The organism is Pseudoalteromonas sp. SR43-3 (assembly GCF_014163875.1).
In the GTDB taxonomy this organism is placed as follows: Bacteria; Pseudomonadota; Gammaproteobacteria; order Enterobacterales; family Alteromonadaceae; genus Pseudoalteromonas; species Pseudoalteromonas distincta.
In genome coordinates, this window is record NZ_JACJEC010000022.1 from 1 (window position 1) to 57,671 (window position 57,671).

A 57,671-nucleotide genomic window follows, 5' to 3' on the forward strand; every position below is an offset into this window, starting at 1 on the left:
GCTCCAAATATGTCATGGGCGTATCAGGAACTGGCAAAGTTAGGAGGCTGGAAAGATACCAAGCGCACAGGGCGTGCATCTGTGAAAGTGTTATGGCAAGGATGGCTTAAGTTACAAGCCATCCTTGAAGGCTACGATTTAGCAAAATCTCTTGAGTCAGACTTGTGATCAAGAGACAGCTTTACAGTGCCTTATTTTATTTTTTAGTAAAAAAGTATTAGCTTAATTATTCATCATCTTCAACAAGCGTCATTAGCGAGGTATTACCGCCTGATGCTGTTGTATCAATACTAATTGTTTTTTCAGTAATTAAGCGCTTGATTAATGTATCGTAATACTCAGAGCTAATTACCGGTAAAATTGCGCCTTTACGCTGTGCAAGCTGTTGGCTAAAGTAGCCTAAACGAGACGAGCGAGCAGCAACTACCGCACCAGCTAAATGAGGGTGAGCCAAGATAGCTTGTAACTGATTAGGTTTAGCTACTTGGAAAACACCTTCAGCAACACCTGTAGAGATAAATTTATCTTTAAAGGCAACAGCTTCATCGTAAAACAGCTCAGACGCTACAGTAATTACCGTATTACCTGCGGCAATAGCGGTAATGATAGACAATGCCCAGAAGTTAAATGATGTGCTCTTATCTGCATAACACACTACACAACCACGCGCTTCTAGATGAAGTGTATTAGACTCACCCGTTGGCCCTGGCAGGGTAGTAAATTTACGCATGTGCTTTTCAAGGCGGTTAAGCTGTGCACGAGCTTCTGATAATGTTAATGCTAAATCGTCTGCTAAATCGTCGATAATTTCTACCGTCGCGATTTTAGCAAGCAACTGACGCACAGCCGAAACACGGTCGTTTAGTGGTGTTGCACGCCAGATTTTTTCATCGCGCATTGAGTTAGCCATTAGCTTTTTAACTTGCTCATTTGCACCGCTGTAGTGGTGTAAATCAAGCTCATCTGGCGTCAGGTTTGTCATTTGCACGTTATCTGGTGATGCCTTTTCTTTTACTAAACGTTGAAGGTAGTTAGGGCCACCGGCTTTAGGGCCAGTACCTGATAAACCACGGCCACCAAATGGTTGCACACCAACAATAGCACCAATCATGTTTCGGTTAATGTAAACATTACCCGCACGTGACATTTTAGCAAGGTACTCACAGCGCTCTTCAATACGTGAATGTACACCCATCGTTAAGCCATAACCTGTGTTGTTAATTTGATCCATCACATCATCAAGTTCGCTCGATTTAAAGCGAACAATATGAACACATGGGCCAAATACTTCACGCTTAAGTACTGATAAGTCTTTGATTTCGTATAAACGAGGAGCAAAAAAGTATGCGCCATTTTGCGTGTTATCCGGAATTTTACACTCGTAATGAAGTATAGAATTACCTTTTAAGTACTCAACGTGCTCATTTAAGTTTTTAAGTGCTTTTTCATCAATTACAGGACCAACATCAGTTGATAGTAACGATGGATCGCCAATGTGTAACTCAGCTAGCGCACCTTTAAGCATTTCGATAATGCCATCTGCTACGTCATCTTGAATGAATAAAACACGAAGAGCAGAACAACGTTGCCCAGCACTTTGAAAACCAGAACTGATCACATCGTCAACTACTTGCTCAGGAAGCGCCGTTGAGTCAACAATCATACAGTTTTGGCCACCTGTTTCTGCAATTAACGGTACTTGAATATCGTTACGTGCAGCAAGTGTTTGAGAAATTAATGTGCCTGTTTCAGTAGAGCCTGTAAACATAACCGCTTGAATGCGTTCATCAGGAACAATTGTTTTGCCTACTTCAGAACCACGAGCAATAACCGGTTGAACAACATGCTCAGGTAAACCAACAGACAACATTAGTTCAATAGCACGAAGGGCGATTAAACTTGTTTGCTCAGCAGGCTTTGCAATTACAGTGTTACCTGTAACAATCGCAGCGGCAACTTGGCCTAAGAATATTGCAAGCGGGAAGTTCCACGGGCTAATACATAAAATAACGCCACGGGCTTCAAAACGCTCATCTTGCGATAGCTCCTCAGCGCGCGCCGCGTAGTAACGGCAAAAATCAACCGCTTCACGTACTTCATCAATACCATCTTGCGCTACTTTACCTGCTTCTTTAATACAGATAGCAACAAGTTCGTCGTGATGACGCTCTAAGATATCAGCAACTCGACGCAGTAAGTTAGCTCGCTCTCTTACTGGTGTTTGTGACCATGACTCAAGTGCAGCTTCAGCGTTAGCCAGTAATACTTTCATCTCTTCGCCAGTTTGCAATTTAACGTGGCCAATGATTTCTTTGTGATTTGCTGGGTTTTTAACAGCTAATGAGCCTTCAGGTACTTGGCTTTGCTCAATTAAGTGCTCGTTAAACCATGTTTCAAGATTCTCTTTGAAAGGGGTAATAACGTTAATGTCGGTTAAATCCATGCCTTTAGAGTTAGCACGTTCTTCACCGTATAAATCAATTGGCATTTTGATTTGCGTATTGTACTTGTTACGCAAGCCTTGCAATGTTTCTACAGGGTCTGGTAGTAGTGATTCAACAGGTTTTGTTGTATCAACAATTGCGTTTACAAATGATGAGTTAGCACCATTTTCTAACAAACGACGAACGAGGTACGCAAGGAGGTCTTCGTGTTGACCAACTGGGGCATATACGCGGCATTGAATTTTTTCTTCGTTAACGATTTGGTCGAATAATGACTCACCCATACCGTGCAAACGTTGAAATTCAAAACCAGTGTTGTCGCCTTTGGCTACTTCTAAAATAGTCGCGGCAGTGTAAGCGTTATGTGTAGCAAATTGCGGATAAAGCACATCGCGCGCTTCAAGCATTTTAATAGCACACGCTTTGTAAGAAACGTCTGTTGTTGCTTTACGGGTAAATACTGGGTAGTGATCTAAACCATCTTGCTGTGTGGTTTTGATTTCAGTATCCCAGTATGCGCCTTTAACTAGACGTACCATCATCTTGCGACCAACGCGGGTTGCAAGGTCAGTAAGCCATTCAATTACAAAAATAGCACGTTTTTGATACGCTTGAACTGCTAAGCCAAATCCTTGCCAATCACCAAGATCTTCATCACTGAATACCGCTTCAATTACATCTAATGAAATATCTAAACGGTCTGCTTCTTCTGCATCAACGGTAAAGCCGATATCGTATTTTTTAGCGGCAAGAGCAAGTTCTTTTAACTTAGGGACTATTTCTTCCATCACACGGTCTTTATGAGTGAACTCATAGCGCGGATGAATAGCAGAAAGCTTAACTGAAATACCAGGGCTCTTAATTGGACCACGACCATTAGCCGCTTTACCAATTGAGTGTATAGCATTCATGTAGCTGTCAAAGTAACGCTTCGCATCTTTCATTGTGCGCGCGCCTTCGCCTAGCATATCGTAAGAATACACATAACCTTTTTGCTCTGTTTCGGCAGCACGTTCAATTGCTTCGTCAATGGTACGACCCATTACGAATTGCTTGCCCATAATTTTCATAGCAAAGTTTACAGACTTACGAATAACTGGCTCACCTAAACGACCAATGGTCTTTTTAAGCATGCCGAACTGTTGTTCTTTAGTTTTGTCTGTGTAGTTAACCATTTTACCGGTAACTAATAATCCCCAAGAAGATGCGTTTACAAATAAAGAATCGCTGCTTCCTAGATGAGAGCTCCAATCACCTTTGGCTAACTTGTCACGAATAAGTACATCTTGAGTTGCTTTATCTGGTACGCGAAGCAGTGCTTCGGCCAAACACATTAATACAACGCCTTCTTCACTAGAGAGTGAAAATTCATTTAAAAGCGCATCAACACCGCCTTGCCCATCTTGCTCTTTACGAATGTTCAAAACAATCTGGCGGGCTCTTTCCCAGGCACGACTTCGTGCTTTTACGCCTACTTCTGCAAGCGGTAAAATATGATCAATAACTGCATTTTCATCTATGCGGTAGAAGTCACGGATTCTTTGTCTGATAGGACAAGTAGTAGTTAAATCGCCGTTGAATAACATAAGCAACCCTCAGGATGTTAAGAATTAAAGTAAAATTAATTACCAATAAATTACCAGTGATATTGTGAGTGCATTCTAATTAAAATTCAGCAGAATATGCTGGTTAAATTTCGCGATTTACGATAATTTACAGGGTATAAATTTAACTTATCCGCATAAAATTCTGTTATGACAATTCCAAATAGATTACGCATGCTAGATCGCATTGATTTAGCCATACTAGACGTTCTTCAAAAGAACGGCAGAATTTCTAATGTTAACCTCGCAAAACAGGTTAATTTGAGTGCCAGCCCGTGCCTAGATCGGGTTAAACGATTAGAGCAAGAAGGGTATATTGAAGGCTATTATGCCAAGCTTAGCGAAGCTAAACTTAATCAGAGCTTAGTAGCGCATGTTCAAGTATCGCTTGTTGCTTCAAATACAGCTGTATTTAAAGTATTTAGAGAGCACATATTAAGGATAGAACAAGTAGTCGAATGTGACATGGTTGCTGGTGGTTATGATTACTTATTAAAAATTCGCGTTTCTAATATGGAAGAATATAGACAAGTTCTTGGCGACTTAGTAGATATTCCCGGCGTGGGTACTCATCATACTTATATGGTGATCGAAAAGATTAAAAAGGATGAAGGATTGTTAATCGATATTTAAGCTTTTCTCAAGTAATAAAAAAACCGCAATTGCGGTTTTTTTATTTTAGTAGATAAATGCTATACCAAATAGTTAGTACATCACCTTATACATAATTTATTACGACCTTCCGACTTCGCTCTGTATAAGGCAGTATCCGCCGCGCATATTAATGCCTCAGATGTTCTGTATTGATTATTGTATTCACACGCTAAACCCTGACTTACACTTATTTTTACATTCGCTGGTAAACCGAGATCTCTAAAATTAATGTTGAGTATTTTTTCTTGAATACGCTTAGCAATCATTTGTGCATTTGAAATGTGCGAACGAGGCAGCACAACAGCAAACTCCTCACCACCATAGCGTGCTACTAAACTGTCTTTAGATGGTAAGCACTCTTCAATTGTACGAGCGACTTTTTGAAGGCACTTATCACCTTTTACATGGCCAAAGTTATCGTTAAATAATTTAAAGTAATCAATATCAATAAGTATAAAGCTAAGAGGCTGCTTGTTAACTATGCACTCTTGCCAATTTTTAATGATGGTTTTTTCTAAAGTACAGCGATTAGCAATACCAGTGAGATGATCAAGTCTGGCTACGTTTTCCAGTACTTTGTATTTTTTAACGTGCTTTGAAATATCATGCATTATACAAATAAAAAGTGGGGTACTTGCGACTACCGATTCGGGTAAACATGATATAGATAACTCAACATCTAAACAGTTACCATTGTTTTTTCTTATTTTAACTTCTTTCGGACCATGATTGAGTGGTGTTTGATAGTTGTTTTTCCAACTTTCAAACATGTATTTATAGTCATCGCGATACTGTTCTTGTAAACAATCTTGCCATTTTTTACCTATTAATGAATCAGACGTTACATTGAAAAAACGTGCTGCTACGGGATTTACTGATTCAAACACCCCATCTGCATTAACAATAAAAATAGCATCGGCCATGACATTAGTGACATTAATAATTGCGCTTATTTTTTCATTGTTAACGGTATTAGAAATGCTGCTGATTAATGCAGATACAGCGCTGTCGGTGTTGTTTGCTTTGCTATTTTCATTATTGTTAGACATGGTGTTGCTCATTTTTATTGTTAATGAAACTTTATGTCTAGCAGTTTATTCAATTTATCGTTTTTAAACCTTTCGGTAACCTTCTGATTTAAGTTGTTGTTATTTAAGTTTATTTAAGGGGCGTTTTTAAATAAATTACACCGCAATTAATATGCCTGTGCAATTTAAAAATAAGCATTACTAATTAGAGTTCTTTTTCATTCTTAACTTGAGGATCAGCGCTTTCATATTTATTGCCATTACACTCAACGTTAAAGATTAAGCATACAGAGCCATTATTTTCATCTGTGTCGGTAATGATAATTGTGTGGCCGTTGTCACTTACTTTATAGCTGAAGTCTTGGGCGCATGGTTTTTGTGTGTCGATATTGGTGATAGTAGCGCCAGTAAATACGAAACCATTTTGAATTGTGGCATCGTCTAAATTGTAGTTGCCAGCGGTTTCAGTTCTTACAACACCACCGCCAGTAGCGGGTTCGCCATTTTTTGTATAGCTAAAAATAGCTTCACCGTTGTTAAGTTTAATATTTACTTGAAAGTCGACATTTTCTAGGGTGTTATTCATATCATTTCCTTTATGAGTAATTATAGTTGGAAGTTCGTAATGCCTAATTTAACTAGGCTTGTTTTTATTTCTGATATCTCGTCTTCTCTGTTTAAACAGGTATAAGCTTGTACTAGTGGGTATGTTATTTTTACGCTCTGACTTATTTTTGCAGCTTCAGAAATTGCTTTGATAGCACTTAAGCAAAATTGCTCTCGCTGTTTATTAGTTGTAGCTAAGTTTGCTTTGATTAAGTTTATTCTTGTATATACTAAGTAATCACCAGTTTTAGTTAGGCTGGCTAATTGATGTTTGTAGTTTTCATTATTCTCAAGCTCAGTTAATAACTCCTGCGCTTTGAGTGGTGATTGTCTATTTATAAAATATTGAATCAGTGTAATTTGTGTATTAATAGTGCTGGTATTTTTAAAATTTTGAGATTTTAAAAAATTAATTATTTTTTCAATTGTTGAGTCAGTAGCTTCATCAGTAGATAGCATTAGTGAATGTGCTAAAGAGCGATAATACATAAGCTGAAATTTATTGTTTTTTGGATCTTGTACTAAAGCTTCATTTATAACTTGATTAGCCAAGCTGGCTTTTTTATGGGCCATCCGTTTATCACTCAAATAGCTCAGTAAATAACTTTGTTGCATATATAGGTTTGCTGACGTGTAAAAAAGGCTTGCATCACTAGGGTAGTCAGCAATCAATTTTGTGATTACGTCAACTGCACCTTCCAATATATTAACTGCTTCATTAAAGTTACTTAGCTTCTCTTCTGTTTTTGCAAGCCAACTAATCGTATCGGATTTATCTCGAAGTAAATCTTTGTTATTAGGTTTCAGTTTAAGCGCTTTATTTTTAAGTAAAAGTGACTCTGCAAAGTTCTTTTTTGCAGCGCTGTAGTTGGATTTTTCTATGTATAAAGAACCTAAAGAATTAGATGAATACGATAATTCCATAATGGAGTTAAAATCATTGGCTGCCAGCGCATACATTTTTTTACTGTAAGCGTGGTATTTTTTAAACATTTGCTCAGTAGCTTGATGATCATTTTGATCATAAGCTAATTGACCAAGCCAAAAGGCATTGGCACCTGCAAGCGTTAGTAGCTCTAAGTTATTAGGCTGTATTTTTAATAATGCCTCAAGGCGGGTGCGGGCGTTTTCAAAGGCGGTAAAGGCTTCATCGGTTTTACCTCGGGAATAAGCTACTTCACCCATTGCTTCGAGGGTTTGTGCGTACTGAAAACGGTTGTTAAATTGTGCTTTATTATCGCTAAAGCTAAAAAGTGAACTTGAATCGTCAGTTTGATTAGTAAAATACTCAAGTGCTTTATTACTAATACCATCAAGTAAGTCCATACGTTCAACGCTACGTAATTTATCGGCAAAGTCGCCGACCATAAACCCTAGTAAGCTTTCGGCCTCAAGCTGCTTTTTTTGCGCATGCTGTTGGGCTTTAAAACTAGTGAAGCTCATCAATAACGCGGTAAATGTAAGTAAGCACAATAAAGCAACGGTCACTCGTTTTGCTCTTATTTTTGTTTTTATTTTTTTTACAGAGCTTTTGATAAGAGCATGCTCGTTATCATCTAATTTAAACAGTTTGTCGTTAAGTAATAGCTGCGCTTCTTGTAGTGGTTTACCTGGCGCTAGGAGGTAAGCACTACTTTTACCTTCATCTACCCAATTTTGTGTTTGATGTTGTAAACGACTTTTTATTGCTAAGGCATCTTTATGGTCATTAATCCATTGTTTTGCGCGCGGCCATTGACGCAATAATGCCTCGTGAGCAAGGCTAAAACAGGCTTCTTGGTTTTGTAAATGCGATACAAATAAACGGCTATCGACCATGGCTTGCACAAGCTCTTTTTGGCTTGTGTTGGTTAATGTTTGCCAGCGGGCAGCGCGGCTCGTAATGGTTTTACCATCTGGGTTTAAAGTGATCAGTTGTGATAATACGCTTTTTAGTTGCTGCTGTTGCTCATTACTAAGGTCAATAAATATATCTTCTGCTTTTTTGCCTATGGCGCCCTCAATACCCCCGAGTTTTTTGTAAACACTGTGCAGTAGCTCGTTATTATCACTGCGCTGTAAGTACAGCTCTTGCAATGTGTATTGCAGCATGGGCAATGCATCGGGGTTATTGGCGGTATCGGCGCACAATATTTCATCCAGTGGTGTTTGAGTTTGTGGGTCATTGGAGAACGTTAAATTAGCGGTTAACGCTGGCAGGCGAATAATTTGTTGGAGTTCTTGGCGGTTTGGCGGTGTTAAATCGTAGTGCGCGCCATGAGCTTTGCCTGCCATTAAACTTGGTTGTTCAACCACTAAAGGATAAAAGTCGTTACGACACGCACTAAATACAATCACAGCTTTAGAGATTGCTAAGCGTTCAATAACCGATAAAAAATGGCTGCGTGTTTCGCTACTAAATATAGGAGAAGAAAGCAGTACTTCTAAGCGGTCAATAAATAAAAATAACTGGGGTGTTTTAAGTTGTGTAGAGGCTTTACTAAGTGCAGCTTGTATGGCGTTAATTACGCCATCTATTGCCAATTCTAGTTGCTCTGCAAGTGTTTGCGCGCTTAATCCTTCAAACACAGGCTGGGCGTTTATATCCCAATCAAGCAGTACGGAAGCTAAATCTAGAAAAAGTCTATTTTTATGAACATCTGCAAAGTCGAGTTGACTATAAGAAACAACTCCAATGCCATTATAGCCTCGCTCATCAAGTAACTTAGGCAATATACCCGCATTAACAAGTGATGATTTACCCGTGCCACTAGGACCGAGTATTAAGCAAAATGCACGACCAAATTTAACTTGGCTCGATATTCTATTGAGTAACGTTTCTATAGATTGATTGCGGCCAAAGAATAGGTGTGTATCGCTTGGGTTGTAGGCGCTTAATCCTAAAAAAGGAGAGCCACCTTGCCATGTGTTTTCAGTTGTTTTTATGTCTTCAGCTAGAGGAAACTCAAGCTTTGCAATAACGCGGTAACCACGCTTTCGAATAGTTTCTATGTAGGTGGGCTCACTTGCTTTATCACCAAGGGCTTTTCGTAACTGCGTAATTATTTTATGCAGCGGGTTATCGCCTATCTCAACATTTTTCCAGCATTGATCTAATAGCTCGTCACTCGTAACAATTTCGCCTTTTTGTAAGCACAGATGGACTAATACATCCATGGCTTTTGGTTCTAACTGTTTAGTTTTTTCTGCACGCTGAAGAGTATTTGACTGGGGATTGACTTGCCAATCACCTAAATAAAAAGGGCTGCGATTCATAATGGCTCATTATTGTTATTATGTAATTAAAGCGAGTGATTTGCCGACTTTTTTAACCAAGCCTTTATATTACAGATAAAATAACAAACAGATAAAGCGTTTTTACGCAGTAAAAGTGGTTTATTGATGTGGGTAATTCAATATTGAGTTACCCACTGAGTTTTATGACTCTATATCGCTTTTATTTATGGTAACTACGCGTTGAGGGAATGGAATTTCAATATCAGCGTTATTAATTGCTTTATAAACACCACCGTTAATAGCCAGTTTGGTTTCGATAATTTTAGTAGTAGGCACCCAATATCGGTAGCTTATTGTAACACCGCTATCGGCGAAGCGTTCAATACCCACTTGTGATAACGGATTTTGTGCGACTAATTCATGTGCTTTAAGTACGTCTTCAATGAGGCTAATCGCGTTATCAGAGCATGCACTATAAGCTATATCTATTTCACCTTTGACCAATGAGTAACTAAATGAGTTATGAAGTATTTCACCCACTATGTGCTTATTTGGAATGGTGATTTCTACTTTTTCTTCATTGATTAAAATAGTGTAGCCAAGCTCAATTGTTTTAACTTGGCCGCTTACATTTTTAACTTCAATAGTATCACCAACAACAAAAGGTCGAGTGGCTATAATAGCAAGGCCTGCACCATAATTAGAAAGCATTCCTTGCAGCGCTAAACCAGCACCTAAAGATGCAGCACCAATGGCTGCTACAAATGGCGTAACGCTGATGCCTATTTTGCCAAGTGCAATAATTATAACCATTACAATTAGCAGTACTTTTACCACGCTACTGACAAAGTTCGTGAGCGTAATATCAACGTTATGACGGGTCATTAACGCGGCTACAAATTTGGCAAGCTTTTGTGCTATCCACAAACCAATGAGGACGATAAAAATAGCGCCAACAATTTGCATACTGTAGGTAACCATATACTCAGTAAGCATGGTGTAATATTTTTCAAACTGTTCGATTTCAGAACTGATCATAAAGCGCTCTATGTTAGGGCTATGTTGTATTTTTCCAACTATAGCAAAATGTTGACTAAAAATGGATATAACAGCGGCACTATAATCGCTGTTAATAAAGCACTTAGTGCCATTGCAACTGATGAGTAAGCGCCTACTTTGGGATGCTCAGCAATAGCAGCAGCGGTCCCAATTGCATGGCAAGCTGTGCCCATGGCAACGCCTTGAGATTCGTGATTAAAAATATTAACGAGTTTAAAAAGCATAAAACCAAATAAAGCCCCAAGTAAACCAATAAAAATAACTAAAGCTGCAGCAAGTGAACTGATTCCACCCAATGAATCAGTGACGATTAAAGATATAGGTGTAGTGACACTGAGTGCGGCAACCGATGCACTTAGCTGCGCAGGTGCGTTAAATAATATGCTTAGCAAAAATGCCACAACGGTTGCGTTAACTATGCCTAAGCTACATGTTGCGACTATGAGTAATAGATTTTTTCGTACGTGTGTAAACTGCTGATATAAAGGAAGCGCTAGAGCCACAATTGCGGGCTCTAATAACCAGCTTAGTAATTTACTGTGCGTGGCAAATTGCGTATAAGGCAAATTTAGATTAACTAGTAATAAAGCGATAATACTAATACTTAAAAATACGGGGTTGGTGAGCGATTTAAATACGCTGTTTTTTATACTTTGGTTTACGGCCCTTAGTGCTAAAAATAATACAATAATAAAAGGAATACTTAGCCACCATAAATTAGGCTGTAGCTCTGAAATAGCGGAAAAAGTAAAATTAGTCATTATTTTCTCTTCCCTTAAAGTACGCAATTACACTGCTAACAAGCAATAAGGTAGTTATAGGGACAAGCACCACAACTGATGCTAAAAATGCCCAGTGCGATTTTATAAGGCCGAGATGCTCAATAAATCCCACGCCAGCTGGAATGAAAAAGATAGGCATAATATTTAAAATAGGGGAGGCGCATGGTTTTACATGTTGCTCTTTTACAATACCCGATAAGAGTAAAACTAATAAAATAACCATAGCGAGTAGCGGTGCAGGAAAGCTTCCACCAATAAAGTGCATAATGAGTTTAGCGCAGGCTAAACATAGTAATATAATAGCGCTACTGAGCAGATATTTCATCAAAGTGGCTCACAGAAAAGATAAGAGCTTAACTTTAACAAATCAAACTCTTTTATGCATTGTGCAATAGTCTACCAATGCTTTGTATTTGCGTAGGTTATATCCGCTTTTCCTTTTGCTTTAGCAATTGCTTTTTTAGTGTTTGGGTTTAGCAGTAAGCGAATTTGGCTGAAAGTTTCTTTAGCGAGTATTTTTCGTTGGTTTGGTTTATAGCTAAGTTGTGTAACACGTTTAATAGCAGCAAGCGTATCGGGTGAGCGCTCAAGTAATGTATTGAGCATGTTTTGCGTGGCTTGTTGAGTATCATCGGTAAGCTGAGTAACTAAACCTAGCTCATTTGCTTGTTGTGCTGTGATTGGGTTTGCGTGGCTGGCAAGCCAAAGTGCTTGGTCACGCTTAACTAAACCGCTCATCATTACATTGGCGCCCATATCGGGGCACAAGCCCCAACGCGCTTCCATAATGGCAAGCTTGGCATCAATATGAACAATCCTGTAATCGGCACCCAGCGCTATTTGTAAACCACCCCCTAAACAGTTGCCATCAATTTGTGCAATAACAGGCACGCTCAGTGACTGCCAGCCTAATACTACTTTTTGCGCTAAGTTTTGATTGCCAGGTAACCATTTAAGCAATAATTTTATAATATTCAATGGTGCCGCCATTACGGCTGATATATCAAGCCCTGCACAAAAATGCTCGCCATCGCCTTTTATTACTACAGCACGAATACTGCGATCTCTTTTTATGTTTTTAATGGCTTTGTTTAGCTCTACAAACATTTCAAAGCTTAATGCGTTTTGTTTTTTTGCTCTGCTAAGCGTGACGGTTGCAATGCCATTTTGTTTTTCTAGTTTTATCATTACACACTCCTCTGACCTGTTAGTTGAGCTTATGTTGTTATAAGAATTAAGTAAAGTGACGGTATTTTTTAAATAAATGGAATTTATTGCTAAAGCTGTAGTCTTAAAGGGTTAGATTTAGATGAGAAAAAGCCAAACAATTAAAACATGAGATAATAAAATTTTTTACGTTGTTATTTTAAGCTTAAATTAAAAAAGTAATCTTGATATTCAATGGGTTAGTTAAATTGTTATTTATTGTTTGAGCTGTATGCTGAATAAAGCATGACTCAGTTACAAAAAAGTCAGTGTTTTACGCTTTTTTTTATCAAAATGATGATGAGATTTGATAATATAGCGCAACTTAAAAGCTTAAGGTTAAGCACATATGTCGGGTCCACGTTTATATACGGTAGAAGAAGCTACTCACCAAGCTTATGATATTTTTTTAGAGCTAGCGCCAAATAACTTGAGTGATAAAGATGTTGAAGACTTTAATGAGTTTAGAGAAGACCTAGGCTTTATCGAAGAAGACGAGCCAGACGATCAGTGGCAAGATTTTGTTGCCCTTGAGATTGAGCCAGAGCACTTTATTCAGGTGCTAGTTGGTTTAGAATTTGAAAATGATGATGTTTTGTTTGCTAAAATTTTGATTAGTCGTGATAAAGATGCTCCGTTTTGTCATATTTTATGGAAAGAGAGTGAATAAGCAATACCGCTTATTTTTATAATTGTGTGCAGAGAGAGTGTTGTGCGTAAGTATTTATTTTTAATTTTTTTAATAATTAGCTGCCCAAGTTGGGCTGTTGATCCATTTGAAGATTTTCATGAATATGGCAAGCTCTCTGATGAAGAAATTCATGAGTTACACAAAGGTGATATGCTTTACGGTGATACTGAATTTGGTTTTATTCTAAGTAAAGGTAACACCAATTCGACCAGTTTTAAGCTCAAAGGTAATTTATACCAAGATTTTGAAAAGTGGCGTAACCAATTTAAAATAGACTCTCTTTATAAGCGTGATGAGAACGATGAAAGCGGTGGCACTGATGTTACTGCTAATCGTATTTTTGTATCAGCGCAAGGTAACTATAAAGTAGGTGTTAAAAACTCCTCATTTTTTATTTACGGTGATTACGAAGAAGATGAGTTTAGTGGACTTGATTTTAAAAGCACGGTGGCGACAGGCTATGGTGCGCGTGTATATCAAGGCTCTAAAAACAAAGTAGATATTGATATAGGACCTGGTTTATACCGTTCAGTCGCCGATGAAGATTCGGATGTGAGCGAAGATGAAATTGATAAAACCGGTTATTTAGTACGTGTTGCAATGCAGTGGGAACGTTTGGTCTCTAAGCGTACTCGTTTTAATCAAGATGTGAGTATAGAGCAGTCGCTTTCAGGTCTTAATTCTCGCTTAAAATCGGAAACCGCACTGATAAGCCAAGTGATTGGCGCGGTATCACTCAAATTTACCTACATGTATCGTTATAATTCAAAACCCGAAGATGATAAACTCAAGTTTGACTCAGAGCTGAGTGCTACATTGGTATACAGCTTTTAAGTATTTATTTAATTTAGAGAATATTATGTATCAGCATAAACAGTATGCGGTGTTTATCTTTTTTGTATTAGCGTGGATTGGCGGTTTTGTGGCGCTTGCGTGGAACTTGTTAGGCGCTGATGGACCTTTAATAATATTTACTGGGATTTTAGTGCTGGTGGGCTTTTTGTTCCATGGCCTAACAGTAAAAGTAGATGATAAAAATATTAGCTGGGCGTTTGGTCCAGGCGTTGCTGGGCAAAGTATTGAGCTTAGCGAAGTAGCAGAAGCAAAAGCAGTTCAAAACTCTTACAGGCACGGTATTGGTATGCGAATTACTCATGATGGTTGGGTATATACAGTATCTGGCTTTAGTGCAATACAGTTAACGCTCAAAGATGGCACCTTGTATAGAGTTGGTACAAACGATCAAAAAGGTTTACTAGCTGCTTTAAAAGAAAAAAACGTATCTATCGCGCTGCCTAGTAAGCCAAAAGCTGAAACGGTTAAGCGTAACAATATGATATAAAAAAAGCGCCTAAGGCGCTTTTTTTATCTGTTTAGCAGTGCATTAGTGGTCGTGGCCACACCCACCTTCGCCATGTACGTGGCCGTGAGTTAATTCATCTTCTGTAGCATCACGTACTTCTAGTATTTCTACATCAAAGTTAAGTGTTATACCTGCAAGTGGGTTATTACCATCTACAATCACTTCTTCATCTTGAATATCGATGATCATTACTGATTGGTCACCATCATCTGTTGATGCACGAAATTGCATGCCAACTTCAATTTCCATACCTTCAAACATTGATTTAGGTACTGCTTGCATTAGGTTTTCGTGGCGCTCGCCGTAACCTTCTTCAGGTTCAACCTTTACGCTAAGCGTGTCGCCTGGTTGCTTGCCCAGCAAAGCATTTTCTAGGCCTGAAATTAAATAGCCTGTGCCAATGATAAAGTGTAGTGGCTCACCACCGAACGAGTTATCAATGCTATTGCCATCATTATCCATTACTGAATAATGCATTTTTACCACTTTGTTTGCCGCAACGATCATAGTCATTCCTATTTATTCATCTTCAAGAGAGTAGGGTAGAGGCAGAATGCTTAGCTCCACCTGAGGTGTGTGTTTTGCACGAAGTACCTGAGTTACATCAGTATCGTTTGGCAACACAACGAGGCCTGTTAATTTATTTGTTTGCTCATCAAAGCTTTGTGCAATAAGTTTACCTGCACGGCGCCAATTTTCGCCTAATTGGGTTTCTAAATCAGGCTCTGAAAGAATCCCTTCGCTTTGCCCTGAAACGATATACATTGCACGTTTATTTTTACCAAGGTACTTCATACGGGCTACTGTTTCTTGACCGGTATAACACCCTTTTTTGAAACTTATACCGCCAATAGCATGTAGGTTTACCATTTGAGGAACGTACTCGCCAATTGCATCTGCACTTAGCTGAGGCTCACCGGCAAGCATCGCTGCTTGTTGCCAAGGGGCTTCGTTATCAAGTGTGGATACGTTATCAGGCATGCTAAATTGGTTATCAACCATTATTAAAACACGGTTATCAGCTAATTTTAGCGCTTTACCATTCGTAAAATCACACGCGCTTGCATCGCCTTCAAAGCTAATATCAAGTTGTGCCAGTACATCAGATAAATCATCACCAATTAAACCAATTAAACGCTTTGAGCATTCAGTAATATCAACTTTTGCAAATACAGCGTATTTTTTAAGTTCAGCTAATGATTTTTCAACTTCAGCTTGGCTACCCGCAAGGTAGTAGCTATCTTGGTAAGAAAATAATTTAAATACACCCCAAAGTTTACCTTTGGCGCTGCAATGGCCAGCCCACAAATAATTACTGCTGGTTAATTTATTTAGATCTTGAGTGATTTGTCCGTGCAAATAAGATAATTTATCAGCACCGCAGAGGCTAATAAGTTGATGAGATAACGGACATGCATAAACGCTCGACATAAAAACCTTCTTTGCAATATAAATGAAGTGACATAATAACGCAGTTGTTACGTATGGTACAGACAAGCGCTTATTGGTGCGGGTTTATTATTTAATGAGAGATTAATAGCTGCTAAATAGGCTTGTGTTTGTTAAACTCGAGTCAATTAAGTATGAGGTTTAAAATGGTTGAAATTCATAGTAAAGCACGTATTCGTTGGGCTTGTCGTCGTGGCATGTTAGAGCTAGATGTTTTGTTTATGCCGTTTGTAGAAGAAGCATACGACTCTTTGAGCGCAGAGCAACAGGCTATCTTTCAGCGTTTGCTAACAGAAGAAGACCCTGACTTATTTGCATGGTTTATGGGTCATGAAGAATGTAAAGACGAGCAGTTAAACGGTATGGTTTCGCTGATCTTAGACCGAGTTCGTGTATAGGTTTACGGTTACAAATAATAAAGCTGACCACAAACCAATTGTGGTCTTTTTTTGTATGCTCAGTTTTATATTATGTTTATTTTTAGATTCACTATTAGCCATGCTTTTTTGTTTAATACTAAATGCACTAGCTGGCTTGATAATGTGGCGCAAAGTATTAGCAATTCACCCAAATGAGGGAATTATAATATTAGAACCAAAGTTATTTAGATTTGAGGGCGAGAGCTTAAAAATTCAGGGTGAAATAAGTAACAAAAGCCGATTTTATGGTAATAATATATGGCTTCATATTAAAGGTTTTAGTAACAACCATTGGCTTATAATTTCAGCCAATGGCGTTAATGAGCAAAGTTATGCGCGTCTAAAACGTGCCACTGTCGGCGTAATTAATTGCGTTTTGGAGTCAAAATAGTCGGCGTTGGATTTTCACTTTGTTCAGGGTAATCAATAGTGTAATGCAAGCCTCTGCTTTCTTTTCGCTCCATAGCACTTCTAATAATTAGCTCTGATACTTGCACTAAATTACGAAGCTCAAGTAAGTTATTACTTACTCTAAAGTTTGCATAGTAATCGTGTATTTCTTGTTGTAGCAACTCAACTCTATGCAGTGCTCGTTCTAAGCGTTTAGTAGAGCGTACAATACCTACATAATCCCACATAAATAAACGTAGTTCATGCCAGTTATGGGTAATAACAATTTCTTCATCTGAGTTACTAACACGGCTCTCATCCCAATGAGGAAGCGCTATCGGCTCTGGTGCATGTTCAATTTTACTTAAAATATCTTTAGCTGCAGCGTGGGCAAATACAATGCACTCTAATAGTGAATTACTTGCCATACGGTTTGCACCATGTAAGCCTGTGTAAGCAACTTCACCTACAGCATATAAGTTATCGAGATCTGTTTTGCCGTTAAAGTCAGTCATTACACCACCACAGGTGTAATGCGCAGCAGGCACAACTGGGATTGCTTCTTTCGTTATATCGAGGCCTACACTTAGGCATTTTGCGTAAATAGTAGGAAAGTGCTCAATAATAAAGTCTTTATCTTTGTGGCTAATATCTAAATAAACACAATTGGCGCCTAAGCGCTTCATTTCAAAATCGATTGCGCGTGCCACTATATCGCGTGGAGCAAGCTCTTCACGGCTATCAAAGTCTTTCATAAACCGAGTTCCATCAGGGCGCTTTAAATAAGCCCCTTCACCGCGCATGGCTTCGGTAATTAAAAAGTTTTGTAGCTCTGGATGATAAAGACTTGTTGGATGAAATTGATTAAATTCCATGTTGGCAACTTTACAACCTGCACGCCAAGCCATTGCAATACCATCACCACTTGATACGTCTGGATTAGATGTATATAAATACACTTTACTTGCACCACCGGTTGCAAGAGCAACAAATTTAGCTGAAATGGTTTCTACCTTTTTAGCTTTTTTGTTCCACACATACATGCCTTCAATGTGTGAGCCTGTTTTTCCGGCGCTTTTATCTGTGATTAAATCAATGGCGTTGTATTGCTCTAAAAGCGTTATATTTTTATGAATTTTAACTTGGCTGATAAGTGTTGTTTGCACCGCTTTGCCTGTTGCATCGGCTGCATGCAATATACGACGATGGCTGTGACCACCTTCACGTGTTAAGTGAAAACGCTCTTTTCCTTTGCTATCAAACTCCATATCAAAGGGTACGCCTTGGTCGATTAACCACTGTAGGCAATCGTGAGCATTGCTGGCGGTATAATGAACAGCGTCTCTATCGCATAAACCGCCGCCTGCATCGAGAGTATCTTCAACATGAGATTCTATGCTGTCGTTTTGTTTATCAAATACAGCAGCTATACCGCCTTGGGCATACAAAGTAGAACCTTCGGTAAGCGCTCCTTTACTGATCACGGTAACGTTACAATAATTAGCTAGAGATAATGCAAGTGATAAGCCTGCTGCGCCGCTACCTATAATAGCGACATCTGCAATGTGATGTTTATTTTGGTTCATGTCAGAGGTACTTTGCGGTTACAATGCTCATATAGAGCAATATTTGTTTTTAATATCTGTAGTTGTATCATATTTGTCATACTACTACGTAGTGATTTTAAAGGCTTAGCGCCGTTATTATCATCTATTTTATAAAAAAATAATATTAAGCAGAACTTTTTATTCATAAAGAGGTCAGAGTATTTGTGAACAATGACGACAATATGAATAACAAGCAAAAATCAGACATAGGAGTACCGGCTCGAATGAGCGAGCAGGAATTAGATTTAGTGCTAGTAAAAAGGGTCCAGCAAGGAGATAAAAACGCCTTCAACCTATTAGTAAAGAAGTATCAAAACAAAATTGCAGGTTTGATCTCACGTTATGTATCTAACCAAGGCGATATTGCTGATGTAGCACAAGAAGCTTTTATTAAAGCTTACCGTGCACTTCCTAACTTTAGAGGTGACAGCGCCTTTTACACGTGGTTATACCGTATTGCCGTTAATTGTGCTAAAAATTACTTAGTAGCCCAGGGGCGTAAGCCGCCAGCAAATGATATAGACGCTGAAGATGCCGAGTTTTATGATTGTGCAGATTCAATGCGATCGAATGCATCTCCTGAAAACCTACTTTTAAGCGAAGAAGTACGCGCTGTTATTTTTAATACGATTGATAGTTTGCCTGAAGATCTTAAAACCGCAATCACCCTTAGAGAAATAGAAGGGATGAGCTATGAAGAAATAGCAGTGGTAATGGATTGCCCTGTCGGGACTGTGCGTTCGCGTATATTTCGTGCCCGTGAAGCAATAGATAACAAATTAAACCCATTAATAGGCGAGTCTTAGTATGACAAAAGCACACCTTAACAAGTTAGATAACGAAGCGTTATCGGCATTACTTGATGGCGAGCAACATCTAACTGATGCAAAAATTGCAGAGCAAGATGTAACTACGTTTGGCCGTTATGCGTTAATTGGTGATGCGATGCGTGCTCAAAAAAATAATAACGACATACATATTGATATTAGCGATCGCGTTGCATTAGCACTAGAAAGCGAGCCTGTTTATGCTGATTTTAGTCAGTCAAAAACACAGCCTCAAGCAATCACTGAAACAGTACAAGATAATAAAGTAGTCGCTTTTAATTGGCGCAAACCAGTTGCTCAATTAGCTATTGCAGCAAGTGTAGCGATGTTTGCTATTGTGGGCGTTAATACGCTTCCTCAAAGTAACAATGAGCAGCAAAGTGAAATTCCATTACTGCAAACCACACCGCTAGCGGGTATGGCCTCGCCAGTAAGTTATTCGTCTGAGCCTGCGCTTGAAAATGCTGAGCAAGGTTTACGTGAACTACAGCAACAGCGTATTGGTGCGTTAGTTCTTGAGCATCAACGCCAAGCACGAGTTGCGAATTCTTTAGAAACAGCGCAAACTAATACCAAAGCGTCTGAGGAAAAAAACTAATTAAATGAAAGTAATCACTTTTGTTCTGTCGTTGGTAGTAAGCTTTAATGCATTTGCCAACGACACAAATCCTGCCAAAGATTTATTACTCAAAATGGCTAATGCCGTTCACACCCGTAATTTTGACGCCTCGTTTGTGGTTGTCAAAGGTAAAACAATGGAACCCTACCGATGGGTGCATGCTTTACAAGGTGACACCGAACTTGAGCATTTAAGTTTACTTAACGGTGCTGGGCTTGAAATGGTCCGTATCGATAATCAAGTTACTTATTTTGAACCTCAGTCTGAACCATATTCTCTAAAAACAGATTCAATAGCAGGTCCAATCCCTGAAGTACTATTTAAAGATATAGACCGCTTAAGTGCGCACTATGATTTTGTACTAGGCGGAAAAGGGCGTATTGCAGGGCGTGCAGCGCAACTTGTTCGCATTGAATCTAAAGACGAGTATAAATATAATTACTGGATTTGGTTGGATATGGAATCGTCGTTGTTACTAAAAGCCGCGTACGTTAACCATGAAGGTGAAGCCTTAGAGCAGTTACAGCTTACACATATTAGTGTGACAGAGCAGCCAGCCGGTATGCTAGTTGAAGTGCTCAATCGAAACTTTCCAACGCCTTTGCCAAACAATGCACTTATAAATGAAGATAGTACTGCCACTAATTGGAAAATCAGTTGGTTACCAGATGGCTTTGAGTTGCTAAAATCAGACAGACATAAGCTCGATTTAAATAACGAATTAACTGATTATTACTTGTTCTCTGATGGTTTTGTTGAGGTTTCTGTATTTATTCAGCGCCCATTACCAGGTAAGCGTTTAAGTGGAGCACTCACTTCTGGTGCAACGACAGTATATGTGCATAATGGCGGTAATTTTGATGTATCGGTTGTTGGTAATGTACCGAGTATGACCGCAAAAGCGATTGCAGAGTCAGTTACCCGCGCACTATAGACGATTCCGTAAGGATTGTTATGATTGAACAAACCCTCACTGTTGTGGCCCTCGATGGCCACATTGCTCATTTAGAAGCACAGCAAAAACAAGCTTGTGAAGGCTGCAATGGTCGTTGCGGCTCACAAGTGTTTAGTAAATTATTTGGCACTGCAAAAAAAACCTTTCCTTATAAATTTGAATCCTCAGTAGAAATAGGGCAAAAGGTCACTTTGTCACTAGATGATAGTCATGTCGTTAAGCATGCTTTTGCGGTTTACATGCTACCGCTCCTTTTGAGTCTTGTTTTTGCATTTGTTGCGGCGCAATTGTTTATAGCTTCCGAAGGCTGGCAGATTTTAGCTGCTGCTCTAGGTGGCGTTACTGGCTTTTTTATAGCTAAAACTCGCGTGAAATCTCTAAAGCACGATATAAAAGTTATAAAAATTCACCCAATTAGTATCCCTTTAACTCAAATAGATGGTGATTGACGCCAATTAAATGTAAAATTGCCGTTTTATACCAAAGTAACTTGGAAATACAGGGAATCGTGGTTTTTTAAATTATTTTATCTGGCTGAATTATTTAAGTTAAGTAAATATAACTTATTGTTATTCAATACATAAAATGGTTGTAACCCATCTTAAAAAGCGTAAGTACAGTTTGTTATATACAAATTTAGCTTATGGCATCCTAAAGCAAGTATTTTCAAGTCACTTAGGTATTCATATTTAGTCCATTAAAATAGAAGTATAGAATCCAGTTTATGAAGCATATCCGTAATTTTTCGATCATCGCCCATATTGACCATGGTAAATCGACCCTTTCAGATCGTTTGATCCAAGTTTGTGGCGGTTTAACCGACCGTGAAATGCAAAAACAAGTTTTGGATTCAATGGATATTGAGCGCGAACGTGGTATTACCATTAAAGCGCAAAGTGTAACGTTGAATTACAAAGCGAACGACGGCGAAACCTACCAACTTAATTTCATTGATACTCCAGGACACGTTGATTTTACGTATGAAGTTTCACGATCTTTAGCTGCTTGTGAAGGCGCGTTGCTTGTTGTTGATGCAGGCCAAGGCGTTGAAGCACAAACACTAGCTAACTGTTACACCGCTATTGAAATGGAATTAGAAGTAATTCCAGTACTTAATAAAATCGATTTACCGCAAGCGGATCCTTTACGTGTTGCAGAAGAAATTGAAGAGATTATTGGTATTGATGCCCTTGATACAGTGCAGTGTAGCGCTAAAACAGGTGTAGGTATTGCCGAAGTTCTTGAAATGATCGTTAAAGATGTACCGCCGCCAGTAGGCGACAAAGATGCACCTTTACAAGCACTTATTATCGATTCTTGGTTTGACCCATACCAAGGCGTTGTATCACTAGTGCGTATTAAGCACGGTGAATTACGCACTGGCGACAAAATAAAAATAATGTCGAACGAGCATATACATACTGCTGACCAAGTAGGTGTGTTCACTCCTAAGCAAACCAACACCGGTATTTTAAGAACAGGTGAAGTAGGGTTTGTTATTGCTGGTATTAAAGAGATACATGGTGCGCCAGTAGGTGACACTATTACTCATCAAAAAAATGCAGCTCCACTTCGCTTACCTGGCTTTCAAAAAATTAAGCCTCAGGTTTATGCGGGTATGTTCCCAATTGCATCAGATGAGTATGAATCGTTCCGTGATGCACTTAATAAATTAAGCTTAAACGATGCGTCGTTATTCTTTGAACCAGAGAATTCAACTGCACTTGGCTTTGGTTTCCGCTGTGGCTTTTTAGGTATGCTACACATGGAAATCATTCAAGAGCGTTTAGAGCGTGAATACGATATTGATTTAATTACAACAGCACCTACGGTAATCTATGAGATAGTTACTAAAGAAGGTACATTTCAGATTGATAATCCATCTGATTTGCCTGCAGTAAACGATATTGTAGAGATTCGAGAGCCGATTGTTGAAGCTAATATTTTGGTACCACAAGAATACCTAGGTAACGTTATTACTTTGTGTATTGAAAAACGTGGTAGCCAAACAAAAATGACTTATCACGGAAAGCAAGTAGCTGTAACGTACGAGCTACCTATGGCTGAAGTGGTGATGGATTTCTTTGATAAATTAAAATCAACTAGCCGTGGTTTTGCGTCGCTTGATTATAACTTTAAACACTTTCAAACATCAGATATGGTGCGTGTTGATATTTTAATCAATGGTGAGCGCGTTGACGCACTTGCGATAATTGTTCACAGAGATGGTGCACAGTCTCGTGGTCGCCAGTTAGCTGATGCGTTAAAAGAGCTTATCCCACGTCAAATGTTTGATATAGCGATTCAAGCTGCTATCGGACAACATGTTATTGCCCGTACCACGGTAAAACAATTACGTAAAAACGTAATTGCTAAGTGTTACGGTGGTGATGTGAGCCGTAAGAAAAAGCTACTTAAAAAGCAAAAAGATGGTAAAAAACGTATGAAGCAAGTAGGTAATGTTGAAGTGCCTCAAGAAGCGTTTTTAGCTATTTTAAAAGTTGGCAAATAAAAACAAAGGATTATAAATGGCTGGTTATTTTTCAGTTTTATTGGTGTTATTAACTTTAGGCTCAGGCTTAATATGGTTAATAGATCACTTAATGTACGCCCCAAAAAGGCAGGAGCGCTTAGCGATAGCGCAAACGTCTGCTGGAGCTCCGTTAGATGAAGAAACTGCGGCATTAATTGCACCAGAACCAGTACTAACAGAAACAGCAAAGTCGATTTTCCCGATGATTGCAGCAATTACTATTTTTAGATCATTTATCTTTGAACCGTTTCAAATTCCATCCGGTTCAATGATGCCTACATTATTAGTAGGTGATTTTATTTTAGTACAAAAGTATTCATATGGAATAAAAGACCCTGTTTGGCGTACTCAATTAGTTGATATTGGGCAGCCTGAGCGTGGTGATATTGTTGTTTTTAAATACCCTTTAGATGAAAATGTTGACTATATTAAACGTACAATTGGTTTACCTGGCGATAAAATTGTTTATCGCGATAAACGTTTATATATTCAGCCAAATTGTAAAGAAGGCGAAACCCAGCAGGGTGAGCTTTTATGTAATGAATTCAATAAAATTGATTTTAAACTAATTAATGATAACGAATTTAAACAAGGCCCAATGCCTCTAGCTCGTGTAAATGAAAATTTAACAACAGTTACGCATGATATATTAATCAACCCACAAGCGCCTGAGAGAAAAGGGCGTTACTACCAGCAACCGGGCACGCCTTCTGATGAATGGACTGTTCCTGCTGATCATTATTTTATGATGGGTGATAACCGCGACAACAGCCAAGATGGTCGCTTTTGGGGCTTTGTACCAAAAGAAAACTTGGTGGGTAAAGCTGTCTTTATATGGATGAGTTTTGAATTTGAGAATGGCCCTGATGATATTTTACCAGGATGGGTTCCAACTGGTGTTCGCTTTGAGCGCCTAGGTAATATTCAGTAACGATGAAAAAAAATGTAACAGAATTATATAAAAAAATTGGCTATGAATTTGCCGATCAAGGTTTACTTGAGCAAGCAATGACGCACCGCAGCCACAAAGGCCAGCATAATGAGCGACTAGAATTTTTAGGCGACTCTATTTTAAGCTTTGTGATTGCCAATGCACTTTATGCCAAATTTCCTAAAGCGCGTGAAGGCGATTTAAGCCGCATGCGCTCAACGCTTGTGCGTGGTCAGACACTTGCCGAGTTTGGTCTTGAATTTGGCCTAGGCGATTATTTACGCTTAGGGCCGGGCGAGCTTAAAAGTGGCGGATTCCGTCGCGAGTCAACGCTTGCTGATGCAGTAGAAGCTATTATTGGCGCTGCATTTTTAGATTCAGGTATTGATAGCTGTGGCGATCTTATATTGTCATGGTACGAATCACGATTAGATGCTATTTCACCAGGGCTTAACCAAAAAGATCCGAAGACCCTGCTGCAAGAGTATTTGCAAGCCCGTAAATTATCTTTACCGGGTTACACTGTGGTTGATACCAAAGGCCAAGCACACAATCAAACATTCACGGTCGAATGTATTGTTGATGGAATGGATAGCATAATTTCTGTAGGTAGCTCGCGCCGTAAAGCCGAACAAAAAGCTGCTGAAAAAGCATTGAAGATACTTAAAAATGAACCTTGATACCCTAATACAGCCTCATGAAGGTGATGTAGATACGTTTTGTGGAATGGTTGCTATTGTAGGGCGCCCGAACGTAGGTAAGTCGACTTTGCTTAATGAAATTATTGAGCAAAAAGTGAGTATTACCTCACGTAAACCACAAACCACGCGTCATCGTATTATGGGTATTCATACCGAAGGTAAACACCAAGCGGTATACATAGATACACCAGGTCTACACGTTGAAGAAAAACGTGCGATTAACCGTTTAATGAACCGTGCCGCGTCTAGTTCTATCGGCGATGTTGAGCTTATTATTTTTGTAGTTGAGGGCACTCATTGGAATGCCGATGACGACATGGTACTTAATAAAGTATCGCAAAGTGGTAAGCCGGTATTATTGGTTATTAATAAAATAGACCAAGTTAAAGACCGTGACCTTGTGTTGCCTCATATGAAGTGGTTAAGTGACAAGTTTGATTTTGTTGGAATTATGCCAGTATCGGCAACGCAAGGTAAAAATGTTGATTTAATCAAAGCAGAAGTAACTAAACGCTTACCTCCTTGCGAATTTTACTTTCCGGAAGATTATGTAACTGACCGTTCAATGCGCTTTATGGCAGCTGAAGTAATTCGTGAAAAACTAATGCGTTTTATGGGCGAAGAATTGCCGTATTCTGTAACTGTTGAAATTGAGCAGTTTAAATGGCAAGACAACGGTATTTGGCATATCAACGGGTTAATTCTTGTTGAGCGCGAAACACAAAAACGCATGGTTATTGGTAATAAAGGCGAAAAGCTAAAAACCATTGGCCGTGAAGCCCGTAAAGACATAGAAGAAATGCTGGATAACAAAGTATTTTTAGAGCTTTGGGTTAAAGTTAAGTCGGGTTGGGCTGACGATGAACGTGCACTAAGAAGCTTAGGTTACAGTGAAGACTAGACCAAGCAGTAGCTTAGTGAATGGATAGCGACTTCTACACCGCGTATTTATTACATCGGCGTCCTTATAGTGACTCCCAAGTAATGTTAGATATGCTTGTAGAAGGCGTTGGTCAGTTAAGAATGCTGGCCCGAATTAGTGGTCGCCAGGCCACTAAACATAAAGCACAACTTCAGCCGTTTCAGGCACTGCTTGTTAATTACAGTGGCAAGTACGATTTAAAATATATCAATAAGTTTGAACTGCATGGGAACTCGCACTTTTTAAAAGGTGATGAGCTTTATTGTGGTTTTTATTTAAATGAGCTTACAAATCGTATCGTTCCTGTTAACGAGCCAATTGAACAAGTATTTGAGCTATATAAAACTCATCTATCAAACCTAAACAGCGGGGCTAATTTACAAGAGGTGCTTCGCTCATACGAGTTTCAACTATTGGAATTACTCGGTTATGGCGTGGATTTTAGTTTTGACGCCAGTGGTGAACCAATAGATGAAAAGCAGACGTATAGTTATTTCCCCGAACTTGGTTTTTTAGTACAAGAAGATACACGTTCTGGATTTAGTGGCAAACAACTCAACGCCATAGCAAATCATGACTTTAGCCAAAATGATGTGCTATATATGGCAAAGCAATTAAGTCGCTATTTATTAAAACCCTTATTAGGTAGTAAACCATTAAAAAGCCGCGAGCTATTTATGGCCTCTCAATAAACGTAATTTTACAGGTAAGAAAATGAAAGATATTCTTTTGGGTGTAAACGTAGATCATATTGCAACACTTCGCCAAGCGCGTGGAACAAGCTATCCAGATCCCGCTCATGCAGCCAATGTAGCAGAGCATGCAGGCGCAGACGGTATTACGATTCACTTACGTGAAGACAGACGCCATATTCAAGATCGCGACGTTTATGTAATGGCTAAAACCATTCAAACTCGTATGAATCTTGAAACCGCTGTTACCGATGAAATGATAAAAATAGCGCTTGAAGTAAAACCTGAGTACGTGTGCTTAGTACCTGAAAAGCGCGAAGAATTAACAACCGAAGGTGGCTTAGACGTAGCCGGTAATATAGATAAAATTAAAGCAGCAACAAAAACGCTTACCGAAGCGGGTATTAAAGTATCGCTATTTATTGATGCAGATAAAGCACAGTTAGATGCAGCCAAAGAATGTGGTGCTCCTTATGTAGAAATACACACAGGCGCGTACGCTGATGCCACAAATGATACTGATTTACACAAAGAGTTAGAGCACATTCGTGAAGGTGTTAAATACGCAGCAAGCTTAGGTTTGATTGTTAACGCTGGCCATGGTCTTCATTATCATAACGTGAAACCAATCGCTGCAATGCCTGAGATTTATGAGCTAAATATTGGTCACGCTATTATTGCTCGTGCAGCTATAGATGGGCTCGATAAAGCCGTACGCGACATGAAACAATTAATGATTGAAGCAAGAATGTAAGATAAGCAAACATAAGTATTTAAAAAGCTTAATAAAAAAACGCGGTAAATACCGCGTTTTTTTGTATCTAAAATTCAAAGCTTATCTTTGCAGTTCGGTCACACTTGCATCTGCAAGTAAGTTTTCAAGCTCATCTTGTAACTCAAATAATTCAGGTTCAATATTCTCTAACAAGCATTTATTTTTAAGCGATGTTTCGATTGTTTCTGCGAGTGATTTAAGTTTAGGTACACCAGTGTAACAACATGCACCATGAAACTTATGGACAATACTTAACACTTGCTGGCAATCGTTACTCTCTATTGCTTTAGCAAGTAATGTAAGGGTCTCAGGGACACTTAAAAGTAGCATGTTAAGCATCTCTAGCGCTAACTCGCTCTTTCCGCCAGCACGCTGCAGGGCTTGTGCCCAATCAATTCTACTACTTTGAAATGGTGCAGGACTTTGTGGTGTATCTGTCTTAGCTTTGTCACGATTAACAGGAGTCTGTGGACTATGGTCGCTAATAATTTGTTTAAGCATATCTTCATCAATAGGCTTAGTTAAATAGCCTTTAAAGCCATCTTTTAGTAGTTGCTCTTTTTCGCTTTGAAGGGCGTGTGCCGTTACAGCGATAATGGGTGTATCTTCATTAAGTGATGATTCTTGTATAAGCTTACATGCGGTTATACCGTCCATAATTGGCATTTGTATATCCATAAAAATTATGTCGTATTTATGACTTTTACTTAAACTGTATGCCTGTGAACCATTATGAGCCGTTTCTATTACTTCAATCTGTTCACTTAGCAAAGTATGGAGAAGTTTTAAATTAGCATCGTTATCATCAACAACCAATACTTTTAACGGCAGTAGAGCTTGATCGTTTTGTTCAATATTATGAGTCGGGTGGTCAAGTCTGTAAGGTGCTGCAAGTACTTCACATAACTTACGGTGATTAAGTGGCTTACTTAAACATGCATCAGCTCCGCTGCCTATAAAGGCTTCTCGCATATTGTGCGATACAGTATTAAGCATTAAATATAAGTAATCAGTAGATTCACGCACGGCTTTTACATAGCTTTTTAGTTGCTGCATATCATCAACTGATGCCATATGGCCAATTAAGCAAACGTCATATTTATGTTCAGTATTTTTTATAGCGTCTAAAAAGCTAGTTTCGTTAAAGCATGCCGTAACGTTTGATTCCCACTGGGTTAATAACGAAAGTACGGCATGGTGCGTATGCTCATGTGGCTCTAAATATAAGATACGCTTACCAATGAGCGATTTAGTCGGTAAGTCATTTGTAAATACGTGATTTGGCAAACTAAACACACTATTGAATGTAAAGCAGGTACCGTTACCAGGCGCAGAATTTAACGTTATACGACCACTCATTGCTTCAACAATATGCTTGGTAATAATAAGACCAAGGCCTGTACCACCAAACTTACGTGTAATGCTTGAGTCTGCTTGCCCAAATGGAGTGAATAAAGAGTCTTGCTTATCCATTGGTATACCCACGCCAGTATCTGTTACTGACACAAGTAAAGAAGTGCGTTCGTCGTCGAGTAACCGATGGCTTATGTCGACCTTAATAGAGCCTTTTTCGGTAAATTTAATCGCATTACTTAACAGGTTTATTAAGACTTGTTTAAAGCGAGTGGGATCGCCTGTTAAGTCATCCGGTACTTGTTGGTTAATGTAAATGGATAGCTCTAATTGCTTATCGTGTGCGCTAGGAGCGAGTAGTGTCATTACTTCATTTACAGCATCACGAAGTTGAAACTGAATCGACTCAAGCTCCATTGCCCCCGCTTCTAGTTTGGAGAAGTCTAAAATGTCGCTAATAATAGTCATTAAACTATTTGCTGAGAGCATAATAGTGTCGAGGTAATCTTTTTGATGTTTATTCAGCGGTGTTTTATAAAGCTGGCGTGTAAATCCAATAACACCGTTTAACGGAGTACGAAGCTCGTGACTCATTTTAGCTAAAAAGTCTGATTTTACACGGTTAGCATCTTGCGCTTCTTTTTTTGCAAACGAGAGCTCTATATTTGACGTTTCGTATTGCTCTAGTGTTTCGCGGTAGTCGCTTGTTGCTTGATCAATATTTTTTTGCATTTCATCTTTTTGCATCACCATAGTGTGAGCAATGGTGTTTAAGCCTTCTCGAAGTAACTCAAACTCACCAATCATGTTGTCGTTAAGGCCAGTACTTCTTTTACCTTCAACTAACTTGTCGGTTGCAAGTACTAACTTATTAAGCGGCGTCATAAACATGCGGCTTAACTTTAAAGCTAAAATAGCTGCAAACACCAATGATAAAATAATTACAATACCGCTAATTAATAAAGCTCGTTGTTGCCCTATAACAGCTTGGTCTTTGTTTAGCTGTATAATAACGGTGCCCAGAGATGACTGAAAAGCCGACGGGTCCCATTTAGAATCGTGACTTGTATGGTTAATAATGGGTGTGAAAAATGTAACAAGCTCATCTGACTTTTGCACATGGGTGGTTTTTAAATTTATGAGCGTTTTTTGACTAATTAACTTTTCAAATGAGCGGTGATAATTACTGGTCATTAATAGCGCATTATTTTTATCAAAAATTGCAATCGACTTAATTGTAGGGGAGTGCTTGTTATGTGTGTAGCTTATAAGGCGATTCAATAGCTGTTTGTTTTTTTCGAGCATGGGTTGCTCAAGCGCAATAGCAAGGGGCTCAGAAATAGTAGTGCCTTGCTGATATAAAATTTCATCAAGCTCAATGTAACGATTTATTGTAAAATAGCCACCAAGTAGTAATCCTATGATCACCGTTGGGATCAGGGTCAGTGTTAAAACAGAATCGCGTAAGCCTAATTTGGTCATAATGAGAGCGTTTTATCGTTATTAGTATGACTTGAGTATATACGGTTCAACACGCATTCTAAAGCATCTAAATATAGGTGCTTCATAAATAAAGTTAAGGTAATGCCTAATGGCGCAAATTTTTAAAGCGAAAAAAAAACCGTTAAAGCAACAAACACTAGAATTGACTATAACGGGAATGGATCATCAAGGGCGTGGCATTGCTAAACATAACAATAAAGTATGTTTTGTAAGCGGTGCATTACCAAACGAAACAGTCAAAGCAACACTCGTCGAAGATAAAGCTAAATACAGTAGTGCAAAAGTAACTAAAGTTATTCAAGCGAGTGAATCAAGAGTAGATGCTTTTTGTGAGCACTATAATCAGTGTGGTGGTTGCCAATTACAGCATTTAGAAGTAAGCCAACAAGTTGTAGAAAAACAAACTGCAGTTACTCAGTTATTTAGTAAGTTTGCTAAATTAAACAGCTTAAACTGGCAAACCCCATTATTAAGTAAACCTGTGCATTACAGACGCAGCGCTCGTATAGCTGTTATGTTTGATAAAGCAGCTAAAAAAATGCGCGTGGGTTACAGAGCAAGTGGCTCAAAAAATATTGTGAGTATTAATAAATGTGCAGTACTTGATGAAGTATTTACAGATGTTTTCACACTTTTTGATGATTTAATTAATCAACACAAAGCACTGCACAGTATAAGCCATTTACAGTTATGCCAAAGTGATAAACAAAACTTTGTTGTTATTCGTCACACTAAAGCAATTAATGATGATACAAAGGCTTTGGTTGAGCACATAACAAAAAGCCAGCAGTTTAAAATTGTATGGCAAAGCGAGAGCGATGCAATAGAACATTCACACTTAGCCATGCCATTTTATTATCTTAAAGAATTTGATCTAAAATTTGAATTTGGTTTAGGTAATTTTATTCAGGTAAATGCGCAAGTTAACGAAGCTATGTTAAAGCAAGCTGCAAATTGGCTTGATTTAAAAGGTGATGAAAATTTATTGGATTTATTTTGTGGTATTGGTAATTTCTCATTAGTGTTAGCAAAACAAGCAAAATCTGTAATTGGTGTAGAAGGTGTGACTTCAGCGGTTGCAATGGCTGCTCAAAATGCGCAAACTAACTCTATTACCAATGCGCAGTTTCATTGCTTTGATTTAACCCAAAGCATACAGAGCGCCCCATGGTTTAGCAAAAACTTAGATGTGCTTGTACTCGATCCTTCGAGGACTGGTGCTATGGCTGTATTAGAGGAATTACCTTTAAAGCAGTTTAAAACTATTTTATATGTCTCTTGTGACCCTGTTACTTTAGCCCGTGACAGCGCAATTATTTCACAAGCTGGCTTTGATCTTAATAAAATTGGGCTAATGAATATGTTTCCTCATACAGGGCATATTGAAACTATGGCGTTATTTCAACGGAGGTAGAACGCATTATGGTAGCTACACGACAATCACATCAACAAGATGAGACAACAGATTTTAGCACTCGGCTTTCATTTCTTGCCTTGTCTGAAGAAAAAACAGAGCTACTTACTAAAGCCCAAGCGCTCTGCGTAAAATGTGATAGTGAAAGCAGGCAAACTACTGCAATCGAAATGGTTGAAATTTTAGCTGAGCTAAATCTCGACCCCGAATCGTTAGCTACTGCGTATTTAACCCCGTATTTTTTAAACGACTTAATATCGCTTGAAACCATCGAAGAGCAGCTTGGAAATAACATAGCCATGCTGTTAACTGGGGTTGCACAAATGGCCACTATTAGTACTTTATCGCATCAAGGTAAAGGCACTATGCAAGTTGATAATATTCGAAAAATGTTATTAACCATGGTTGAAGATGTGCGCGCCGTGGTCATTAAGCTTGCCGAGCAGGTATGTCATTTACGCAATGTAAAAAATGCGGATGAAGAAGACCGCGTCATTGCCGCTAAAGAAACGGCTGATATTTTTGCACCATTGGCAAACAGATTAGGAATAGGGCAATTAAAATGGGAACTGGAAGATTTATCGTTTAGATATTTGCACCCAGGCACCTATAAAAGCATAGCCAAACAACTTGACGACAAACGTCTTACACGCGAAGCCTACATGGAAGATATGGTTGAGCAAGTAAAAAATCGTTTAAGTGAAGCGGGCATAGAGGCCCAGGTTTATGGCCGTCCTAAGCACATTTACAGCATTTATAAAAAAATGCAGCAAAAAAACTACGAGTTTGATCAGCTTTTTGATATTCGGGCAATGCGTATCGTCGTTGAACGATTGCAAGACTGCTACGGTGCGCTGGGCATTGTGCACACCAATTGGCGTCATCTTAATAAAGAGTTTGACGACTATGTAGCAACCCCAAAACAAAACGGCTATCAGTCAATTCATACCGTGGTATTTGGACCTGAAGGTAAAACGGTAGAGATACAAATTCGTACCAGCGACATGCATCAAGATGCTGAGTTAGGGGTGGCTGCACACTGGATGTACAAAGAAGGTGCATTACCAGGGCGCGGCTCGGGTTATGAGCAAAAAATTAGCTGGTTGCGTAAACTACTCCAATGGCAAGAAGAAGTAGTCGATGGCGGCGATTTAGCAGAAGAGCTTAAAAACCAAGTAGTAGAAGATCGCGTATACATATTTACCCCAAGCGGCGATATTATCGATTTACCACTTGGTGCTACACCGCTTGATTTTGCTTACTACATCCACTCAAATGTGGGGCATCGTTGTATTGGTGCAAAAATATTCGGCAAAATAGTGCCGTTTACGCATCAACTTACAACAGGGGATCAGGTAGAAATACTCACCCAAAAACAACCAAATCCAAGTCGTGATTGGTTAAACCCGTCATTAGGATACATTAAGTCATCCCGTGCTAGAGCTAAAATCCACCACTGGTTTAAACAGCTCGACCGCGACAAAAACTTAAGTGCGGGTAAAGAAATTCTCGACAGTGAATTACAAAAGCTCAATTTAACATATAAAGATTTAGAGCCAGCCATTAAGCGTTTTAACTTTAAAGAGCTGGATGACTTAATGGTTGCGATTGGTGCGGGCGATGTTCGCCTCAATCAAATGCTTAACTTTGTAAGTGATCGGACAGAAGATGAGCCGGTTATTCGCATTAAAGCACCAAGTAAAGTAACTGGTGATAAAAACGGCATTGTGGTTGATGGTGTTGGCAGCTTAATGAGCCATGTAGCCAAGTGCTGTCGCCCAGTACCTGGCGATGAAATAATAGGTTATATAACCCAAGGTCGAGGAATAGGTGTTCATAAGGAAGACTGTGATTCGTTTAATAACTTAAAAAACCAGCATCCTGAGCGTGTTATTTCGGTAAGTTGGTCAGATGATATTAACGGCTCGTACGCACTAAGTATTAAAATAGAAGCCACCGATCGTTCAGGGTTGATACGCGATATAAGCTCAGTACTTGCTAACGAAAAAGTAAATGTTTTAAACATGAACGTAAATACGGTTGAAGATAATCAGTTAGCTATATTTACAATGCAAATAGAAGTACATGACTTATCGGGTACTAACCGTGTTCTTTCTAAATTACACCAAATTGAAGGTGTACATGATGCCAAGCGTGGTCATTAATCATGAATGATAATACAGCGCTTACACAACTTCTTAGCATAATGAAAACACTGCGAGATCCCAAGGGCGGTTGTCCGTGGGATCTCAAGCAAGATTTTAAATCTATTGTGCCGCATACGCTAGAAGAAGCGTACGAAGTTGCCGACTGTATTGAATCAGGCAACTTAGATGAGCTTAAAGGTGAATTGGGTGATTTGCTATTTCAAATAGTTTTTTATGCGCAACTTGCACAAGAGCAAAATCTATTTGATTTTAATGATCTAGTAGAGCAATTAAACGATAAGCTTACCCGTCGTCACCCGCATGTGTTTGGTGAAAAAAAAGAGCTAACAGACGATCAATTATCGCAGCAGTGGCAAGCAATCAAAGCACAGGAGCGAAGTGCTAGAGCGCAAACCGAATCCCCTTCTTTTTGGCAAGATATCCCTGGCAATATGCCAAGCTTAAGTAAAGCCAAAAAAATTCAACAACGCGTGGCTTCCCTTGGCTTTGATTGGCCAACGTATCATGGTGCACTAGATAAAGTGAGTGAAGAAGTGCTTGAAGTAAAAGAAGCGATTGAGCAAGACCCGTTATCTGATCATACAGCGGAAGAGCTCGGCGACTTACTTTTTGCCACTGTTAATGTTGTACGCCATGTTAAACGAGATCCCGAACAACTGCTTCGTAGCGCTAATGATAAGTTTTCAGCGCGTTTTGAAAAGGTAAACGCTTATTTGCATGCGCAAGGTAAAAGCTTAGATACAGCAACCTTTGAAGAGATGGATAGTGCGTGGGATGCGATTAAAAAAGTAAAATAGGCTTAATGTTAAATAGTGCACATTTTTTGTGCGCGTATTAGCTAATTTTAGCTGGATTGATAAGCAGTGTTTTGGTACAATTTCGCCCCGTCTTGATGATATACCCTTAGGCTCTTCTTTGGGTGTTATATTCCTTTTAATTCCTGATATTCTAGGGTTCGCATGAGTACAAAATTTATCTTCGTTACTGGCGGAGTTGTTTCTTCGTTGGGTAAAGGTATTGCCGCAGCTTCACTGGCCGCTATTTTAGAAGCCCGTGGTTTAAATGTTACCATTTTAAAGCTGGATCCTTACATCAACGTTGACCCAGGCACAATGAGCCCAATTCAACACGGTGAAGTTTACGTTACAGAAGACGGCGCAGAAACTGACCTTGATTTAGGTCACTACGAGCGTTTTATCCGTACCAAAATGACTAGTCGTAATAACTTCACACAAGGCCGTGTATATGAAGACGTATTACGTCGTGAGCGCCGTGGTGAATACCTAGGTGCTACTATTCAGGTTATTCCACATATCACTAACGATATTAAGCAGCGTGTATACGACGGTGCTGAAGGTTATGATATTGCTATTGTAGAAATTGGCGGCACTGTAGGTGATATTGAATCACAACCGTTTATTGAAGCAATTCGTCAGATGGGAACTGAAATTGGCCGCGAACGCGCGCTATTTATTCACTTAACGCTAGTGCCATTTTTAGGCCCTGCCGGTGAAGTTAAAACGAAACCAACTCAGCACTCTGTTAAAGAGTTACGCTCAGTCGGTATTCAGCCAGATATTCTTATTTGTCGTTCAGACCGTAAACTACCTAATAATGAGCGTGCAAAAATCTCATTATTCACAAACGTAGAAGAAAAAGCGGTTATTTCACTACCAGATGTAGACAGCATTTATAAAATTCCTGCGTTATTAAAAACACAAGAATTAGATAACTTTGTATGTCGTCGTTTTCACTTAGATCCACCAGAAGCTGATTTAGCTGAGTGGGAACAAGTACTTTATCAAGAGTCTAACCCAACGGGTGAAGTGACCATTGGTATGGTTGGTAAATATATTGAATTACCAGATGCGTACAAATCGGTTAACGAAGCATTAAAGCATGCGGGTCTTAAAAACCGCCTAACAATCAACATTGAATACGTAGATTCACAAGACTTAGAAAGCAAAGGTGTTGAATTACTTTCACACTTAGATGCTATTTTAGTACCGGGTGGATTTGGCGGACGTGGTGTTGAAGGTAAAATTTTAGCAGCTAAATATGCACGTGAAAATAAAGTACCATACTTAGGTATTTGTTTAGGAATGCAAGTAGCATTAATTGAATATGCACGTAATGTTGCAGGTTTAACGGATGCAAACTCTACAGAATTTAATGCAAATTCAGAAGCGCCTGTAGTTGGCTTAATTACTGAATGGTTAGATGCTGAAGGTAATGTTGAAACACGTAGCGAAAAATCTGATTTAGGTGGCACTATGCGTTTAGGTGCACAAAAATGTCATTTAACGCCTGGTTCTAAAGTACATGGAGTATATGGCAGCGACGAAATTGTTGAACGTCATCGTCATCGCTACGAAGTAAATAATAACTTCGTAGAAATACTTGAAAAAGCAGGCTTAAGCTTTACTGGTTTATCAGAAGATAAAAAACTGGTAGAAATTATCGAAAATAAAGATCACCCATGGTTTATTGCCGCGCAGTTCCATCCGGAATTCACGTCAACGCCACGTGATGGTCATCCGTTATTTGAAGGGTTTGTAGCAGCTGCACACATCCACCAAAAAGCGAATTCGTAATTTTAAAAGCCGTGCATATTGCACGGCTTTTTTGTTTTAAGGGCTGACTAAGCTATATAAAACGTAGTAAAGTTAGCTGAACTCACCATTTTGGGAATATAGAGGAATCAAGATGTCAGAAATCGTAAAAGTAATCGGTCGCGAAATTATGGACTCGCGTGGTAACCCAACTGTTGAAGCAGACGTACATTTAGCAGATGGTTCTTGGGGTCGTGCAGCAGCACCTTCAGGCGCTTCTACTGGTACTCGTGAAGCATTAGAGTTACGCGACGGTGATAAATCACGTTACTTAGGTAAAGGCGTATTAAAAGCAGTTGGTTATATTAATAAAGAAATTGCTGATGCTTTAGCTGGTCAAAATGCATTAGATCAAAACGCTGTTGATAAAGTGATGCTAGATTTAGATGGTACTGAAAATAAAGAAAAATTAGGTGCAAACGCAATCTTAGCTGTATCACTAGCAACTGCGAAAGCAGCTGCACAGTCTAAAAAAGTTGAGCTTTATGAACATATTGCTGACTTAAATGGCACACCAGGTGTTTACTCTATGCCACTTCCAATGATGAACATCATCAATGGTGGTGAGCACGCAGATAACTCTGTAGATATTCAAGAATTCATGATCCAACCTGTTGGCGCTAAAAACTTCCGCGAAGGCCTACGTATGGGCGCTGAAGTATTCCACAGCCTTGCTAAAGTGCTTAAAGCTGATGGTCATTCAACAGCGGTTGGCGATGAAGGTGGTTTTGCACCTAACCTTGCATCTAACGAAGCGGCTCTTGCTGCAATCAAAGTAGCTGTTGCAAACGCAGGTTACGAGCTAGGTAAAGATATTACTTTAGCGATGGATTGTGCTGCATCTGAGTTTTACGACAAAGAAGCAAACATCTACGATCTTAAAGGTGAAGGTAAAAAATTCACTTCTGAAGAATTTAACTTCTTCTTACAAGATCTTACTAATCAGTACCCAATCGTTTCTATTGAAGATGGTCTTGATGAGTCTGATTGGGATGGCTTTGCACACCAAACTAAACTAATGGGTGATAAAATCCAATTAGTAGGTGATGATTTATTTGTAACTAACACGAAGATTTTAAAACGTGGTATCGACAACGGTATTGCTAACTCAATCTTAATTAAGTTTAACCAAATCGGTTCTTTAACTGAAACTTTAGCTGCAATCAAAATGGCTAAAGATGCTGGTTTTACTGTTGTTATTTCTCACCGTTCTGGTGAAACTGAAGATTCAACAATTGCTGATTTAGCAGTGGGTACTGCTGCAGGTCAAATCAAAACAGGTTCACTGAGCCGTTCTGACCGTGTTGCAAAGTACAACCAATTGCTACGTATTGAAGAGCAATTAGGTGATAAAGCACCGTACAACGGTCTTAAAGAAGTTAAAGGTCAGTAATTCTATTTTACATAGAATATAACTTTTAATTTTAGATGATAAAATCCTCGCCTATGCGGGGATTTTTTATGCCTGATACTTTTTCCAAAGAGATGAAAATAAATTGTATGCTTTAAGCTTGTTGATGTACGCAGCACTAAAGAGTGGAGCACAAAAGTATAACGCTTTACTCATGCTTTAACTTCTTACGCACTCATAGCTGAAACTGCTGCTTTAAAATATCACCTGTAAAACTGGTTTTTAAATAAAAACCACGGGGTAGGGTTTTAATTATTTGCCCATTTGGGCCAATAGCATCAGTGACTATTTTACTATGAGCAGCTTTGGGGCGTATTTGCATAGCATCGCCTAAATGGCCTGATATTTCGTCGACTCTACCTAGCGCAATTAGCTCCATTTGCTCTTCCCAGTCGCGCTGTAACAAAGCGTCTTGTTCAGGTGAAGGCTGCCACAAAAAGCCGCTGCCGATGGTTCTATCAAACGGGGCAATATCACGTTCGCTTAAAATTGGCAGCCATAAAACATGATTTAGTTTTTTACGTACAGAGCTGGTATGCCAAGTCATTCCTGTAACGTTCATTAAAGGTGTAACCGATACAAACGTAGTTTCCAGTGGCCTACCTTTATAAGAAATAGGCAGTGTTTTTAGCTCAATTCCTAAATCTTCAAAATCGGGGAGGGGTTTTGAGCCTGCAGTAGCGCCTAGTACGTATTCAATGAGTTGCCCAGTCCAGCCTTTTTCGCGCAGTAAATCATCAGGTGTTTTAAAATAGTACTGGTTTGCAAGTTGCCCAAGTGTTAATCCGGCAATACTGTTAACGCGCTGCATTAAGTCGTTTATTGAGTGTGGTTTTGTAGGTCGCATATTCTTAATTTCGGTTGTATAAATACCATAGCCATGATAGCAAATAGGCTAAGCCGTGGATATCTTTAGGGTTGTACGTTTTTTGCTCGCTTGTTGTTTGTGTTAATTTTGCACATATTGAAATTAAGCTACTTTACTTTAAGTTACTGACTCTGCAGGTTTTTTTAAATGTGCACGTTCAGTTTTGATTAAGCCATTTAAAAGTTGTAAGGATAAATACAACTATATGAACATGTTTATCCACAGAATCTGTGGAGAAGCTAAGTTTTAAGATCTAATATTGTGGATTTGTTTGCAAAATGAGCGTGTTTTACAAAAGTTATGCACAAACTGTGAGTAACTAGAGGAAAACAAGAACCGCAATAGCTTTGCTGAGTTATTTTCTAAATATTTACCTATTCTCCATTAATTTATCAACATACTAAAAGCTCAAACTTAGCTCACTAATTGGCTTGGGTATAATAGTATTTGCCGTATTGCGGCTAATGTGGAACAATCATTAAAAATCGACTTACAAATGAGGCACTAAGGTGATTGATGCCGAAGGTTTTCGTGCCAATGTCGGAATTGTGATTTGCAATAATCAGGGACAGGTTTTTTGGGCCAGACGTTATGGTCAACACTCTTGGCAATTTCCCCAAGGTGGTGTTGATGATGGCGAAACTGCAGAACAAACCATGTACCGTGAATTACACGAAGAAGTAGGGTTGCGACCAGAAGATGTAGAAATAGTCGCAAGCTCAAAACATTGGTTACGCTATAAATTACCCAAACGATTAATCCGCCGAGACTCTAGTCCGGTGTGTATTGGGCAAAAACAAAAATGGTTTTTACTAAAATTACGCTGTAAAGACGAAGATGTAAATTTACTTAAAACCCATCATCCTGAATTTGATGATTGGCGCTGGGTAAGTTATTGGTATCCTGTAAGACAGGTTGTATCGTTTAAACGGGATGTTTATCGACGTGTAATGAAAGAGTTTGCTCCTTTCGCCATGCCTTTTAATAAGAGAGAACAACATAAAGATCATTGGCGAAGTAAAAGGTAGTTAATTCAGAATAAAATAAAGGAGCAGGACATGCTGGCTACACTGAGATCTATTGCGGAGTCTGTATCGCGACAAGCGAATTTAGACAGCGCATTAGTGTGCTTTGTGCAAATGGTTAAAGATGCCATGAAAACCCAGTGCTGCTCCATTTATTTTGCAGATTACAGCCAAGACAATTTTGTACTGATGGCAACCGAAGGGCTAAACCCCGATGCGGTAGGTAAGTTTAGAATTGGTTTTACCGAAGGTTTAGTTGGCCTAGTAGCGCAACGCGAAGAACCTATTAATATTGCATTTGCTAAATCGCATCCTCGTTTTAAGCTCTCCCCCGAAGTAAACGAAGAAGGCTACAACGCTTTTTTATCTGTACCCGTTGTTCATCAAAAAAAAGTACTGGGTGTTATTGTTGTTCAACAAAAAATGGCACGTGTATTTAGCCAAGACGAAGAGTCGTTTTTAATAACGCTTTCTGCCCAGCTTGCTTCACAGTTAGCGCATGCTGAAATTAAAGAAATACTCCGCCAAGATGAGTCATCTCATCAAACGTCTGTTTTAAAAGGCGTATCGAGCGCGCCTGGAATAGGTATAGGGCAAGCATTTGTTGTATTACCAAAACTCGATTTTAAATCTATTGAGCTTTTAAAAGACAGTGACGTTACTGAGCAGCGCCGTTTGTTTACACAAGCTGTAGCTGCAACGCGCAAAGAATTTAATACCCTATCTATGACGCTAAGCGATTCTATTCCGCACGAAGCTCTTGCGGTATTTGATGTGTATCAACAACTGCTTGACGCTAAAAGTTTAGGGCATAATGTTGAAATGCAATTACAAGAAGGCTGGTGTGCTAAAAGCGCCCTAAAAATTGTAATAGAGCGTTTAATATCTCAATTTAATGCCATGCAAGACCCTTATATAAAAGAGCGTGCTGTTGACGTTAAAGACATTGGTCTTCGCGTATTACACCATCTTGTAAATACCGAGCACGCTGTTAAAAATTATCCGGCCAACACTATCTTAATTGCTAATACCTTAACACCCGCCATGCTAGCTGAGGTGCCAAAAGGTCACTTAACAGGCGTTGTAAGCGTAAATGGCTCTGCAAATAGCCATGCTTCTATATTAACGCGTGCGATGGGGATCCCTGCCATTTGGGGTATAGAAGATTTACCTCTACTGCAGTTTAATGGCAAACCGATGATTTTAGATGCATTTGCTGGGCGTTTATATATATCGCCTTCGCAAATGTTGATGGATGAATACACAGAGTTACAGCATCAAGATAACCTACTTAATAACCGCTTTTTAGCAGAGCAAGACTCTGAATCAATTACGCTTGACGGTGAGCATGTTAGCTTATTATTAAACGCAGGCCTTGAGCTTAATACCGAGCAAAGTAGCGCGCATATTTGTGACGGTGTGGGGCTTTACCGTACCGAAGCGTGGTTTATGCAAAAGGGTCAGTTTCCTTCGCAATCAGAGCAAGAAAATTGGTACCGAGAAGTACTAACTAGCTATCATCCTAATCCTGTGGTTATGCGTACATTGGATATTGGGGGCGATAAGGTACTCGATTACTTTAACATTACCGAAGAAAACCCATTTTTAGGTTGGCGTGGCATTCGTATTAGCCTTGATCACCCAGAGTTATTTTTAGATCAACTAAAAGCGATGCTTAAAGCCAATATTGGTTTAGGCAATCTAAAAATAATGCTCCCTATGATCAGCGGCACTGAAGAAGTTGATGAGTCACTTGCATTATTTGAACAGGCTTATTTTGAGTTAAGTGAAAAATACCCAGAGCAAACCATAGAAAGACCCGACATAGGGATAATGCTAGAGGTACCTTCAAGTGTATTTATGCTTCCAGAGTGGTCGAAAAAAGTCGATTTTTGCTCAGTAGGTAGTAACGATTTAACACAGTATTTATTAGCAGTAGACAGGGCTAATGCACGAGTTGCCGAACTTTTTAACCCTTATCACCCGGGCGTACTCAGGGTACTAAATAAAGTAGCGCGTGAATGTGAGCAATATGAACTGCCGTTTAGTTTGTGTGGTGAACTAGGCGGCGATCCTGAAGGGGCTATTTTGCTTATTGCCATGGGTTACAGGCGCCTTAGTATGAATTTATCATCGCTTAATAAAGTTAAATGGGTACTTAGGCGTTTAAATGTCAGTGACATGGAACAACTATTAAGTGAATGCTTAGCGCAATCCACAGCCAAACAAGTACTACGTTTAACGCGAAGCTTTATGCTAGAGCATAAATTAGGTGATTTGTTTTACACTCCCAAATAAGCTTATACGCCTAATTAATTGCAATACACAGATGCTATTAGTTTTATAATCCTTTAATATATAAACCTTAAAAGGGTATTTGAGATTACTATGTATGACTTAGGTTTGTTAGTCGCAAGCTGCGCACTACTAGGCTGTATTGTTGGGTTTTTAGCTGGGTTACTAGGCATTGGTGGCGGTTTAATTATCGTTCCAGTTCTAAGCACTCTGCTACTGTCATTTAATGTAACGTCGGCTAATCATGTATTAGTAATTGCTATTGCAACCTCACTCGCTTCTATTTTATTTACTTCAACGTCTTCAGCGCTGGCTCATCATAAAAATGATAACGTGCCTTGGGATATTGCCCCATGGGTTATGTCGGGTGTGGCTTTAGGTGCACTTATTAGTGGCTTTGCAGCAAGTTTAATCCCTGAACAAATATTGCGTACAGTGTTTGCTATAAGTGTTGTATTTATTGCAGCAAGAATGGTGCTATCCGCGCGTAATAAACCGATGTCAGATAAACCGTTACCAGCAGGTCCTATTTTAGGTGGATTTTCTGCGATAATGGGCGGATTATCAGGTTTAATTGGTATTGGTGGTGGTGCTTTAATAGTACCTATGCTTAATTACTTTTCGGTTGATATAAAAAAAGCAATTGGCTGCGCAGCCGCGTGCGGAATTGTTATAGCATTATTTGGCTCTGTTGGTTACATCAGCGCAGGTTGGCATGTTACCGATTTAGAGCATGGTTTTGCTGGGTTTGTTTATTTACCTGCATTATTTGGAATTGTTATTACCTCGTGGTTTGTTGCGCCTATTGGCGCTAAAGCAACTCACTATTTACCTGTTAATACAATTAAAAAAGTTTTCGCGGTGCTGCTTGTAGTTATCGCAATTAAAATGGTTTTTAGCTAAAGGTTTATTTTTTATGGCACTTGAGTTTCCTCAAATTGATCCAATTATTTTTTCTGTTGGACCGCTAAGCGTACGTTGGTATGGCTTAATGTACTTAATAGGTTTTGCATTTGCGATGTGGTTTGCTAATCGTCAAGCGTCAAAGCCAAATTCGGGTTGGACTAAAGACCAAGTAAGCGATTTACTGTTTTACGGCATGTTAGGGGTAATACTAGGCGGGCGTATTGGCTACGTATTGTTTTACCAGTTTAGTTATTTTATAGAAAACCCACTGTATTTATTTAGAATAGATCAGGGCGGTATGTCGTTCCATGGTGGCACACTTGGCGTTATAACCGCCGTCGCAATTTTTTCGTGGACGCGTAAAAAGTCACTGCTTCAAGTGGGCGACTTTGTTGCACCACTCGTTCCTGTAGGACTTTTAGCTGGACGTATTGGTAACTTTATAAACGGTGAGTTATGGGGCCGAGTTACCGATGTGCCATGGGCAATGGTATTTCCAACGGGCGGTCCGCTTGCGCGTCACCCATCGCAATTATACGAAGCATTTTTTGAAGGCTTAGTGCTGTTTTTAATCCTGCAATGGTTTATTAAAAAACCACGTCCAGCAGGGAGTGTAGCCGGTGTATTTTTATTAGGTTACGGCGTGTTTAGATTCTGTATTGAATATTTCCGCCAACCCGATGCACAACTCGGTTTATTTGCCGACTTTATTTCAATGGGACAAATACTTTCACTTCCAATGATAGTGGGTGGTTTAGGCTTATTAATTTGGGCATATAAGCAACCACAACACGTTACACCAGCTAAGGCATAATAAGAAAAGCATGAAACAATATTTAAAATTATGTCAGCGTATTGTTGACGAAGGTCAGTGGGTCGAAAACAAACGTACAGGTACACGTTGTTTAACCGTTATTAATGCCGATTTAGAATACGATGTGGCTAATAATAAGTTTCCGATGATCACGACGCGTAAAAGTTACTACAAAGCAGCTATCGCCGAATTGCTAGGTTATTTACGCGGTTACGACAGCGCTGAGCAGTTTCGAGAAATTGGCTGTAAAACATGGGATGCCAACGCGAACGATAACAACGCATGGCTTAATAATCCTAACCGTAAAGGTGAGGATGACATGGGACGTGTTTATGGCGTACAAGGCCGTGGTTGGCAACGACCAGATGGCTCAACGCTTGATCAGCTTTCCAAAGTTATTAATAACTTACAAAATGGCATTGATGACCGTGGTGAAATAATCACGTTTTATAATCCAGGTGAGTTTGAGCTTGGTTGTTTGCGCCCGTGTATGCATACGCACACTTTTTCACTACTTGGCGATACGCTATACTTAACGTCATACCAGCGAAGCTGTGATGTACCGCTTGGCCTTAATTTCAATCAAATTCAGTGTTTTGTGTTGCTTGCGTTAGTGGCTCAAATTACCGGCCACAAAGCGGGTAAGGCGTACCATAAAATTGCTAATGCACATATTTACGAAAACCAACTTGAACTGATGCGAGATGTGCAGTTAACGCGTGAGCCATTTGCGTCACCTCAGTTAAAAATTAATCCAAAAATTAAATCATTAGAAGACATAGAAACGTGGGTAACACGAGACGACTTTGAAGTAACAGGCTATCAATGCCATGAAGCGATTCAATATCCATTTTCAGTATAATAAAAGATTAAGGAAAACATAAAATGAAAGCAGTGATCCCAGTAGCGGGCCTTGGTACTCGTATGTTACCAGCCACTAAAGCAATTCCTAAAGAAATGCTGCCAGTGGTAGACCGTCCTTTAATTCAATATGTAGTAAACGAAGCCGTTGCTGCAGGAATTAAAGAAATAGTGTTAGTAACGCACTCAAGTAAAAATTCAATCGAAAATCACTTCGATACGAGCTTTGAACTAGAGGCTACTTTAGAAAAGCGTGTTAAGCGGCAATTACTTGCCGAAGTGCAAGCAATCTGCCCTAAAGACGTAACCATTATTCACGTACGCCAAGGTGAAGCAAAAGGCTTAGGCCATGCTATTAGTTGTGCAGCGCCTATTATTGGTAACGAACCGTTTGTAGTTATTTTACCAGATGTAATTATCGACGATGTAGAGAGCGATCTTAAAAAAGATAACTTAGCAGAAATGATCGCTAACTTTGAGAAAAATAAGCACAGCCAAATTATGGTAGAACCAGTACCAATGGCACAAGTGAACCAGTTTGGTGTGGTTGATTTAGGTGATGTTGACTTAAAGCAAGGTGAAAGCTCGCCAATTCTTAATATGGTAGAAAAGCCGCCAGTAGATGAAGCTCCATCAAACTTAGCTGTAGTGGGTCGATACGTATTAAGCGAAAATATCTGGCCGTTACTTGCAAAAACTCCGCAAGGTGCAGGCGACGAAATTCAATTAACTGACGCAATTGCGATGTTAATGGAACACGAAAAAGTAGATGCATACGCAATAAAAGGCCGTAGCCACGATTGTGGAAGTAAAATTGGTTATTTAAAAGCGACTATTGAATTTGCACTTCGTCGCGATGAATTTGCTGATGAATTAAAGTCATTTATTAAAAAACTGATTTAACAGTTAATGTAAATCATGAAAGGCGCCTATATCGGCGCCTTTTTTATGAGTTTTATCAGGCCTGTTTATCTTTCGAGGTTAAATTTGCAGCAGGCTGTTTGGTATTTAGGCAAGGCAGAGCCGATGTAGTGTGGTTATTCCCCATAAATAGGCGATAAGGTAGCATAGATGCCAAACATGCGCTGCCCGAAGGGTTCTGCCTCGGGGCAATTTACTCTTTGTTGCCTACATGGATGTAGGTAAGGGGCGTGAGCAGGACGCGGAAGCTTTACTCGGTTTTTACTTATTCTTACAGGGATGTAAGTCAGTAGAATAACGCAGGAGCAGTTATCGAGCCCACTAGATTACAAACCTCGCGCCGCGATTAAATGGCCCCTAGATTGAACAAATTTTAATCCTGAAAGGTCAACAGGCCCTAGAATAAAATAGGAAAGGAGCCTCTCTAAAAATAAAATTTTTAGGTCATTACAGACATATTGTTATTTATGTTGTAAAGTTTGTGTTAACTGGCATTGAATTTGTATTAAATAATGCTCTCAAGGAAGGGTGGGAGTATGCAACGTTGTGTTTTACAAAACACTGACAAGCATGCGAAGAGCTAAGTTTTATAGCTTACAGCTTAAATAAAGTTAAACGCTTTCTTGTGAGAATGTTTAACTGAAATGTAGTGAAAAACACTGCTTTCAGGACAGCAAATACATGTTTATATATAAAAAAAATAACATTGGGCTTTTACTTAGCTTGCTAATGCTTTTATTTGGCACAGCATGCAGCGTTACGCCTGAAATAAAAACCATTGACGAACAACCTCAAAGTAACTCGCCAGACTACGTCTCAATTACAGCCTTGGAGCTTGCTCAGCTAAAAGATGCTGCAATGCAGTGGCAACAAGCACGCGAAGGTATAGAGCGAATTTTAAGATTAGAAAAAGAAATAACTTACCTCGTAAATCATATTGATATTATAAACAGCAAAGCTATTGCGCAGTCTAATCAAGGGTATAGCAGCAAGTCTGTACGCTCACCTCGAAACACACGTAATGTTAAATCACGCCAACAAGTTAAACAAAACTACAGCAATAAAAAACAAGCTGTAAAATTAAATAAACCAAAACATGTATTTGCTTTGCAGGTAGCTTCGGTTGACTCAGAGCAAGGTGTGGCTAAAGCATGGCAAGAGCTAAATACTAAAGCAGCACCGTTGTTTAGAGACAAAATATTGACTAACGTAGAAACCGCCAAGATAAACGAGAAAATGTTTTACAGACTAAAACTAGGCTCTTACCAAAACTTTAAAAATGCAAAAGCAGACTGTGACGTATTCAAGCTGTATAAACTCGATTGCATAGTAAGTAACTACACCGATAAGCCAGTAAGGCTGTAGTTAAGAAACTTGCTTAAAAATTGTTTATCCATAAAATACACCCTTCATAATTAAATACGTTTAGGGGATAAATAACCCCCTAAACAACGTCATTTTAGGGAAGTTAAATGTTATTAAAATGGAGTTTAGAATGCATGATGCTAATGGGTGTACTTGTTTTATCTGCATGTAACTCATCTCAACAAGTTAAAATGACTCAAGCAACCCCGCAACCGATTCTTATTGAAAAGTCTGATTTAGAGCAGCTCAAAATCTCTGCGGCACAATGGGAAAGCTCTCAACCAAAAGTAGAGGAGCTACTCAAGTTAGAAAATAAATTAACGCGGCTTGCTACTAATCTAAAACAACTGAATGATTCTGATTCTCTAAATAGTCTTGTAAATGATGAAGTCAATAACGAAAGTATATTAAAAACCCACTCGGCATTGTTTGCTTTACAAATTGCCGCTTTTAAAAATAAAAATGCATTGCATAAGAAGCTCAGCGAATTCCAAGAAAAAATACCACAAAATATTATCTCACCCACTGAGATAAATGTAGAAACCGTAAGTGTTAATAACACAACTTTTTATCGATTGAAGTTAGGTGCTTATAGTAATTCAGCGGACGCAAAAAGTGATTGTTTAGCCCTTATAAAGCAACAAGTAACATGTTTTGTTAGCTATTATGTTCAACAACCTTACAGAAGTACGATATAGGCATACAAATTGCTTATCTTCAGTATGTTTTGAAGAGGATGGCAATTATGCGCCTTTTACTGCCTTTATTGTTTTTAAATTTAGCTGCTTGTAACTTGGTGCCACCACCAGAACCAAGTGTGCCTACAAATGCACCTAAAGCGGCCATGGCTCCTTTTACGGTTAATGACTATGTAGTTAATTTAACGTCGCAACTTAACCACCTAAACGGAGCCTTAAATGCTAATGCACGTGTTGGCGTTAGTAGCTTCTTTTATGCAGATGCACTAGATACTAAATTAGTGACAGGGCAGGCCTCAGGATTAAGTCAGCAGATCCAAGAAAGTCTGCTTACACAATTTACTCAACTGGGTTATCACACCGTTGAATACAGACTTGGGAATAACCTCTCTTTATCAGAAAACTCAGACAGTATTTTAAGTCGCGATTTAAGTAAATTACGTAATCGCCAAAATATTGACTTAGTTATCACAGGAACAGTGACTCGCCAGCAGCATGCATACATAGTTAATGCACGGCTTGTGAATATAGAAAATAAACAGGTGCTCTCTGCGGGAAGTACCGAGATCCCAATTAATGTAATGTGGGGCAATGAGAAAATTCAGCAGCGTGACGGACTTTTATACCGAAGCGAATACTAATTTGGAGCACAAAATGAAAAACCTATTAATTACATTATGCTTACCACTGGGCTTTGGTTGCTCTCAAATACTAGGCACAATGAATACAGACACCGCAACACCACAAAGTGAGCAAAGCAACCAACTGGTGAGTAACCAACGCGAAGTTGCAGCGCCTGTTTCTGACGATAACTTATTTCAGTCAGGAATGGCTCCACAAGATAACTACACAAAAGCAACACCGCCAATGCGTAAAAATATTAACCATTATGTGCGTGGCATAATGCAAGACATGGTTGAAAACTTACAGTACGTAAGTGAACAAACACCATTAGCTGTTTCGAGTTTTATTTTTTTAGATGAAGACTACAACGATGGTAGCTTACTAGGAAACCAAATTGCAGAAAGCTTCATGCATGAATTACACAGCTTTGGTGTACCCGTTATTGATTTTAAAACAACTGATTATATGCGTGTTACCTCAACAGGCGACTTTGTATTTAGTCGCGACTATTTAGAGCTAAAACAAGATCAAAACTTTAAGTATGTACTAGCCGGTACGCTTGTAAACCATCAAGGTGGTGTACTTGTTAATGCACGTATTGTTGGGCTAGAAAGTAAGGCCGTAGTCGGTTCTGCACAAGGGTTTATTCCACAGTCGGTTGTTGATGCACTTAATAGTAGCTATCGCACTGATGGCATAATGTTAAAACAAGCAAGCAAGTGAGATAATTATGTATAGTAAATTATTAAACCGCTTTATCGTTTTTTTTGCTTTAGCTAATTTAACTGGTTGTGCCTTTACTCAAAATAATGAAAGTGCTGAAATGAATGCATCTTCAACCACACAAGTAAATTATGACTTAGCAAGCATGCTTAAAACAGCCGAGCAAAAATCAACTCAAGACGATGCTAACGGCAATCAATTTACACCACTTCAGCACCATAAAACACTTGCTAACTATGTAGAGCAAATGGCACTTGATTTGGTTGATACGCTTGAATTTGAAAGTGATACCGACACCAATATTAATATTGCCGTTACTACTTTGGTCGATCTTGATTCATCGCTTACTAAAAGTAATCAATTGGGTAATCAAATTTCTGAAACATTAATTCATCAGTTACAAAAGTTTGGTTATGGCGTGGTTGATTTTAAAACAACCCAAACAATAGATGTAAATAGCCGTGGTGATTTTGCTTTCTCGCGTGATATTGAAAAGCTTAGCGAAGAGCAAATGGCGAGCCATGTATTAGCGGGTACATTAATTTATCGCAGTGATGCTGTTGTTGTAAATACACGTGTAATTAACGCGCATACAAAAAAAATCGTCGCGAGTAGTCGAAAACTAATCCCAATTTATGTACTAAATAAAGAAGATATATACTTATCAAGTAATTAAGTTCAGTTGTCGCTTGATATAAAAAACCAGATGCCGTTATAATTCACACCTCTAAGCACACAGCTTGTTTGTGGCCTCTTAGTTAAATGGATATAACGGCCCCCTCCTAAGGGGCAGTTGCAGGTTCGATTCCTGCAGGGGCTACCAATTAAATTTAATGAGTTATGCTTGAGTAGCACATATGTAGCGTGATGAGTTTATTAAATAGTGGATTACACTCAACTTTTATAATTGTACCTAGCCATTGTTTCACTGATATCAACTAGCATAGATTTATTACGAATAGCCCAGTTAAGAATAAAGTGTAAAAAAAGCCGAAAGGTTTTTTAAAGTTAGCCAATAAAGTTAAGTAGAAAGTAGAAACCTCATCAAATTTGAAATTAATTGACCGCTACATCACTCCTGATTTTTTATAAATGATAAAGATTTCTAAAAATCAGCTTAACTAATGATGCATTAATTTCTCAGGCTTAATATTATATAGTTTAATTGATTTCTTAACTATTTTTAGGCGTTTCGTAGTTAGCTTGAACGTTCTTCAAAGTGATGTAGTTCAAGGCGTTCACATTCAATACCCGTGGTGTTTTACCTCTAAATGAGCCGTAAGCGTGCTGCTGATTGTAGTGTAGTAATGCCGTCATTCAGGTAAAGTTTAACTTTTGAGATCTCCAAAATCCAAATTAACGGTCGAATAAAACTCTTCTTTGTCGATTCTTTGTGGCCTCTTAACTTTACCATTTAAGTGAGGAGAGCCTGATTTGTTGGGACGAAATTTAATGTTATGCTCCATCAATTTGAGCAGTACCTTCTCAGCAAAAAACTCCATTGCGCGATCAGTTTGTACCGTCGTGTTGGAAATGGCATTTCTTCTATCACTTTATCGACAAAGGTAAGTGTATTGTTTGCCGTTCTACGTTTAAAGGCGTCTAACACGCGATATCTAGAGCAATCATCAATGGTAGTGTACTGATAAATTCAGGCGCGACTTTACATGTATCCATCTGAATTTAGTCACTAGGAATAGGCCTTTATTATCGAATGAAGTATTTTTCTTTTGCTGAAAAACTATTGGCTTTACTTCGTATTTGGTCAGGACTTTATGAATTGAGTCAAGTGATGGATGGAAGTTATGCTCGTGTAGAAGCTGATTTTGGAGCTTCTAGCACCCATTTTCTATTTGATAATAAATATTAGTGCTTGGGGGTCTGTGAGTACGTCTATGCTGTTTTCTATGTATCGCTGGTAGCAATTTGAAGAGTAGGTCTAGATATACCAACGACGTCAAACTAGACCCACAACATTGTTTTTTCTTAAAGCTCAATCCACTTTAATAGCTGTTGAGTTTCTTTGTTCATAGAGAGATAGTATATTGAAACGATACCTATGAATCACACAATAACCAGCAACATCTTAAAATACAATCTAGGCTAAATTTCACGGAGTAGGGCCCAAGCCCGCATTACCTTTACTGCGAGTGACCGGGGCAACCTTGAGAGGGGTTAGCTCAAATAAACTCAGTTCCGTATTTCCTCCAATTGACTCGACCGATAGGTCATTTGCACCGGGAGCGCCGAATACAAGGTTTGAAAGTACAACTTCGCCGTTATTTACAAAGACCTCAATGGATGTTGTATCTACAATGATATCCAGCATGACAAAGCCATCGCGCGCTTGTACGGGGGACTTTCGAACCTCGCGGTAAACTTTGGGCATCGCATTGGCTATAGCATCCTTATCGCGTTTGACAAAAACAGTGTCATTCGCAAAGTTGTATCCAACGACAGAAAAGTGCCCATTGCCTTCCTTAAGACGGAAGTGGATCTCTTTAGCATCTGAGTCAGCGTCAATCTTAACCCGGAGTCGGTAGGCATCGGATTGAGGCTGAGGAAGTGCCATCTTCGACGCTTCCATCACCCGAATATTGGATCGAGCTACTGTATTACCCTCAAGTTTGTCGATCGCATTGATGGGCTGCGAGACAAGCTGCGGCTTACCGTCTACAGACCGTAGCATGATGCGCCGTACGATCGAGTTGGCCCCCCCGTGCCAATCATCGGTTGGGAGTTTGGTGGCGTAGGCCCAGTTATTGAGCCAACCAATGGCATAGCGAGAAGCAAGGCGTTCGGCGTCATTGTGGCGTGGGTCTTCCCATGTCACTGCGGCATAAAAGTCGGCGCCAAAGTCTAGCCATTGAGGTTCATCGCTATCCACGGTGAAATTTTTTCCGTCCCATACTCCGGTCCAGTACAGGGTTCCCGTGGTCATTCCTTTTTTAAAGCCGTTCGCGCCAGTTGCCAGCACCCATCGTGTAGTTGCACTGTCACCGTTGACCGACATTTGGAATAGGTCGGGACATTCCAGAATCCCAAGGTCGTCGCGCTCGAACCCAGACTGATACTTCCAATGCTTCAAATCGGGCGACGTGTAAAAGCCGATCTTATGACCCTCAGCCAGCACCATCAGCCATTCATTGCGCGTGTCGTCCCAGATGATCTTAGGATCACGCCAATGCTCGGATCCAGGGTTGTCCATGACAGGATTGTCGTGGTACGCCTTAAATCGATAGCCGCCGTCAGTCGAGACAAAGAGCGACTGGCGCTGTACACCCTCGTGTTGTTGAGTCATGATGGCGATTACAGCGCCAGGGCCGAAGCCTGCAGTGTTATCGATGTCAATTACTGCGCTACCGGTTTCAATGTCGCCGAGGCCGTTCTTGTATTTGTCGATTGCCACACCGTGATCTTGCCAGTGCACAAGATCAACCGAGGTCGCGTGGTACCACTCAGTACCGTTTCCTATGGGATAATCGGCATTGTAGAGGTAATAGTAGTGCCAGATACCGTCAATCAGAATTGGACGCTGGGGATCGTTCATCCAGTGTTTGGCGGGGGTTAGGTGCACCGCGGGCCGATATCTCGCCCAATTAGCTGGGCGCTTGTATTTAGATGATTCTTCTGTCAACAGAGGCAACGGTGAAGAGCTAAACGCTGCTTCAGAACCTAATTCGACGGCCAGCGACATTCCTGAGCAGAACAACACGACCAACACGCAAATTGTCATATACCAGCGACTTGCAAATATTAAAATAAGATTGTGGTTCATAATTCCCCTTATTGGAGCACCGATTACAAAGCAATGTAATTGCGCAAAGGTACTCATTGAGCATGATAGATGATATTGGGCAGTACGAAAAACTTGTAAAATAAGGAAATGCAGTGCTTCAGAAATCACTGCTGTAAAACAAAAAAACAGAGCGACAGTTCGAGAGACTGTCGAATAAGTCGAGCATACCTTTATTTGCCATTTACAAACAAGGGAGAAGAGGATACGCCGGTACATCGCCATCTCCTCTTCCCACTGATAAGGGCTGTATAGATTAATTTACTAAAGCTATTTCTTTAGAGGCTTGATCTGTCCACCCGAATTCACATTAAGGTTTGCAGGGATATCGGCCCAACCACCTAGCCCATAACCATTTACGCTATAGGAATAATCAACCTCTGACGAGTCGCCGTTGATTTCTATCCTGACTGTAGGTGCAAGCGTCCCACCGCGACGAAAATTTTCTTGAGTGCCGATCGTGTCGATGAACGATTGGATCAAGCCCCCAGGCATCACGTAGTGCGAGTACGACTGGAATTGACCTGGATGCTGATTATAGTCTGGCGCAAACGGACTACCCGGCCAGTAGTTGAGGTTCGTTGGGTTACCCAGCACCAGTCCGGATCCCTGGTTCATCGGCTGGTAATCGCTGCGAATACCGTTGCCTACGAAACCATATACGCCCTCGGGGCCAGTAATACCTGTTGCGTATGTGGTGCTGTGGCTAATAGTGAAAAGGTAGTACTTGCCATCTTGTTGGTAGATCTGCGGTCGTTCAGTCTGATCGGTGACACAGTTTGCAGATAGAATAGGCGGCAGAAACTCCCACTCGGTTAGGTCGTCGTTCGTAGCCCTTGCCAGACCGACGTTACCGATCTGAAAGGGCGCACCCGATGCATTCACTTGGGTTACGGTTTCTGCATAAGGGTCGCCGTCCCGGTAGCCAAGGTCGTCCGCATCACACTGTGCAGTTGTCCGGTCCATGGCCGAGTTGCCCTCAAATACCATATAGGTCTCACCTGGATGAGTCGGATCTTCGAAAGTAAACGGGTCGCGGAAGTTATAGTAAGGGTTTTGCTCAGCATTTTGGTAGTAAGTGCCGTCAGCCTCGAGTAGCGACGTAACCTTGTTGAAACCGGTGAATCTCACGCCGTGTTTATTAGCATGCACATGGCCTACGCTTAGCGCGAGCCGAGAGTCGTAAGGCTTGATGTCCGGTCCACCGTCTTGATCACGGTAGAAGGCAACATCTGTGAAAAATAACTTTATTTCGCCACCCGGAAAAATACGCGCCGAGCCTGACCACTGGGTCTGGTGGCTGTAAGACTGGTCTTCGAAAATTTCACCGGTGACACCTTCATCGAACACGAGACCACCATAGGTCCAACCACCATTTTCGGGGCGTTGGTCAGCGGAAATCCCAGCCGGCCGATAGAAGTAGCCGATCTTTGCGTAAACGTGGCGGTCATCAAAGCCAAGGCTACGGTCGGCTACTAAAGAAAAAATGATTTCCTGTCCATTGACACTGTACTGATTAGCATCCTCGTCAGTCAGAGGCCAAGAGTCCCATACCCAGACCTGTTCGTTCGACATGTCAGGGAAGTTCTGCGGGATGTCAGGCATAGTGTATTCTTCAGGCATCGAATTCTGACGTGAACCAGCCGTCGGATCAGACATTCGCTTGATTTGGCGTGCATCAGCCCGCGTCCACTTCGCAGTGAAATTACTCTCAGGTGCAAATGCCTCTTGGGTGTGAAATGTCGGCTCGGGACCCGGCTGTAGATAAGGTTCTGCAACAGCTGCCGTTGTTAAGCCCAGAAATGAACACAGAATTGGGATTGTCGATTTACCTATTTTACTATTCATCAATATCTTCTCACTAAATTAAAAATTGTTTCCCGTAAAAGGATGGCCTCAGCCTAATAAGACCCCTGTTATCCTAGTCTAAATCAATTATTTTGAGTGAAAACCAGTTGTATTCACTTGAATATATGTGACTTTTATAGCGAAATCGATTCGGACAAAGGTTGTCTTCTGGAATTAGCCAGGAAATTCGGGCGTAATAATGCCCGCGCTACATGATGTTAGCTTTTTTACTATATACCACTCTTTTAAAAACTTAAACGATTAAGTTTGTTTTTTGTAATGGTTCACCGATTTAACAATCAAAAACAATCGAAAATATAAATATAAAATACTATTGCATATATGAACTTTCAAATGACCTCGTTAATTCATCTTGAATTAAGGTTCTCTAGTATATGCGGGCTCTATAGTGTTAGTGTTTACTGGCTTTTTTGTAAGTAACTTAGAGGTAGTAATTTAAAAGTGAATATTAATATTAAAAAAATAAGTTTTTATGCTTGAAAGTTATCATCATTCATTTAAATCTTAACGAAAAAATAATGTATTAATTCTCACGCGGCACCTGTTGAATGAAGGCTTAACTTAATCGATTAAGTCGTTAAGAAGGAAGTTATAATACTTTTTATGCTAACGCTTATGCATTAGAAGAATGAATACCGATTAAAGGATCCCGTGTTGTTATTTTTCGATGAGTCAAAAAGCGATGCCTACCCATAAAATACTGTTGCTTCGAGGCTTGAGGAGCTTTCCTGCTAAGGTTTTAATCTGCAGCATGACGCCAATTAACTCGAAGTGCCCCACTTAGTAAATTAAGTCGCACTAGGTAATTTATCGAACACCACTGCTGAGTTTTTATATCCCAAACATTTTCTTGGCCGAAAGTTAAGGTCTCGTTGAGCGCCAGCAATTTGCTTTGCTGCGATAGGGATCCGTTAAAGTTTTTACTTACCTTAAGTTTTTAATATGGGTTTTATTTGGCGAGGGGGGGGGCAGTTTTTTAGTTTGTTTGCTACCAGCCATGGTCACAGAATTTACTGGTATTACCTACTGTGATCGTGAGGAAATGATGACGGTAGTATCTTAAGATGCAATCATCGCCCGAACTATCCCAGCAGAGCTTTTAGCAGTCACTTTGCGTATCGGATACATTTTTCTTCGACGTTAAATCATACTAACTATGCCCTTCTACCTTGCTCGCCAAACACTAGGTACACATACTAGCCACTGTTAAAAAATTATTTTTAACAGTGGCTAGTCGGCACTCAATACTAACACTATTGGTGATAATAACGTGCTTTGCTAGGCTACTTTTCGCCACGTAATCTATCGCGCTGCATGAAAACATAAATCAACTTATGGTTGAAAGTATGATCAATAATTTTACCCACACCCGGAATGAATTCAGGATCCTAACTTTGGTTCAACCCAAACTCAACTGAGGCTATAGTCAATACTAATACACTATATTTCGCTGCTAGGTAGATAACAGCTTACAACTAACCATCACTTGTAATTTTATCAATCAATTCGCTAAGTACAGCTTCAGCTTTACTTGTTTCTACTTGGCAAGTACCTGCATTTAAATGGCCGCCGCCGCCGTATTTAAGGCACAGTTCGCCAACATTGGTGTTTGAACTGCGGTTAGTTATTGATTTACCTATGGCATACACTACATTTTGCTTTTTAAGGCCCCACATTTTATGAATCGAGATATTGCAGTCGGGGTACATGGCATAAATAACAAATCGGTTTGTGGCGTAAATTGTTTCTTCCTGAGTTAAATCAAGGACTACTAAGTTTTTATGAACGGTAGCGCATTGAGAAATTTGCTCTTTGGCTTTTTCGTTATGCTCGTTATATAAAGCAACACGTTCGGCTACGTCTTCCATTTGTAGGATTTCTTCGATGCTCTGATCTTTACACGCATCAATCAGTTTCATCATTAATTGGTAATTTGAAATTTTAAACTCGCGAAAACGGCCAAGTCCAGTTCGCGCATCCATAATAAAGTTCATTAATACCCAATCGGTTGGGTTTAATATTTCGTCTTTTGAAAACTGAGCAGCATCGCCTTTGTCTACCGCGTCCATCATTTCAACAGAAATATTTGGAAGTTTTTCAGCGCCGCCATAATAGTCATAAACTACGCGAGCTGCTGATGGGGCTTTTGGGTCAATAATATGGTTTTTTATGTCGCTTGAGTTGCGAACGGTTTCGCTAAGGTGATGATCGAATGCTATATGACAGCCTGCAACGTAGGGGAGGTTGGTCGTAATGTCGTTTTCGGTAATGTCTATTTTGCCATCTTGCATGTCTTTTGGATGAACAAATAAAATATCGTCAATTAGGTCTAAGTCTTTGAGCAATACGGCACAAACTAAGCCATCAAAATCGCTGCGAGTGACTAGTCTAAATTTATTATTGGGCATAGCTATTCCATCTTTTTAATTGAATTATCAATTAAGTGTAACAGCTAAAATTTTTTTTGAGAGGTCAGCTTAAAAAAATTATAAAAAAAAGCCAAAACGTTAGTTTTGGCTTTTGCTTAGCAAGTTTGTATGTGTGGTAAATAGGCTATGCGCCTGGGCCACATTCCATACATGAATTTACAATGTCTGGGCCAAATTTAAGTTTGGCGTTTAAGTCGCGAAGAGCGGTGCGTAACCCTTCTTCAATTACTGGGTGGTAAAATGGCATATCAAGCATTTCTGGTACGGTCATTTTGTTGCTACCGAGCTTATAACCAAGATGACGCATATAACAACTTTACACCGATAATAAGTTTTTAGTGGACTGTTGAACAATGTCCATTTGTTTGTGCATTAAATCTCGAACAGCCCTGAGTTCTCGGGGATAAATATAGCCTCCAGAGAGTATATCTAGACTTAGCATTTCAGCTAACCGGCGTGCATCACTATGCTCGTTGGTATATTTTTAACCAGAGTATTGCTGGGTTGCAGCTGGATTCGCTAAGTGAAGTTTAAACTTTGCAG

General features: G+C 39.6%; 48 protein-coding genes, 1 tRNA gene and 3 pseudogenes. 34 read left to right on the forward strand and 18 right to left on the reverse strand.

The genetic code is table 11. From position 1 onward, the window contains the following. Positions 1–168 (forward strand): annotated as a pseudogene (locus tag H5088_RS17645) (IS4 family transposase); the annotation flags it as partial. 58 nt (positions 169–226) lie between these two features. Here the strand turns inward: H5088_RS17645 and putA are convergent. Next, on the reverse strand, positions 227–4,030 hold the full coding sequence (putA, locus tag H5088_RS17650) for a bifunctional proline dehydrogenase/L-glutamate gamma-semialdehyde dehydrogenase PutA (RefSeq protein ID WP_024596881.1): 3,804 nt from the start codon (positions 4,028–4,030) through the stop codon (positions 227–229). Positions 4,031–4,198: 168 nt separating this feature from the next. Here putA and H5088_RS17655 point away from each other — a divergent pair, with 168 nt between their 5' ends. After that, complete coding sequence (locus H5088_RS17655; RefSeq protein ID WP_024596882.1) at positions 4,199–4,681, forward strand: winged helix-turn-helix transcriptional regulator; 483 nt, start codon at positions 4,199–4,201, stop codon at positions 4,679–4,681. A gap of 80 nt (positions 4,682–4,761) precedes the next feature. On the opposite strand, the gene H5088_RS17660 is transcribed toward H5088_RS17655, so the two are convergent. The 7 genes from H5088_RS17660 to H5088_RS17690 all read right to left on the reverse strand — a co-directional run bounded on the left by H5088_RS17660 (position 4,762) and on the right by H5088_RS17690 (position 12,581). Next, on the reverse strand, positions 4,762–5,751 hold the full coding sequence (locus tag H5088_RS17660; RefSeq protein WP_182696568.1) for a sensor domain-containing diguanylate cyclase: 990 nt from the start codon (positions 5,749–5,751) through the stop codon (positions 4,762–4,764). Positions 5,752–5,935: 184 nt separating this feature from the next. Beyond that, a complete protein-coding gene (locus tag H5088_RS17665) occupies positions 5,936–6,316 on the reverse strand; it encodes a DP-EP family protein (protein WP_182754007.1) in 381 nt (126 codons plus the stop codon). A gap of 20 nt (positions 6,317–6,336) precedes the next feature. Next, positions 6,337–9,591 carry a winged helix-turn-helix domain-containing protein gene (locus tag H5088_RS17670; protein ID WP_182754010.1) on the reverse strand — a complete coding sequence of 1,085 codons (3,255 nt, stop codon included), beginning with the start codon at positions 9,589–9,591 and terminating at the stop codon, positions 6,337–6,339. Between the two features lie 162 nt (positions 9,592–9,753). Then, positions 9,754–10,590 (reverse strand): mechanosensitive ion channel family protein, encoded by an 837-nt coding sequence (locus H5088_RS17675; protein WP_024598766.1) that lies wholly within the window; start codon positions 10,588–10,590, stop codon positions 9,754–9,756. Positions 10,591–10,628: 38 nt separating this feature from the next. Beyond that, positions 10,629–11,372, reverse strand: coding sequence for an LrgB family protein (locus H5088_RS17680; protein ID WP_138488663.1), 744 nt, complete (start codon positions 11,370–11,372; stop codon positions 10,629–10,631). Next, on the reverse strand, positions 11,365–11,718 hold the full coding sequence (locus tag H5088_RS17685) for a CidA/LrgA family protein (protein ID WP_010553207.1): 354 nt from the start codon (positions 11,716–11,718) through the stop codon (positions 11,365–11,367). The genes H5088_RS17680 and H5088_RS17685 overlap by 8 nt, the downstream gene beginning before the upstream one ends. A gap of 71 nt (positions 11,719–11,789) precedes the next feature. Further along, entirely contained in the window at positions 11,790–12,581 is a 792-nt protein-coding gene (locus H5088_RS17690) for a crotonase/enoyl-CoA hydratase family protein (RefSeq protein ID WP_024603617.1), read from the reverse strand. Between the two features lie 367 nt (positions 12,582–12,948). On the opposite strand from H5088_RS17690, the gene H5088_RS17695 reads away from it, so the two are divergent. The 3 genes from H5088_RS17695 to H5088_RS17705 are packed head-to-tail and all read left to right on the forward strand — an operon-like array spanning position 12,949 to position 14,632. After that, entirely contained in the window at positions 12,949–13,269 is a 321-nt protein-coding gene (locus H5088_RS17695) for an HI1450 family dsDNA-mimic protein (protein WP_002958729.1), read from the forward strand. 42 nt (positions 13,270–13,311) lie between these two features. Next, on the forward strand, positions 13,312–14,124 hold the full coding sequence (locus H5088_RS17700; RefSeq protein ID WP_024597159.1) for a DUF481 domain-containing protein: 813 nt from the start codon (positions 13,312–13,314) through the stop codon (positions 14,122–14,124). A 25-nt stretch (positions 14,125–14,149) separates the two neighbouring features. After that, positions 14,150–14,632, forward strand: coding sequence for a hypothetical protein (locus tag H5088_RS17705; RefSeq protein WP_002958727.1), 483 nt, complete (start codon positions 14,150–14,152; stop codon positions 14,630–14,632). Between the two features lie 42 nt (positions 14,633–14,674). Here H5088_RS17705 and H5088_RS17710 read toward each other — a convergent pair whose 3' ends face one another. Both H5088_RS17710 and H5088_RS17715 read right to left on the reverse strand, forming a co-directional pair. Beyond that, positions 14,675–15,160, reverse strand: a complete 486-nt coding sequence (locus H5088_RS17710) for a peptidylprolyl isomerase (protein ID WP_002958726.1) — start codon at positions 15,158–15,160, stop codon at positions 14,675–14,677. A gap of 12 nt (positions 15,161–15,172) precedes the next feature. Further along, positions 15,173–16,084, reverse strand: coding sequence for a folate-binding protein YgfZ (locus tag H5088_RS17715; protein WP_002958725.1), 912 nt, complete (start codon positions 16,082–16,084; stop codon positions 15,173–15,175). A gap of 164 nt (positions 16,085–16,248) precedes the next feature. On the opposite strand from H5088_RS17715, the gene H5088_RS17720 reads away from it, so the two are divergent. Both H5088_RS17720 and H5088_RS20410 read left to right on the forward strand, forming a co-directional pair. Continuing rightward, positions 16,249–16,500, forward strand: a complete 252-nt coding sequence (locus H5088_RS17720) for a succinate dehydrogenase assembly factor 2 (RefSeq protein ID WP_002958724.1) — start codon at positions 16,249–16,251, stop codon at positions 16,498–16,500. A 55-nt stretch (positions 16,501–16,555) separates the two neighbouring features. Then, positions 16,556–16,912, forward strand: coding sequence for a hypothetical protein (locus H5088_RS20410; protein WP_259398140.1), 357 nt, complete (start codon positions 16,556–16,558; stop codon positions 16,910–16,912). Here the strand turns inward: H5088_RS20410 and nadB are convergent. Further along, on the reverse strand, positions 16,887–18,497 hold the full coding sequence (gene nadB, locus H5088_RS17725; RefSeq protein ID WP_154903488.1) for an L-aspartate oxidase: 1,611 nt from the start codon (positions 18,495–18,497) through the stop codon (positions 16,887–16,889). The two genes, H5088_RS20410 and nadB, sit on opposite strands and share 26 nt — an antisense overlap. A 245-nt stretch (positions 18,498–18,742) precedes the next feature. On the opposite strand from nadB, the gene rpoE reads away from it, so the two are divergent. From rpoE to pdxJ, 10 genes are all read left to right on the forward strand, one after another. Next, positions 18,743–19,324, forward strand: coding sequence for an RNA polymerase sigma factor RpoE (gene rpoE, locus H5088_RS17730; RefSeq protein ID WP_002958721.1), 582 nt, complete (start codon positions 18,743–18,745; stop codon positions 19,322–19,324). A 1-nt stretch (position 19,325) separates the two neighbouring features. Continuing rightward, a complete protein-coding gene (locus H5088_RS17735) occupies positions 19,326–19,943 on the forward strand; it encodes a sigma-E factor negative regulatory protein (protein ID WP_002958720.1) in 618 nt (205 codons plus the stop codon). Positions 19,944–19,947: 4 nt separating this feature from the next. Continuing rightward, complete coding sequence (locus H5088_RS17740) at positions 19,948–20,898, forward strand: MucB/RseB C-terminal domain-containing protein (protein WP_024594972.1); 951 nt, start codon at positions 19,948–19,950, stop codon at positions 20,896–20,898. A 20-nt stretch (positions 20,899–20,918) separates the two neighbouring features. Continuing rightward, a complete protein-coding gene (locus tag H5088_RS17745) occupies positions 20,919–21,368 on the forward strand; it encodes a SoxR reducing system RseC family protein (RefSeq protein ID WP_024594973.1) in 450 nt (149 codons plus the stop codon). A 275-nt stretch (positions 21,369–21,643) separates the two neighbouring features. Next, complete coding sequence (gene lepA, locus H5088_RS17750) at positions 21,644–23,431, forward strand: translation elongation factor 4 (RefSeq protein ID WP_182754012.1); 1,788 nt, start codon at positions 21,644–21,646, stop codon at positions 23,429–23,431. 16 nt (positions 23,432–23,447) lie between these two features. Next, complete coding sequence (lepB, locus tag H5088_RS17755) at positions 23,448–24,383, forward strand: signal peptidase I (RefSeq protein ID WP_002958716.1); 936 nt, start codon at positions 23,448–23,450, stop codon at positions 24,381–24,383. A gap of 2 nt (positions 24,384–24,385) precedes the next feature. Further along, the gene (rnc, locus tag H5088_RS17760; RefSeq protein WP_002958715.1) at positions 24,386–25,063 is read left to right on the forward strand and encodes a ribonuclease III; all 678 of its coding nucleotides are present in this window, start codon (positions 24,386–24,388) and stop codon (positions 25,061–25,063) included. Next, complete coding sequence (gene era, locus H5088_RS17765) at positions 25,053–25,985, forward strand: GTPase Era (RefSeq protein ID WP_002958714.1); 933 nt, start codon at positions 25,053–25,055, stop codon at positions 25,983–25,985. The genes rnc and era overlap by 11 nt, the downstream gene beginning before the upstream one ends. Before the next feature lie 20 nt (positions 25,986–26,005). Then, positions 26,006–26,698: a DNA repair protein RecO gene (gene recO / locus H5088_RS17770; RefSeq protein WP_002958713.1), complete on the forward strand. Its 693-nt coding sequence runs from the start codon at positions 26,006–26,008 to the stop codon at positions 26,696–26,698. A gap of 22 nt (positions 26,699–26,720) precedes the next feature. Further along, on the forward strand, positions 26,721–27,452 hold the full coding sequence (gene pdxJ, locus H5088_RS17775) for a pyridoxine 5'-phosphate synthase (RefSeq protein ID WP_182754014.1): 732 nt from the start codon (positions 26,721–26,723) through the stop codon (positions 27,450–27,452). A gap of 81 nt (positions 27,453–27,533) precedes the next feature. Here the strand turns inward: pdxJ and barA are convergent, their stop codons facing one another. Next, positions 27,534–30,308, reverse strand: a complete 2,775-nt coding sequence (gene barA, locus H5088_RS17780; RefSeq protein WP_024594975.1) for a two-component sensor histidine kinase BarA — start codon at positions 30,306–30,308, stop codon at positions 27,534–27,536. A 109-nt stretch (positions 30,309–30,417) separates the two neighbouring features. Between barA and rlmD the strand changes: the two genes are divergently transcribed. The 5 genes from rlmD (at position 30,418) to eno (ending at position 37,916) form a co-directional block, all read left to right on the forward strand. After that, positions 30,418–31,743 carry a 23S rRNA (uracil(1939)-C(5))-methyltransferase RlmD gene (gene rlmD, locus H5088_RS17785; RefSeq protein WP_182711524.1) on the forward strand — a complete coding sequence of 442 codons (1,326 nt, stop codon included), beginning with the start codon at positions 30,418–30,420 and terminating at the stop codon, positions 31,741–31,743. Between the two features lie 8 nt (positions 31,744–31,751). Then, positions 31,752–33,908: a GTP diphosphokinase gene (gene relA / locus H5088_RS17790; protein WP_024594977.1), complete on the forward strand. Its 2,157-nt coding sequence runs from the start codon at positions 31,752–31,754 to the stop codon at positions 33,906–33,908. A 2-nt stretch (positions 33,909–33,910) separates the two neighbouring features. Then, positions 33,911–34,708 carry a nucleoside triphosphate pyrophosphohydrolase gene (gene mazG, locus H5088_RS17795; protein ID WP_165742743.1) on the forward strand — a complete coding sequence of 266 codons (798 nt, stop codon included), beginning with the start codon at positions 33,911–33,913 and terminating at the stop codon, positions 34,706–34,708. 162 nt (positions 34,709–34,870) lie between these two features. Continuing rightward, positions 34,871–36,505, forward strand: a complete 1,635-nt coding sequence (locus H5088_RS17800; protein ID WP_033020682.1) for a CTP synthase — start codon at positions 34,871–34,873, stop codon at positions 36,503–36,505. Between the two features lie 112 nt (positions 36,506–36,617). Next, positions 36,618–37,916 carry a phosphopyruvate hydratase gene (gene eno, locus H5088_RS17805; RefSeq protein ID WP_002958706.1) on the forward strand — a complete coding sequence of 433 codons (1,299 nt, stop codon included), beginning with the start codon at positions 36,618–36,620 and terminating at the stop codon, positions 37,914–37,916. Between the two features lie 193 nt (positions 37,917–38,109). Here the strand turns inward: eno and mutH are convergent, their stop codons facing one another. Then, positions 38,110–38,781: a DNA mismatch repair endonuclease MutH gene (mutH, locus tag H5088_RS17810; RefSeq protein WP_182693772.1), complete on the reverse strand. Its 672-nt coding sequence runs from the start codon at positions 38,779–38,781 to the stop codon at positions 38,110–38,112. 530 nt (positions 38,782–39,311) lie between these two features. Between mutH and rppH the strand changes: the two genes are divergently transcribed. From rppH to H5088_RS17870, 12 genes are all read left to right on the forward strand, one after another. Beyond that, a complete protein-coding gene (gene rppH, locus H5088_RS17815) occupies positions 39,312–39,830 on the forward strand; it encodes an RNA pyrophosphohydrolase (RefSeq protein ID WP_002958704.1) in 519 nt (172 codons plus the stop codon). 30 nt (positions 39,831–39,860) lie between these two features. Further along, positions 39,861–42,125, forward strand: a complete 2,265-nt coding sequence (gene ptsP / locus H5088_RS17820; protein WP_002958703.1) for a phosphoenolpyruvate--protein phosphotransferase — start codon at positions 39,861–39,863, stop codon at positions 42,123–42,125. Positions 42,126–42,215: 90 nt separating this feature from the next. Beyond that, positions 42,216–43,025 carry a sulfite exporter TauE/SafE family protein gene (locus H5088_RS17825; RefSeq protein ID WP_182754016.1) on the forward strand — a complete coding sequence of 270 codons (810 nt, stop codon included), beginning with the start codon at positions 42,216–42,218 and terminating at the stop codon, positions 43,023–43,025. Positions 43,026–43,038: 13 nt separating this feature from the next. Continuing rightward, positions 43,039–43,842, forward strand: coding sequence for a prolipoprotein diacylglyceryl transferase (gene lgt, locus H5088_RS17830; RefSeq protein WP_024598743.1), 804 nt, complete (start codon positions 43,039–43,041; stop codon positions 43,840–43,842). Between the two features lie 10 nt (positions 43,843–43,852). Beyond that, entirely contained in the window at positions 43,853–44,704 is an 852-nt protein-coding gene (locus H5088_RS17835) for a thymidylate synthase (RefSeq protein ID WP_170071814.1), read from the forward strand. A 23-nt stretch (positions 44,705–44,727) separates the two neighbouring features. Further along, positions 44,728–45,606, forward strand: a complete 879-nt coding sequence (gene galU, locus H5088_RS17840) for a UTP--glucose-1-phosphate uridylyltransferase GalU (protein WP_076923554.1) — start codon at positions 44,728–44,730, stop codon at positions 45,604–45,606. A 699-nt stretch (positions 45,607–46,305) separates the two neighbouring features. Next, complete coding sequence (locus tag H5088_RS17845) at positions 46,306–46,989, forward strand: SPOR domain-containing protein (RefSeq protein ID WP_182754018.1); 684 nt, start codon at positions 46,306–46,308, stop codon at positions 46,987–46,989. Positions 46,990–47,096: 107 nt separating this feature from the next. Then, positions 47,097–47,687: an SPOR domain-containing protein gene (locus H5088_RS17850; protein ID WP_182754020.1), complete on the forward strand. Its 591-nt coding sequence runs from the start codon at positions 47,097–47,099 to the stop codon at positions 47,685–47,687. Positions 47,688–47,734: 47 nt separating this feature from the next. Next, positions 47,735–48,328, forward strand: a complete 594-nt coding sequence (locus H5088_RS17855; RefSeq protein ID WP_149602251.1) for a FlgO family outer membrane protein — start codon at positions 47,735–47,737, stop codon at positions 48,326–48,328. A gap of 13 nt (positions 48,329–48,341) precedes the next feature. After that, on the forward strand, positions 48,342–49,034 hold the full coding sequence (locus H5088_RS17860; protein WP_182754021.1) for a FlgO family outer membrane protein: 693 nt from the start codon (positions 48,342–48,344) through the stop codon (positions 49,032–49,034). A gap of 7 nt (positions 49,035–49,041) precedes the next feature. Further along, on the forward strand, positions 49,042–49,710 hold the full coding sequence (locus H5088_RS17865) for a FlgO family outer membrane protein (RefSeq protein ID WP_182754023.1): 669 nt from the start codon (positions 49,042–49,044) through the stop codon (positions 49,708–49,710). A 72-nt stretch (positions 49,711–49,782) separates the two neighbouring features. Further along, positions 49,783–49,857: transfer RNA gene (locus H5088_RS17870), tRNA-Arg, on the forward strand. A 520-nt stretch (positions 49,858–50,377) separates the two neighbouring features. On the opposite strand, the pseudogene H5088_RS20415 reads toward H5088_RS17870, so the two are convergent. The 5 genes and pseudogenes from H5088_RS20415 to H5088_RS17895 form a co-directional block, all read right to left on the reverse strand. Beyond that, positions 50,378–50,869, reverse strand: a pseudogene (locus tag H5088_RS20415) (DDE-type integrase/transposase/recombinase); the annotation flags it as partial. A 275-nt stretch (positions 50,870–51,144) separates the two neighbouring features. Continuing rightward, positions 51,145–52,812, reverse strand: coding sequence for a glycoside hydrolase family 32 protein (locus tag H5088_RS17880; protein WP_259398141.1), 1,668 nt, complete (start codon positions 52,810–52,812; stop codon positions 51,145–51,147). Between the two features lie 288 nt (positions 52,813–53,100). Beyond that, positions 53,101–54,678, reverse strand: coding sequence for a glycoside hydrolase family 68 protein (locus tag H5088_RS17885; RefSeq protein ID WP_182754025.1), 1,578 nt, complete (start codon positions 54,676–54,678; stop codon positions 53,101–53,103). Between the two features lie 1,496 nt (positions 54,679–56,174). Continuing rightward, positions 56,175–57,107 carry a hypothetical protein gene (locus H5088_RS17890; protein WP_002961341.1) on the reverse strand — a complete coding sequence of 311 codons (933 nt, stop codon included), beginning with the start codon at positions 57,105–57,107 and terminating at the stop codon, positions 56,175–56,177. A gap of 145 nt (positions 57,108–57,252) precedes the next feature. Beyond that, positions 57,253–57,408: pseudogene (locus H5088_RS17895) on the reverse strand (dihydrolipoyl dehydrogenase); the annotation flags it as partial. Positions 57,409–57,671 lie beyond the last annotated feature (263 nt).

What these genes read in the sequence shown, in the direction of transcription:
- H5088_RS17865 (WP_182754023.1), top strand. Translation starts at nt 49,042, where the DNA reads ATGTATAGTAAATTATTAAACCGCTTTATCGTTTTTTTTGCTTTAGCT.
- rpoE (WP_002958721.1), top strand. Translation starts at nt 18,743, where the DNA reads ATGAGCGAGCAGGAATTAGATTTAGTGCTAGTAAAAAGGGTCCAGCAA.
- H5088_RS17745 (WP_024594973.1), top strand. Translation starts at nt 20,919, where the DNA reads ATGATTGAACAAACCCTCACTGTTGTGGCCCTCGATGGCCACATTGCT.
- H5088_RS17800 (WP_033020682.1), top strand. Translation starts at nt 34,871, where the DNA reads ATGAGTACAAAATTTATCTTCGTTACTGGCGGAGTTGTTTCTTCGTTG.
- H5088_RS17845 (WP_182754018.1), top strand. Translation starts at nt 46,306, where the DNA reads ATGTTTATATATAAAAAAAATAACATTGGGCTTTTACTTAGCTTGCTA.
- H5088_RS17670 (WP_182754010.1), bottom strand. Translation starts at nt 9,591, where the DNA reads ATGAATCGCAGCCCTTTTTATTTAGGTGATTGGCAAGTCAATCCCCAG.
- H5088_RS17885 (WP_182754025.1), bottom strand. Translation starts at nt 54,678, where the DNA reads ATGAATAGTAAAATAGGTAAATCGACAATCCCAATTCTGTGTTCATTT.
- relA (WP_024594977.1), top strand. Translation starts at nt 31,752, where the DNA reads ATGGTAGCTACACGACAATCACATCAACAAGATGAGACAACAGATTTT.
- barA (WP_024594975.1), bottom strand. Translation starts at nt 30,308, where the DNA reads ATGACCAAATTAGGCTTACGCGATTCTGTTTTAACACTGACCCTGATC.
- H5088_RS17890 (WP_002961341.1), bottom strand. Translation starts at nt 57,107, where the DNA reads ATGCCCAATAATAAATTTAGACTAGTCACTCGCAGCGATTTTGATGGC.
- H5088_RS17675 (WP_024598766.1), bottom strand. Translation starts at nt 10,590, where the DNA reads ATGATCAGTTCTGAAATCGAACAGTTTGAAAAATATTACACCATGCTT.
- recO (WP_002958713.1), top strand. Translation starts at nt 26,006, where the DNA reads ATGGATAGCGACTTCTACACCGCGTATTTATTACATCGGCGTCCTTAT.
- nadB (WP_154903488.1), bottom strand. Translation starts at nt 18,497, where the DNA reads ATGAACCAAAATAAACATCACATTGCAGATGTCGCTATTATAGGTAGC.
- H5088_RS17735 (WP_002958720.1), top strand. Translation starts at nt 19,326, where the DNA reads ATGACAAAAGCACACCTTAACAAGTTAGATAACGAAGCGTTATCGGCA.
- H5088_RS20410 (WP_259398140.1), top strand. Translation starts at nt 16,556, where the DNA reads ATGCTCAGTTTTATATTATGTTTATTTTTAGATTCACTATTAGCCATG.
- H5088_RS17710 (WP_002958726.1), bottom strand. Translation starts at nt 15,160, where the DNA reads ATGATCGTTGCGGCAAACAAAGTGGTAAAAATGCATTATTCAGTAATG.
- H5088_RS17855 (WP_149602251.1), top strand. Translation starts at nt 47,735, where the DNA reads ATGCGCCTTTTACTGCCTTTATTGTTTTTAAATTTAGCTGCTTGTAAC.
- rlmD (WP_182711524.1), top strand. Translation starts at nt 30,418, where the DNA reads ATGGCGCAAATTTTTAAAGCGAAAAAAAAACCGTTAAAGCAACAAACA.
- pdxJ (WP_182754014.1), top strand. Translation starts at nt 26,721, where the DNA reads ATGAAAGATATTCTTTTGGGTGTAAACGTAGATCATATTGCAACACTT.
- H5088_RS17825 (WP_182754016.1), top strand. Translation starts at nt 42,216, where the DNA reads ATGTATGACTTAGGTTTGTTAGTCGCAAGCTGCGCACTACTAGGCTGT.
- lepA (WP_182754012.1), top strand. Translation starts at nt 21,644, where the DNA reads ATGAAGCATATCCGTAATTTTTCGATCATCGCCCATATTGACCATGGT.
- H5088_RS17685 (WP_010553207.1), bottom strand. Translation starts at nt 11,718, where the DNA reads ATGAAATATCTGCTCAGTAGCGCTATTATATTACTATGTTTAGCCTGC.
- H5088_RS17860 (WP_182754021.1), top strand. Translation starts at nt 48,342, where the DNA reads ATGAAAAACCTATTAATTACATTATGCTTACCACTGGGCTTTGGTTGC.
- H5088_RS17715 (WP_002958725.1), bottom strand. Translation starts at nt 16,084, where the DNA reads ATGTCGAGCGTTTATGCATGTCCGTTATCTCATCAACTTATTAGCCTC.
- ptsP (WP_002958703.1), top strand. Translation starts at nt 39,861, where the DNA reads ATGCTGGCTACACTGAGATCTATTGCGGAGTCTGTATCGCGACAAGCG.
- H5088_RS17690 (WP_024603617.1), bottom strand. Translation starts at nt 12,581, where the DNA reads ATGATAAAACTAGAAAAACAAAATGGCATTGCAACCGTCACGCTTAGC.
- eno (WP_002958706.1), top strand. Translation starts at nt 36,618, where the DNA reads ATGTCAGAAATCGTAAAAGTAATCGGTCGCGAAATTATGGACTCGCGT.
- putA (WP_024596881.1), bottom strand. Translation starts at nt 4,030, where the DNA reads ATGTTATTCAACGGCGATTTAACTACTACTTGTCCTATCAGACAAAGA.
- era (WP_002958714.1), top strand. Translation starts at nt 25,053, where the DNA reads ATGAACCTTGATACCCTAATACAGCCTCATGAAGGTGATGTAGATACG.
- lgt (WP_024598743.1), top strand. Translation starts at nt 43,039, where the DNA reads ATGGCACTTGAGTTTCCTCAAATTGATCCAATTATTTTTTCTGTTGGA.
- H5088_RS17660 (WP_182696568.1), bottom strand. Translation starts at nt 5,751, where the DNA reads ATGTCTAACAATAATGAAAATAGCAAAGCAAACAACACCGACAGCGCT.
- H5088_RS17655 (WP_024596882.1), top strand. Translation starts at nt 4,199, where the DNA reads ATGACAATTCCAAATAGATTACGCATGCTAGATCGCATTGATTTAGCC.
- H5088_RS17705 (WP_002958727.1), top strand. Translation starts at nt 14,150, where the DNA reads ATGTATCAGCATAAACAGTATGCGGTGTTTATCTTTTTTGTATTAGCG.
- H5088_RS17835 (WP_170071814.1), top strand. Translation starts at nt 43,853, where the DNA reads ATGAAACAATATTTAAAATTATGTCAGCGTATTGTTGACGAAGGTCAG.
- H5088_RS17880 (WP_259398141.1), bottom strand. Translation starts at nt 52,812, where the DNA reads ATGAACCACAATCTTATTTTAATATTTGCAAGTCGCTGGTATATGACA.
- H5088_RS17680 (WP_138488663.1), bottom strand. Translation starts at nt 11,372, where the DNA reads ATGACTAATTTTACTTTTTCCGCTATTTCAGAGCTACAGCCTAATTTA.
- H5088_RS17720 (WP_002958724.1), top strand. Translation starts at nt 16,249, where the DNA reads ATGGTTGAAATTCATAGTAAAGCACGTATTCGTTGGGCTTGTCGTCGT.
- H5088_RS17740 (WP_024594972.1), top strand. Translation starts at nt 19,948, where the DNA reads ATGAAAGTAATCACTTTTGTTCTGTCGTTGGTAGTAAGCTTTAATGCA.
- mutH (WP_182693772.1), bottom strand. Translation starts at nt 38,781, where the DNA reads ATGCGACCTACAAAACCACACTCAATAAACGACTTAATGCAGCGCGTT.
- H5088_RS17695 (WP_002958729.1), top strand. Translation starts at nt 12,949, where the DNA reads ATGTCGGGTCCACGTTTATATACGGTAGAAGAAGCTACTCACCAAGCT.
- rnc (WP_002958715.1), top strand. Translation starts at nt 24,386, where the DNA reads ATGAAAAAAAATGTAACAGAATTATATAAAAAAATTGGCTATGAATTT.
- H5088_RS17850 (WP_182754020.1), top strand. Translation starts at nt 47,097, where the DNA reads ATGTTATTAAAATGGAGTTTAGAATGCATGATGCTAATGGGTGTACTT.
- mazG (WP_165742743.1), top strand. Translation starts at nt 33,911, where the DNA reads ATGAATGATAATACAGCGCTTACACAACTTCTTAGCATAATGAAAACA.
- galU (WP_076923554.1), top strand. Translation starts at nt 44,728, where the DNA reads ATGAAAGCAGTGATCCCAGTAGCGGGCCTTGGTACTCGTATGTTACCA.
- H5088_RS17665 (WP_182754007.1), bottom strand. Translation starts at nt 6,316, where the DNA reads ATGAATAACACCCTAGAAAATGTCGACTTTCAAGTAAATATTAAACTT.
- lepB (WP_002958716.1), top strand. Translation starts at nt 23,448, where the DNA reads ATGGCTGGTTATTTTTCAGTTTTATTGGTGTTATTAACTTTAGGCTCA.